At 46.1% G+C, this 57,671-nt stretch carries 45 protein-coding genes (1 of these 45 running past the window's edge); 19 read left to right on the top strand and 26 right to left on the bottom strand.

Annotated features, from left to right (window positions below; translation table 11 throughout):
• From NV381_RS25895 to NV381_RS25875, 5 genes are all read right to left on the bottom strand, one after another.
• On the bottom strand, nucleotides 1-7,034 hold the 5' portion of the coding sequence (locus NV381_RS25895) for a fibronectin type III domain-containing protein (RefSeq protein WP_258216193.1). 1,612 nt of this gene lie to the left of the window's left edge; the window shows 7,034 of its 8,646 coding nt (coding positions 1-7,034); its start codon is at nucleotides 7,032-7,034; the stop codon falls past the left edge of the window.
• 537 nt (nucleotides 7,035-7,571) lie between these two features.
• Nucleotides 7,572-15,974 (bottom strand): fibronectin type III domain-containing protein, encoded by an 8,403-nt coding sequence (locus NV381_RS25890; RefSeq protein WP_258216192.1) that lies wholly within the window; start codon nucleotides 15,972-15,974, stop codon nucleotides 7,572-7,574.
• A gap of 346 nt (nucleotides 15,975-16,320) precedes the next feature.
• Nucleotides 16,321-16,887, bottom strand: coding sequence for a pyridoxamine 5'-phosphate oxidase family protein (locus NV381_RS25885; protein WP_258216191.1), 567 nt, complete (start codon nucleotides 16,885-16,887; stop codon nucleotides 16,321-16,323).
• Nucleotides 16,888-16,942: 55 nt separating this feature from the next.
• Nucleotides 16,943-17,872 carry an alpha/beta hydrolase gene (locus NV381_RS25880; RefSeq protein ID WP_258216190.1) on the bottom strand — a complete coding sequence of 310 codons (930 nt, stop codon included), beginning with the start codon at nucleotides 17,870-17,872 and terminating at the stop codon, nucleotides 16,943-16,945.
• Between the two features lie 63 nt (nucleotides 17,873-17,935).
• Entirely contained in the window at nucleotides 17,936-18,907 is a 972-nt protein-coding gene (locus NV381_RS25875) for an LLM class flavin-dependent oxidoreductase (RefSeq protein ID WP_258216189.1), read from the bottom strand.
• Nucleotides 18,908-19,164: 257 nt separating this feature from the next.
• On the opposite strand from NV381_RS25875, the gene cysK reads away from it, so the two are divergent.
• The 3 genes from cysK (at nucleotide 19,165) to NV381_RS25860 (ending at nucleotide 20,558) form a co-directional block, all read left to right on the top strand.
• The gene (gene cysK, locus NV381_RS25870) at nucleotides 19,165-20,109 is read left to right on the top strand and encodes a cysteine synthase A (protein ID WP_258216278.1); all 945 of its coding nucleotides are present in this window, start codon (nucleotides 19,165-19,167) and stop codon (nucleotides 20,107-20,109) included.
• Nucleotides 20,110-20,172: 63 nt separating this feature from the next.
• Nucleotides 20,173-20,337: a hypothetical protein gene (locus NV381_RS25865; RefSeq protein WP_258216188.1), complete on the top strand. Its 165-nt coding sequence runs from the start codon at nucleotides 20,173-20,175 to the stop codon at nucleotides 20,335-20,337.
• Between the two features lie 62 nt (nucleotides 20,338-20,399).
• Entirely contained in the window at nucleotides 20,400-20,558 is a 159-nt protein-coding gene (locus tag NV381_RS25860) for a hypothetical protein (RefSeq protein ID WP_258216187.1), read from the top strand.
• A 55-nt stretch (nucleotides 20,559-20,613) separates the two neighbouring features.
• Here NV381_RS25860 and NV381_RS25855 read toward each other — a convergent pair whose 3' ends face one another.
• Nucleotides 20,614-21,270 carry a pentapeptide repeat-containing protein gene (locus NV381_RS25855; protein WP_258216186.1) on the bottom strand — a complete coding sequence of 219 codons (657 nt, stop codon included), beginning with the start codon at nucleotides 21,268-21,270 and terminating at the stop codon, nucleotides 20,614-20,616.
• A gap of 39 nt (nucleotides 21,271-21,309) precedes the next feature.
• Complete coding sequence (locus NV381_RS25850) at nucleotides 21,310-21,648, bottom strand: YlbF family regulator (protein WP_258216185.1); 339 nt, start codon at nucleotides 21,646-21,648, stop codon at nucleotides 21,310-21,312.
• Between the two features lie 175 nt (nucleotides 21,649-21,823).
• On the opposite strand from NV381_RS25850, the gene NV381_RS25845 reads away from it, so the two are divergent.
• The 5 genes from NV381_RS25845 to NV381_RS25825 all read left to right on the top strand — a co-directional run bounded on the left by NV381_RS25845 (nucleotide 21,824) and on the right by NV381_RS25825 (nucleotide 28,262).
• Nucleotides 21,824-23,191 (top strand): YheC/YheD family protein, encoded by a 1,368-nt coding sequence (locus tag NV381_RS25845; protein ID WP_258216184.1) that lies wholly within the window; start codon nucleotides 21,824-21,826, stop codon nucleotides 23,189-23,191.
• 17 nt (nucleotides 23,192-23,208) lie between these two features.
• Nucleotides 23,209-24,411, top strand: a complete 1,203-nt coding sequence (locus NV381_RS25840; protein ID WP_258216183.1) for a YheC/YheD family protein — start codon at nucleotides 23,209-23,211, stop codon at nucleotides 24,409-24,411.
• A gap of 162 nt (nucleotides 24,412-24,573) precedes the next feature.
• Nucleotides 24,574-25,944 carry a YheC/YheD family protein gene (locus tag NV381_RS25835; RefSeq protein WP_258216182.1) on the top strand — a complete coding sequence of 457 codons (1,371 nt, stop codon included), beginning with the start codon at nucleotides 24,574-24,576 and terminating at the stop codon, nucleotides 25,942-25,944.
• The gene (locus tag NV381_RS25830) at nucleotides 25,945-27,117 is read left to right on the top strand and encodes a YheC/YheD family protein (RefSeq protein WP_258216181.1); all 1,173 of its coding nucleotides are present in this window, start codon (nucleotides 25,945-25,947) and stop codon (nucleotides 27,115-27,117) included.
• A 35-nt stretch (nucleotides 27,118-27,152) separates the two neighbouring features.
• Nucleotides 27,153-28,262: a YheC/YheD family protein gene (locus NV381_RS25825; protein WP_258216180.1), complete on the top strand. Its 1,110-nt coding sequence runs from the start codon at nucleotides 27,153-27,155 to the stop codon at nucleotides 28,260-28,262.
• Nucleotides 28,263-28,847: 585 nt separating this feature from the next.
• Here NV381_RS25825 and NV381_RS25820 read toward each other — a convergent pair.
• On the bottom strand, nucleotides 28,848-29,492 hold the full coding sequence (locus tag NV381_RS25820; protein ID WP_258216277.1) for an HAD hydrolase-like protein: 645 nt from the start codon (nucleotides 29,490-29,492) through the stop codon (nucleotides 28,848-28,850).
• Nucleotides 29,493-29,724: 232 nt separating this feature from the next.
• Between NV381_RS25820 and NV381_RS25815 the strand changes: the two genes are divergently transcribed.
• Nucleotides 29,725-30,147, top strand: a complete 423-nt coding sequence (locus tag NV381_RS25815; protein WP_258216179.1) for a DUF6526 family protein — start codon at nucleotides 29,725-29,727, stop codon at nucleotides 30,145-30,147.
• Nucleotides 30,148-30,564: 417 nt separating this feature from the next.
• On the opposite strand, the gene NV381_RS25810 is transcribed toward NV381_RS25815, so the two are convergent.
• The 4 genes from NV381_RS25810 to NV381_RS25795 form a co-directional block, all read right to left on the bottom strand.
• Nucleotides 30,565-31,296, bottom strand: coding sequence for a copper amine oxidase N-terminal domain-containing protein (locus NV381_RS25810; RefSeq protein ID WP_258216178.1), 732 nt, complete (start codon nucleotides 31,294-31,296; stop codon nucleotides 30,565-30,567).
• 432 nt (nucleotides 31,297-31,728) lie between these two features.
• On the bottom strand, nucleotides 31,729-32,298 hold the full coding sequence (locus NV381_RS25805) for a manganese catalase family protein (RefSeq protein WP_258216177.1): 570 nt from the start codon (nucleotides 32,296-32,298) through the stop codon (nucleotides 31,729-31,731).
• 47 nt (nucleotides 32,299-32,345) lie between these two features.
• A complete protein-coding gene (locus tag NV381_RS25800; protein ID WP_258216176.1) occupies nucleotides 32,346-32,609 on the bottom strand; it encodes a spore coat protein CotJB in 264 nt (87 codons plus the stop codon).
• Nucleotides 32,610-32,628: 19 nt separating this feature from the next.
• Entirely contained in the window at nucleotides 32,629-32,835 is a 207-nt protein-coding gene (locus NV381_RS25795) for a spore coat associated protein CotJA (RefSeq protein WP_258216175.1), read from the bottom strand.
• 269 nt (nucleotides 32,836-33,104) lie between these two features.
• Between NV381_RS25795 and NV381_RS25790 the strand changes: the two genes are divergently transcribed.
• A complete protein-coding gene (locus tag NV381_RS25790) occupies nucleotides 33,105-34,121 on the top strand; it encodes a S66 family peptidase (RefSeq protein WP_258216174.1) in 1,017 nt (338 codons plus the stop codon).
• 828 nt (nucleotides 34,122-34,949) lie between these two features.
• Here NV381_RS25790 and ytvI read toward each other — a convergent pair.
• From ytvI to NV381_RS25775, 3 genes are all read right to left on the bottom strand, one after another.
• The gene (ytvI, locus tag NV381_RS25785; RefSeq protein WP_258216173.1) at nucleotides 34,950-35,996 is read right to left on the bottom strand and encodes a sporulation integral membrane protein YtvI; all 1,047 of its coding nucleotides are present in this window, start codon (nucleotides 35,994-35,996) and stop codon (nucleotides 34,950-34,952) included.
• 25 nt (nucleotides 35,997-36,021) lie between these two features.
• The gene (gene yfkAB / locus NV381_RS25780) at nucleotides 36,022-37,158 is read right to left on the bottom strand and encodes a radical SAM/CxCxxxxC motif protein YfkAB (RefSeq protein ID WP_258216172.1); all 1,137 of its coding nucleotides are present in this window, start codon (nucleotides 37,156-37,158) and stop codon (nucleotides 36,022-36,024) included.
• Nucleotides 37,159-37,338: 180 nt separating this feature from the next.
• On the bottom strand, nucleotides 37,339-38,436 hold the full coding sequence (locus tag NV381_RS25775; RefSeq protein ID WP_258216171.1) for an HD-GYP domain-containing protein: 1,098 nt from the start codon (nucleotides 38,434-38,436) through the stop codon (nucleotides 37,339-37,341).
• A gap of 378 nt (nucleotides 38,437-38,814) precedes the next feature.
• Between NV381_RS25775 and NV381_RS25770 the strand changes: the two genes are divergently transcribed.
• A complete protein-coding gene (locus NV381_RS25770; RefSeq protein ID WP_258216170.1) occupies nucleotides 38,815-39,630 on the top strand; it encodes an undecaprenyl-diphosphate phosphatase in 816 nt (271 codons plus the stop codon).
• Nucleotides 39,631-39,732: 102 nt separating this feature from the next.
• Here NV381_RS25770 and NV381_RS25765 read toward each other — a convergent pair whose 3' ends face one another.
• Both NV381_RS25765 and NV381_RS25760 read right to left on the bottom strand, forming a co-directional pair.
• A complete protein-coding gene (locus NV381_RS25765; RefSeq protein ID WP_258216169.1) occupies nucleotides 39,733-41,175 on the bottom strand; it encodes a bifunctional metallophosphatase/5'-nucleotidase in 1,443 nt (480 codons plus the stop codon).
• A 37-nt stretch (nucleotides 41,176-41,212) separates the two neighbouring features.
• Nucleotides 41,213-41,668, bottom strand: coding sequence for a molybdopterin-dependent oxidoreductase (locus NV381_RS25760; protein ID WP_258216168.1), 456 nt, complete (start codon nucleotides 41,666-41,668; stop codon nucleotides 41,213-41,215).
• A gap of 158 nt (nucleotides 41,669-41,826) precedes the next feature.
• Here NV381_RS25760 and NV381_RS25755 point away from each other — a divergent pair, with 158 nt between their 5' ends.
• From NV381_RS25755 to NV381_RS25745, 3 genes are all read left to right on the top strand, one after another.
• A complete protein-coding gene (locus NV381_RS25755) occupies nucleotides 41,827-42,516 on the top strand; it encodes a molybdenum cofactor biosynthesis protein (RefSeq protein WP_258216167.1) in 690 nt (229 codons plus the stop codon).
• A 54-nt stretch (nucleotides 42,517-42,570) separates the two neighbouring features.
• Nucleotides 42,571-43,650: a ThiF family adenylyltransferase gene (locus tag NV381_RS25750; RefSeq protein WP_258216166.1), complete on the top strand. Its 1,080-nt coding sequence runs from the start codon at nucleotides 42,571-42,573 to the stop codon at nucleotides 43,648-43,650.
• 133 nt (nucleotides 43,651-43,783) lie between these two features.
• Nucleotides 43,784-44,851, top strand: coding sequence for an HD-GYP domain-containing protein (locus NV381_RS25745; RefSeq protein ID WP_419182300.1), 1,068 nt, complete (start codon nucleotides 43,784-43,786; stop codon nucleotides 44,849-44,851).
• 155 nt (nucleotides 44,852-45,006) lie between these two features.
• Here NV381_RS25745 and NV381_RS25740 read toward each other — a convergent pair whose 3' ends face one another.
• The gene (locus NV381_RS25740; protein WP_308862281.1) at nucleotides 45,007-46,146 is read right to left on the bottom strand and encodes an NlpC/P60 family protein; all 1,140 of its coding nucleotides are present in this window, start codon (nucleotides 46,144-46,146) and stop codon (nucleotides 45,007-45,009) included.
• Between the two features lie 219 nt (nucleotides 46,147-46,365).
• On the opposite strand from NV381_RS25740, the gene NV381_RS25735 reads away from it, so the two are divergent.
• Nucleotides 46,366-46,866, top strand: coding sequence for a stress protein (locus NV381_RS25735; RefSeq protein ID WP_258216164.1), 501 nt, complete (start codon nucleotides 46,366-46,368; stop codon nucleotides 46,864-46,866).
• Between the two features lie 179 nt (nucleotides 46,867-47,045).
• On the opposite strand, the gene NV381_RS25730 is transcribed toward NV381_RS25735, so the two are convergent.
• The 7 genes from NV381_RS25730 to NV381_RS25700 all read right to left on the bottom strand — a co-directional run bounded on the left by NV381_RS25730 (nucleotide 47,046) and on the right by NV381_RS25700 (nucleotide 53,592).
• Nucleotides 47,046-47,273 carry a spore germination protein gene (locus tag NV381_RS25730; RefSeq protein ID WP_258216163.1) on the bottom strand — a complete coding sequence of 76 codons (228 nt, stop codon included), beginning with the start codon at nucleotides 47,271-47,273 and terminating at the stop codon, nucleotides 47,046-47,048.
• Nucleotides 47,274-47,557: 284 nt separating this feature from the next.
• Entirely contained in the window at nucleotides 47,558-48,955 is a 1,398-nt protein-coding gene (sufB, locus tag NV381_RS25725; RefSeq protein ID WP_258216162.1) for a Fe-S cluster assembly protein SufB, read from the bottom strand.
• Between the two features lie 74 nt (nucleotides 48,956-49,029).
• The gene (gene sufU / locus NV381_RS25720) at nucleotides 49,030-49,452 is read right to left on the bottom strand and encodes a Fe-S cluster assembly sulfur transfer protein SufU (RefSeq protein ID WP_308862276.1); all 423 of its coding nucleotides are present in this window, start codon (nucleotides 49,450-49,452) and stop codon (nucleotides 49,030-49,032) included.
• A complete protein-coding gene (locus tag NV381_RS25715; RefSeq protein ID WP_258216161.1) occupies nucleotides 49,439-50,665 on the bottom strand; it encodes a cysteine desulfurase in 1,227 nt (408 codons plus the stop codon). The genes sufU and NV381_RS25715 overlap by 14 nt, the downstream gene beginning before the upstream one ends.
• Complete coding sequence (gene sufD, locus NV381_RS25710) at nucleotides 50,662-51,975, bottom strand: Fe-S cluster assembly protein SufD (protein ID WP_258216160.1); 1,314 nt, start codon at nucleotides 51,973-51,975, stop codon at nucleotides 50,662-50,664. The genes NV381_RS25715 and sufD overlap by 4 nt, the downstream gene beginning before the upstream one ends.
• Before the next feature lie 28 nt (nucleotides 51,976-52,003).
• Entirely contained in the window at nucleotides 52,004-52,834 is an 831-nt protein-coding gene (gene sufC, locus NV381_RS25705; RefSeq protein ID WP_171650466.1) for a Fe-S cluster assembly ATPase SufC, read from the bottom strand.
• Nucleotides 52,835-53,007: 173 nt separating this feature from the next.
• Nucleotides 53,008-53,592, bottom strand: a complete 585-nt coding sequence (locus tag NV381_RS25700; protein ID WP_419182299.1) for a DUF1802 family protein — start codon at nucleotides 53,590-53,592, stop codon at nucleotides 53,008-53,010.
• Nucleotides 53,593-53,768: 176 nt separating this feature from the next.
• Here NV381_RS25700 and NV381_RS25695 point away from each other — a divergent pair, with 176 nt between their 5' ends.
• A complete protein-coding gene (locus NV381_RS25695) occupies nucleotides 53,769-53,948 on the top strand; it encodes an asparagine synthase (RefSeq protein ID WP_258216158.1) in 180 nt (59 codons plus the stop codon).
• Nucleotides 53,949-54,318: 370 nt separating this feature from the next.
• On the opposite strand, the gene NV381_RS25690 is transcribed toward NV381_RS25695, so the two are convergent.
• The gene (locus NV381_RS25690) at nucleotides 54,319-54,492 is read right to left on the bottom strand and encodes a hypothetical protein (RefSeq protein WP_258216157.1); all 174 of its coding nucleotides are present in this window, start codon (nucleotides 54,490-54,492) and stop codon (nucleotides 54,319-54,321) included.
• A 137-nt stretch (nucleotides 54,493-54,629) separates the two neighbouring features.
• On the opposite strand from NV381_RS25690, the gene NV381_RS25685 reads away from it, so the two are divergent.
• The 3 genes from NV381_RS25685 to mtnA all read left to right on the top strand — a co-directional run bounded on the left by NV381_RS25685 (nucleotide 54,630) and on the right by mtnA (nucleotide 57,218).
• Complete coding sequence (locus NV381_RS25685; RefSeq protein WP_258216156.1) at nucleotides 54,630-54,788, top strand: hypothetical protein; 159 nt, start codon at nucleotides 54,630-54,632, stop codon at nucleotides 54,786-54,788.
• A gap of 91 nt (nucleotides 54,789-54,879) precedes the next feature.
• Nucleotides 54,880-56,085 (top strand): S-methyl-5-thioribose kinase, encoded by a 1,206-nt coding sequence (gene mtnK, locus NV381_RS25680; protein ID WP_258216155.1) that lies wholly within the window; start codon nucleotides 54,880-54,882, stop codon nucleotides 56,083-56,085.
• 50 nt (nucleotides 56,086-56,135) lie between these two features.
• On the top strand, nucleotides 56,136-57,218 hold the full coding sequence (mtnA, locus tag NV381_RS25675; protein ID WP_258216154.1) for an S-methyl-5-thioribose-1-phosphate isomerase: 1,083 nt from the start codon (nucleotides 56,136-56,138) through the stop codon (nucleotides 57,216-57,218).
• Nucleotides 57,219-57,671 lie beyond the last annotated feature (453 nt).

The raw sequence follows: 57,671 nt of genomic DNA, 5'->3' as shown, positions 1-57,671 counted from the left end.
CCGATATTCGTCAGATTAAAGAAACCATCGTATTCGTAATTGAACGAGGCGTTCGCTTTGCCTGCCAGCACCATCGTATCGATGCTCTCGCCCTTATAACCATATTCGATCTTTTGGCTTCTTGTGCTGTCCTGTGGCATCACGCTTTCGATCGTTTTGGCAAAATCCGACTTGCCCAAATACGTAAACTTGCGCTGTATATCGGCATCGTTGATGCCAACAGGCCGCTTACCCTCGCCAGACTCAAGCACGTGGTCAATCGCACGTCCGCTTCGCATCACGGTATTTACCAGATTGCCCCCATTGTCATGCTCCGGATTGTACCAAAGCCCGGAACCTTGTGGGGCGAAGCCATCGAATTGACCTCGTTTATTAAATTGCTGCACGTACTTGGAATTATCAGGCATCGTAAGCCCCGTAAAGTTGCCAAGACCATCGTAATCTTTGCGATATACTCTATTCCCCGGAGTGGTAATAGAGGTAATGCGTCCCGCATCGTCATATTCGTATTTCTTCACGCTGCCGAATGCATCCGTCTCCTTCTCGATCAAATTTTGACTATTGTACGAATATTGTACGAACTTCTCCCCTTGCTGAACTCTCTCCAACCGACCGATACTATCGTAGAAAGATTCAATGGGGAACAGATCTGCCCCCGGCCAAGCCACCTTGCTAACCCGATCCCACGCATCTAAATACGTTTCGGTCACGGTGCCTCCGGCTGTTGTATCCGTAAATTTATGGCTTGCTCTGACGTATTCGATGGTGGAAACATCGCCGTTAAGAGTATGCCGGACCTTGTAAGACACCAGCTCATTGTTACTAGTCATCACAGCGGATCGTTCTTCCTTGAAATTGGTAACCTTACCATCAGGTGAGGTGTAGGTTAGCTCCGCAACGAACGGCGTATTCTTTCCCATTCGCGGGTCAGTCCCGAATTTCTTACTCACCTTGGTGCCGTCTGGCAATGTTGCCGTTTCACTCTGCTCAGCTATTTTCTCCGTTACCGTTTTGTAGCCGCTCGGGTCTGTCAGCGTATGCGTCGTTTTGCCATTTGCCGTCACAGTCTCATACGTTGTCTTTCGGTTGCTGGGATCGGTGAATGTTACGATATTACCATTGTTGATGTACGCTTTCTGCAGTGTTTTGACGCCGCCCTCCGGATCGACCGCTTGCACCAGTTTACCGAACTCATCGTAAGCGTACTGGCTCACGCCTTGCTCCGGATCTGTGTACTCCGTGAGCAGTCCTCCCGCGTACTTCATTCGATAAGTCTCCCCAGCGGGGTTCGTAATGGAGATAAGCTCGCCGCTGCCATCGACCTCAAGTATCGTCCGCTGCCCTCCTGGCGCTACAATCGCCGTCGGTTTGCCTTGCGCATCACGTTCAATACGGATCAGGTTTCCGTTGCGCTCGGTTATCGATAGCAGGCGACCGTCATTATCATACCCGAACATTCTCAGCTCAGCGCCGGATAATGCACTTACGTTTTGCATGATCCTTCCGGTTGCCCGATCGAAGACATTTACCGACAAGCCGTCCTCTTCCGGAAATTCTGCTAATTCGAAATAAGATCTGTCGACCCGATAGAAGGCGCCCTTGAGATCATTGTTAAAAATGAAGTTGCCATTATAATCTATTGCAGACAATGAAAGAAATCCTTTGGCTGCTGCATTTGCATGGTCGAAGTTTATTTCCTCCACAATTCCTTCCTTATTGATTCTGTAAAGCTTTGCTGCTTCCCAGGTATATCTTCTAGCTTCGATCATGAGGTTACCTTCACCATCAATAAACATCTTGTTCGGGCTGAATAACGTCTGTTTAGCAGGCACACCGTGATCAATCACTCGTTCGGTAGAATAATCATCCGGTGAGACCCCAGCAATCATTGTTATTAATCCGTCGGGGCTTATTTTTCTTATTCTTGTAGCATTGTAGGAATAGCTAGAATCCTCGATGTAAACAGAACCGTCAGACCCCGCCACAACACGAGACGATTTGCCAATAGTATCATTGTTTGCCCTGCCGCTGTCTGCTCCGGACTTACTACTACCCATGACTTGAATACGGCCATCCGTGCTGATCCGATGCAAAATATTATACGGTGAAGTCAGGATTCGACCAGTGAAATACAGATTTCCGTCCGCAGCTCCCGCTATACTGAAGATCCTAGGTAAATCCGATTCTGCCGCAACAGACCCATCGATGATTTCGTTCGTTGCATCTTTCCCCGTCCCCGCAAAAACAGTCCAGTTTTTCTTGTCAAATTTTTTCTGGTAAATCTGCATCTTGGCTGGCGAATACAGATAGACGTTACCCTTTAAGTCAGAGCTTAACATTCGGTACGCATCCATCACCGGCAATGGGTCACTCTTGTCGACGGTTCCATCATTATTTAGACGTGCGACAATTTGATAAGGATCGCCGGTTTCATTTCTTCCGTTAGCTATAAAATACAACGATTTACCGGGACCAGGGGCTATATCACTACTCAAACCGTAATCATTACCTAGCCTATCCCGTATATCCAGATTTCGTAATTCATTGTAAAACATTGTTTTTTTATTACGGTCTCCCTCGTAAATTATATTTGCTTCCATGTTGAGCATATGATGCGCATCCAAGCTCCAGCCTGCAACTCCCGCTTGCTCGAACGGATTGTTCGGGCTCTCCAGAGAACCGTACCAGACACGTGATAGCGGTATTTGCGTAAATTCCCTAATCGCTCCGATCACCACTCCTGAGCCGCTGAGCCGCCCAAAGCTTTGCTCGAAATCACTCCGGGCCGCATAATATTGGAGCCCATAATGATTCGTTACCGTTACTTTATACGGATGCTTGCCGATCAGCTTCCTTGCGTAAGCATCTATCCCATCCCATTGAAGCGTATGCGTAACATTGGGAGCAGGGCTGAACGTTTTCTTAAACGATTTCCCCCCGATATCGATCGTGACACTCATCGAAAGCAGCGAGCTTGGAATCGAATTTCCGCTGACCGGAATGATTAGCTTTGATTTCTCCTTATTACCGGGGGTTCTCGTACTGATGTAATTCAAGTTCATTCCCGTTCCATCAATCGGGATCGCCTGACCTAAGCTTTGGTTCTGACAACCGATGATCGATCCCACTTGTTCACAAGGGTCCTCCTCTTCCTCCCGCTTGGGATCTTCGTCGATAGGAGGCTCTGCATCCAGCGGCGGCCCGTACGGCCAGTTGCAATCCCATGGCGTGAAGTGCTCGATCGGAACGCGCCACAAGCTTTGGCCTGCCGTGTATATCCCGGCTAACTTCTGTCTCTCCTTATCGGTAAAGCCTAATGTGCGCAGCTTCTCCGAGCTGTCAGCTGCCCCGTCCCCGTCTGTATCGATGGAGGCGATTCCTCCGTCTACACTGACGATACCGATGATTTTCCCGTTATTTGAGGCGACCCAGCGGCCTTCTTCACGGTCGTAATAACCCATTGGCACGGCTCCACCTACAGGAAATTCCAAGTAATTCTCTACGTAATAATATAATCGTTGATTGAAGCGAACCTCTGTCGCTCCCGCTTGCACAGCCTCGTCCGCCGACAGCTCAATGGCATGCGTGTATCCAACATAATCCGGCAGGTCGCCAGGCATGCTTTTCAGCCCGTTCTCCCCCACCGTATATTCGGTAGCGCGGAGGTGTATTTCCGTAAGCGGTACTACCGAGCCATTCGGCAGCTTCATGGTAGCAGCCGTTCCCTCCGGAATTACAACCGTCGGTCGTCTGGCGCCATCTCCATCTGTAACGGGAGAGCCTTGGGCTACCTGAACATCCGTTGCTGTCTTCAAGTCAACAACCGTCACCTTCGTGTCATAAGCTTTCAGTACAACATCCGGCAACGCAGCATAATCCCCTGCTGTAACCGTTATTTTACGCTGAACGGGCATATATCCTTCTTTGGATAATTGAACGTTGATGATTCCACCGCCGTTTACGGCGAGATCGAACATACCGTCTGTACGGCTTCTGGTAACGCCCAGTTCGTCATGGTTCAATATCGTAGCAAGAACCCCTGCTAGCGGCAGTCCCGCTGCGTCCAACACTTTGCCCCGTATAACGGACACGAGCTCAGCTATAATAGCTCCCTCATCCACGCCCGTTTGCAGCGGCTGGCTCCCGGTATAAAGAAACTTGACCGTTGAATCGAAGGATGGCAAAGCTGTCGACGGAAGCTGAGAAGCCACCGTAACCGGGTCAGGCGGTGGGCTGCTCGGTTCGACAGGAGCGAGAGACACAGGAAGGGAACGATCCGATTCGTTTCCTTCCACGTCGTAAGCAGTCACGGCGAATAGATAAGCTCTGCCGTTTTTCAAGCCTTTCACCGAAGCCGCGGTTGCTTTGCCCATATTGGGACCGGCGCTCCAGGTCGTTCCGTTGTCCATCGAGTAGAAGATGTGATATCCCGCTAAATCCGGCTCGCTATTCGCTGTCCAGCTCAAGCTTACGAACGTATCTCCTGGCAAGCCGCCAAATCCGGCAGGCACAGCCGGAGTTGTTTCTGAAGGAGCTTGCGGAGTAATTTTCACCCCAGCCGACTTCTCCGATTCACTGCCGCCATTGTTATATGCCGTCACAGCCAATACGTACTCCTTGCCATTGACGAGACCAGTTACCGTATAGGTCGTGACGTTGCCCGCATCCGTACGCTGCCAAGTGGTTCCACCGTCACCCGAAACATACACGTTGTAACCAGCTATATCGGTTTCCGTATTTGCCCTCCAATTCAGTTGAGCCTTACCGTTACCGGCGACCGCGACTACATCGGCAGGAACGGACGGCGGGACTTGAGGCGGAGGCGATATTAGCTTAGCCTCAGACCGGGAAGACTCGTTTCCAGCCCCATCATACGCTGTGACAGCGAACAGAACGGCTCCAGTAATTCTCTTCTGATATTGTGCTTGTGCCAGGCTTACAAGTCCATCCAAGACCCAAGTGTCTCCGTTATCCGTCGACATATAAACCTTGTAGCCAGCCAGGTCGCTTTCGCTGTTTGCACTCCAAGTCAATGAAGCAAAACCGTTCGAAAACTCGCCATCCAGTCCGGTTGGCTTGGCTGGCGGTGTCGTGTCAGGCGGTGGCTGCGGCGTCACATCCGCTGTGGTCGACTTCGCCGACTCGTTGCCGGACGCATCATACGCCGTCACCGCAAAGCGGTACAACGCCCCGTTCGTCAGTCCGCTCGCTATATGGCTCGCCACGCGGCCGACATTCGTTCCGGCATCCCATGTCGCCCCGTTGTCGGCTGACACGTACACCTTGTAGCCGGCCAAGTCGGCTTCGCTGTTGGCCGCCCAGTTCAGCTGCGCCGAACCGTTGCCAGCTGTGCCGGTCAGGCCCGTCGGCGCGCTAGGCGGCGTCGTGTCGGACGGCTGCTGCGGCCTCACATCCGCCGTAGCCGACTTCGCCGACTCGTTGCCGGACGCATCATACGCCGTCACCGCAAAGCGGTACAACGCCCCGTTCGTCAGTCCGCTCGCTATATGGCTCGCCACGCGGCCGACAATCGTTCCGGCATCCCATGTCGCCCCGTTGTCGGCTGACACGTACACCTTGTAGCCGGCCAAATCGGCTTCGCTGTTGGCCGCCCAGCTCAGCTGCACCGAACCGTTGCCGGCTGTGCCGGTCAGGCCCGTCGGTGCATTCGGCACTAGATCGATTTGCGGCCTATTATTGCTAGAGCCTCTACCGGATGAAACCGCTGCGATAGCTCGAGCTCCGTCGATCGAAATAGAACCCATTTGCAGTTTTTGCCCCACTCCTAAAGAGGTGTAAGTTTCAACAGCGTCGTATTTACGACAATCGCAGTCAGTCAATTGCGATTGCTCTGAATCAAGCAGCGACAATCCATGCACCGTTTGGGCGCTTGCCGCAAAAACATCCTCAGGCCGACCACCTTCAGCTATAAGACGCGACAGGTTCTTATCCTCCAGGAGCGTCAATCGGTACGTCTTCTCCGGTAGCACATTCGCCCGGAACATACCGTCCACACCGGTGACGGCATAGAATGTCGGATTGGTCGTAAACGAAAGAAGTATGCCAACTGACGGTTTACCGTCTGACCCGATCACTTTTCCTTCAATTTCCGCCGCATATCCAGCCGCTATTTCAAAACTTGTGTGTCCCTCTTCATAAAGAACAGGTTGATAGGCCACATACCCGTCCTTTAGGATATGTACATCATAATTTCCGAACGGAATCGAAACAGCAAAATCACCTTGCTCATTCGTTCGTCCCCACGCCTTGAACATCCGCTTCCCTTTCTCATGAATGAACACATCGGCTTCAACCAGCATCGAACCGTCAGGCTTATTGACCTTGACGGTCAACAACGTTGATTCCGGCTTCACTCCTGAAGCTCCTTTCATTTCTGCCAGCTTCCCGGCACGATGCACAATAACAGCTGCTTCCGCCCGGGTCAGCTTTCTATCCCCATGGAAAGCTCCATCGTCATAACCTTGGATAACACCCGCCTTGTGCAGCGCTGAAACTGACGGAGAAGCCCATTCGGGAATGAGTCCCTTATCTGTAAAAGACTGATCATTCGGATCGGCCAGCTTCAGCATACGATTCAGCATAACAGCTATTTCGAACCGGTTCACGTCGTCATTAGGATGAAAATTTCCGTCTGCATAACCTTTAATAATTCCGAGGCTTGCGGCCTGGTTCACATCGGAGGCGAACCATTGATCCGAAACGTCGGGGAATATGCCGTTTTTTTTGTCCTTGGCATTGCCAGTCAGCCGAGCCAACCATACCGCAGTTTCCGCTCGTGTGACGGCTCTCTCGGGTTGAAACGTCCCGTCCTCGAAGCCTTGAATAATTCCTTCATTCACAAGTCCATTGATTTCCTGCTCAGCCCATGCAGGCAGCTTATCTGTTAGCTTCAACCCGCTGTTCCCTTTTGAAGCCGCAGGCTGATCAGCCGCGCTCACTGGTGCAACAGCCTGAAGAAGCAAAATAAATATCATGAACTGCAAAAAAACTTTCTTAAAAGAGCGATAGCTCATATTTTAAATCCTCCTTCTTAATCCGTGTGACAAATTCGATAAGATTGATACATTTTGTATCAAAACTAATAAAACTCTACCTTATTTCAGCTAAAGCAGCCCTTTTCCCGAGCTAATTTCCCTCCGTTTCTTTACAGCATTCCCCTCTACTATCTTCCTAGAGAGCATGAATTTCAGACAGAGCCTATAATCCCTTTTTTCAAAATGACCAAGTAATATATTTAGTGTGATCAAGTAACATGTAACTGAAAGTTAACTAACTGTATCTCATTTACCCCAATGCCGCTCAGCCTGTAAAAAGAAAAGACGCACCTCCATATTGGAAGTACGCCCTTGTATGGGTCGAGGATCTAGACTTTTCCTGATGCAGCTTGCCCTAACGTAGTGATAAGTCCGTCCATGCTCGTCGTATTTTTTTCATGCTGATATTGGGCAAGCTCGGACTCTCCTTTTTTCTCAACCCATTTCTTAAGTGTGTCACGCTTACCTGAATAGAAATAATAATGCTCCTGCTAATAACGGGGAGCTTCGCATATCCTACCAGCGGAACGATTTGCAGCCTTTCACCTTAAGGGCAGCTTCCGCTTTTATGCTGATGGATCCGCCATTGCCTCCATAATCATTATTTTTGAACAAATCCCGCACATCGTGCTTCAATTGACTTTCTTTACCTTTCGCTCCGGATTTTTTGAGATTCAACAGATCCGCACGGAAGGGTCCCACATCAGCCTTCAGAATGCCGCCGAATTCCGGACATCCTCCGTCCCAAGCAGTGCTTGCTTTAACACCAAATGTAAGAGAAGCAGGACCATGCGCTAATTTACCGGTCAATTCCGCGCTAATTCCATCAGTGGAAAGATCCTCCATCGGATTAAGATCCAATCCGCCCCCTACACCGAATCCGGCCTCAAGGCAGGAAGAGAACCCTTCATCCGTTACGCAAACCTTGCCGCCGCCGCCAATTCCTTCATAAGCGGAAGCTCCAACGCAGAACATCCCGCATGGATCGCGAAGCAGAACCGGGTTGTTGTTAACATAGGCATACAGATTCGCTTGACCGCTCTCGAAGAGCACCGGATCGCGCGCCGTCCATCTGCCTGAGGCAGAATCGTAATCTCTCGCCCCGAAACGAACTAACCCGGTTGCCCTGTCCTCCAAGCCTCCTGCGAACCCGATAAGAAGTTCAAAGGCCGGGTTGGAGTCGGAAAGCAGCACCCCATAGCTGTCATAACGAAGCTTCTTCACTTCGGCGCCTGCAGCGTTGAGCACCAGCTCAGGCGTACCGACATTGTCCGTAATGACATAATAACGTTGTCCGCCTCGTTCAAAGCCAATCAGTAAGGAATCTTCATTATAGTAGTAATTGGTTACCTCACCATTCGTGCCGACCGAAGCGGTAAGCATCTGCAACGAATGAGGATGGCCGTATAAATATTGGATTGTTTTCCCTGTTCCATCATCCCTTGCCGTTCTCCGGCCCAGAGCATCGTACGTGTACGTATACGTCGAGCCGCTCACCGTAGCCTCTAGCAGCTCTCCCCTCACGCCGTAACGGAATCTGTCGCTGCCGCGCTGCTTCAAGAAGCCGTCCGCATCAAACACATAGGCTGTTGCCCCTGCCTGTTTAAGCAGGTCATTAGCATCATACAGACTGAGCTCCTCAGGCTTGCCCGTTATAGAGCGGCTGGTGCGGTTTTTATTGACATCATAGCTGTAGGTTTCTGTGAATCCCCCGCCAGCCCTCGCAGATGAGAGCAATTGACCGTCCCGATCGTATTCATAATGGATACGATCTGCTGCCCCGCCAGCCATTGAAACCGTGCGATCTGTAACAAAACCTCTACTGTCATAGTCATACTCCGCGCCATATACAGACCGGCCATTCAATAGGTACTTCCGCTGCTGCAGCCGGCCAAGATCATCATAGGTGTTTTCCATGCTGAGCGCTCCGTCGCTGACAGTTGCTGCCCGGCCTCCAGGACCGCTAAGCGTGAAATTAAAAGGACCGAACCGGGTCATTTGGTTATCCTTGTTCCAGCCAATAGCGGTATCATAGACTACATTCGTCACGTTTCCGTATACTTGCTGTGTAACCGCCATATGAATATTCGTCAGGTTGGAAAGATTGTCGTACGTATAGTCAAACGTACCGGCCGCCTTCCCTTTATACGCGATCTTTTTAACATCCGATCCGCTGTACGTATATTCAATCGTTTGCTTTAACGCGGCATTGCCGGTTTGCTCGCTCATAATACTGCTTACACGGTCCGTTGCATCCGAATAGGTGAAGCTTCGTTTTACATCGGGATCATTCATAGCCGTAATTCGTTTACCACCGCTGGACTCATAGCCATAATCGACATTTCTTCCACTTGGCAGCGAAGCTTTGTTAAGCCGTTCTCCATTGTCATAATCCAATGTAACCCAAGGAGAAACGCCATCCGGCGCAAAGCTTTTAAATTGTCCCAGCTCATTAAATTGCTGATTGTATTTCATGCCGTTCGGCATCGTTAAGCCGGTCATTTGATCGTTACTGTCATAGTTGTAGCTGTATACTTTGCCGTTCGGGCTTTTCACAGAAGTGAGCTGATCTGCATCATTGTAAGTAAATTCCTTTTTACTGCCGAATGCATCGGTCATAGAAACGAGCCGGTTACGGTCATCATAAGCATATTGAACCAATTGCTCGCCCTGCTTAACTAGCTTCAATCGTCCCTTCGCGTCATATTCGTATTGGACAGGCTGAATATTTTGGCCGGGATATTCTTCTTTGAACACGCGATCGGAAGCATCCAAATAGGTTTTGACCACTTTACCTTCCGCACTCGTCTCCGTATAGGTTTTAGTTGCAGCATCGAAGGTGACGGTTGATGTATTGCCGTTTACCTTATACGTGTGCGTCAAAGCTTTAAAGCTGGAATCTTGATTTAACTGGACCGCACGCGTTTCCGTGAAGGTTGTAGTGCGCCCGTCGGGAGTGTTAATCTTCAGTTCCAACAACATAGGAACATTTTTACCGTACCTCGGATCTTCTCCTATCGTTTTCGTTGTCACTGTCCCATCCGGCAGCTCCACCTGCTGACTTCCGTCAAAGCGGAGCGTTGACTTAATCTTGGCTCCTGCAGGGTCTGTTGTGGTGCGAATAATATTTCCGCCGGAACGCTTGACCTCGTACACGGTCTTCTTATTCTCAGGGTCTGTAAAGGCAACCTGGTAACCGTTCTGGATTTTGGTGCGGGCAAGTGTTTTGACTCCTTCAGCAGCATTTTTCGCCTGGATGAGCATTCCTTCGCCGTCATACTGGTATTCACTTAGTTGCTGTTTAGGATCGGTAAACTGGGTCAGCAGCCCGTTCGCGTCATAACTCATCTTGTAGCTGTCCCCGGCTAGAAGCGTTACATTTTTTAGCTGTCCGGATCCGTCAACTGCAAGTGATGTCCGCTGACCGCCAGGTGCGACAATCGCCGTTGGCAGCCCCTGAGCATCCCGCTCAATAACCGTTTTGTTCCCGTCCCGATCCTCGATCGATTGCAGGCGTCCCTCCGTATCATATCCGAAGCTCTCCACCACAGTGCCTGTCAATGAATGGAGGGTATCCATATGACGGCCAGTATCTGCATCGAATTGATATAAAAATACTCCATCATCGCTTGGAACCGTGGTTCTATCGCCAAATAGCGTTGCTTTGTAGAAGCGGTACTCACCATATTTGGCTCCATCCCGCGAGCTTACGATTAAATTTCCCTTTGAATCCACATTCGAGAGATACAAATCGGTCGTCTTGTATTCCTCTTTAAGCTTCTTAAGGGTGTATGGATTAACCTGCTCCACAACCCCGTTGATAGCAATCTTGTAGAAATTTCCCGTAGCGCCGCCATATTGATAATAGGTTTGGAAATATATATTGCCCCGTCCATCTATTTCGAAGTCTATCGTATAGAAGCTCGTTTCAAGCGCTGATTGGCCATCTGCAATTGCCGGCTTCGTTGGAGGACCTGCATAAAGCTTCATCGTGCCGTCCGGATAAATGCGGCGAATCCAGGCCCTAGCCCCATAAAAATAACCGTAGGTGTCGAGTACATATAAGCTTCCGTCAGGACCGATTTGCATTTTTTCTATAGAACCGATTGTCTGTTTGTTGGCAATTCCGCTATCAGCCCCACTCCCAGGGTGGTTCACCTTAGACTCGTTCATGGCAACTACACGCCCGTCGCTTCCGACTTTATACAAATCCTCTGAAATCCCTATAAAATATAGATTCCCGTTAGCATCTCCCTTTATATCTGTGACATAATATAATTCAGCTTCAGTTGCCTTGATTCCATCAGGAATTAATGCACTCGGTTGTCCTTTGATCCCATTACCTACAACCACAGTCCACTCCGTTTCCGAAATCTTCTTTCTAAATAGTTTATATTGATTACTAAAGAAGACATATACGCTCCCATCTAAGCCTACAGCTAGCCGGCTCAGTTCGTAATTCATAGGAAAGCTTCCAACTTTATTCAGTTTATTAGTAGGGTCCAGCCTCAAAATCAGAAGCTCTTGGGTTGTGTAATTGGATGCCGCATAATACAGCTCACCACCCGCCCCTGTTGCAGTATAGCCTGAGAAAACTCTAGATTGAAGGTGGTTATCCCGTTCATAATTGCCTGGCATACCCGGATCACCGCGCAGGTTCAAAAACTTAAGAGAAAATGTATTTTTCTGCGATCGGGAGCCATTTCCCATGTACAAGGAATCGCTTACCTTATTAAATAAATGATGCGTATTCAGGCTCCAACCGGCAATACCCATCTTTTCATACGGATTCGAAGGGCTCGATATTTGTCCGTCCCAAACTTTGGAGGAAGTGATATAAGCCATTTCCAGGCCGCCAATGATCGTATTACTGCTATTTCCTATTCTCCCGAAACTCTGAACAACATCTCTATTTGCCGCGTAATAGACCGGTGCATAATGGTAAGTCACTGTAACTCGATACGGATATTCGCCGCCGCTCAACATACGCCCATAAACGTCTTTACCATCCCAAAGGTACGTATGCGTTTGGTTCGGAGCCGAATTGAATACTGTGCTGATAGACTTGCCCGCAATCTCAATTTTCACTGTAATGAATTTTAAAGATGCAGGAGTTGTTGCATCGCTTACAGGAATAGTGATCTTCGATTTATTTAAATAACCCGGGGTGCGCCCACTATCATGGTAAAGTGAATAAGAGGTTCCTGAAATCGGGATGATCTCTCCCAAGCTCTGATTTTCACATCCGATAATGGAACCCTTTTGCTTGCAGGGGTCCTCTTTATCGGCATCGTCTTCGTTCGGTTTCCTGTCCGGAGGATCAGTAGCATCGTCAGGCGGACCGTACGGCCAGTTGCAATCCCATGGTGTGAAATGCGCAACCGGCGAACGCCACAAGCTATGTCCCGGCTGATACATTCCGGCTAATTTCTTGCGTTCATCCACGGTAAAACCCAAAGCATTCAGCTTGGTATCATCATCCGCCACACCATCGCCATCCGTATCAATGTTTGCAATTCCTGCCTGATTGCTGATGATGGCGATGACTTTTCCGTTATCGGACGGAACCCACTGACCCATTTTACGATCGTAATACCCAATTGGAACGATCTCACCGACCGGGAAATTCAAATAATTATCCACATAATAATATAAGGGCTTATTAAAAGTAACCTCTGTCGCTCCCGCCTCGATAGCTTCATCCGCTGATAGCTCCACAGCATGGGTATAACCGACGAATGTCGGCAAATCGCCAGGCATGGACTGCGGCCCCTTCTCGCCAACGGTATACTCGGTCGCACGGAAATGAATCTCATCAAGCGGCACCGTCGTGCCATCTGCAAGCTTCATCGTTGCTGTGGTGCCTTGCGGCACCAGGATGGTCGGTGTGCGTGTTCCGTTTGCATCGACAACGGCGCTGCCCTGTGCAGCCTGCATCTCCTGGGCATTCGTAAGGTTAATCGCCGTCACCTTCGTATCGTAAGGCTTCAATACTACATCGTCCATTGTAGTGTAGTCGCCCCATGTGACGGTATGCTTGCGCTGCACACTCATGTAACCGTCTTTACTTGACACTACGGTCAAGCTGCCAATACCGGTTACTGCCATATCGAACATCCCATCCGTACGGGTAAGCGTCTGCCCCCACTCGCTATGGTTCAAAATAGTAATCTTGACTCCGGACAACGGATTCCCTGCTTCATCAAGCACTTTCCCCCGAAGCACTGCGGCCCGCTGCGGTTCGATAGCATTCGGTGCAACACCGGTCTGAACCGGATTGCTGCCCTTGTAAAGGAACTCGGTCATGGACGAAAAAGAGGGCTGGCTCGCCAATGATACTGGAGTTGCTACTTGACTCGGATCGGGCGGCAAATTGCCTGTGCCTTGATTTGCAGGCACAACTGAAACCGTAGCCGTTTTCTGCGATTCATTGCCATTGGTATCATAGGCAGTGATCGCCACATGATACGTGGTTCCGTTAGTCAGTCCTGCCACTGTATAGCTCGTAGCATTACCTGCTTGAATAGCCGGATTCCAATGGACTCCTCCGTCTGAAGACACATACACTTTGTAACCGGCCAGATCAGCTTCATTGTTGGCCGTCCAGCTCAATGCTGCCGCACTGTCACCTGGTATCGCCGTTAGCCCGCTTGGAACCGCTGGCGGTGTCCGGTCAGGTGTCTCGTTGCTGCGCGGTACAGCAGTGACCGCAGCCGTTTTCTGCGATTCATTGCCAGTCGCATCATAGGCAGTGATTGCCAGATGATACGTGGTTCCGTTCGTAAGTCCTGCCACTGTAAAGCTCGTTACGTTTCCTGCTTGAATAGCAGGATTCCAATGCGCTCCTCCGTCTGAAGACACATACACTTTGTAGCCAGCCAGATCGTTTTCATTGTTGGCCGTCCAGCTCAATGCTGCCGCACTGTCACCCGGTGTCGCCGTTAGCCCGCTTGGAACCGCTGGCGGTGTCCGGTCAGGCGTCTCATTGCTGCGCGGTACAGCAGTGACCGCAGCCGTTTTCTGCGATTCATTGCCAGTGGCATCATAGGCAGTGATTGCCAAATGATACGTGGTTCCGTTCGTCAACCCAGCCACTGTGAAGCTCGTTACGTTTCCCGCGTTAACAGAGGGATTCCAATGGACTCCTCCGTCTGCAGACACATACACTTTGTAGCCAGCCAAATCTTGCTCATTGTTCGCCGTCCACGTCAGTGCAGCCGTTCCATCACCCGCCACACTCGTTAATCCGGCTGGAATGGCAGGCGGTGTCCGATCAGGCGGCGGGTTCTCACCTGACTCAGGTGTAACGTTTACAGCAGCAGACTTCTGCGATTCATTGCCGCTAGAATCATAAGCTGTCACGGCTATTTTATAGGTTGTGCCGTTAGTCAATCCATCCACCGTATACCCTGTTGCCTTACCTGCATCCGTGCCCGGGCTCCAATTAGCCCCTCCGTCTGCAGAGACATATACCTTATAACCGGCCAAATCGCTTTCGCCATTAGCTGTCCATACTAACACTGCCTTCCCGTTCCCGGCAGTACCAATTAATCCTGCCGTCACTGCAGGCGGAGTGATGTCAGCAGGCGGCGTATTTCCGCTATTGCTACTGCGTCCCCCGCCTCCACCAACAGGCACTGCAGCACCTACAATGGAATGGGAGCCTGTTTCCAATGACTCACCAGCCGCAGGAGACTTAAACGTCTCCGGTGCATCAAATTTGCTGCAATTGCAGCCGGGGAGCTCTGTCAGTTCGGAGTCAAGCAAAACCACATCCTTCAGCAGCTGCTCATGGCGGAATACGGTTTCCGCATTCGTTCCCAATCCCTTCAGTTCTGAGACTTCAAGGTAGGAAAGCCGGTAAGTACGGTCCGGCAGGACATAAGCTTTGTATGAACCGTCCGCTCCTGAAACGGCGTAAAATGTCGGGTTAGTCGTAAAAGACAGAACTACGCCTTCAGCTGGCTTATTGTCTTTGTCGACCAATTTGCCTGTAAAAGCCGCTGCTTTCTCAGCGGTAATATGAAGTGATGCCGTGTCACTCTTATATTCCACAGACTGATAAGCGATTACACCGTCACCAACCACATGTATATCGTAAGCTCCTAAGGCCAAATCCTTGGTCGAAAATTGTCCTTGTGCATCGGTACGGCCCCAAATGCTGTATGCTCTTTTGCCTTTGATATGTATAAATACAGAAGCGTCTTTGAGTGGGCTGCCATCCGGCGCCGTAACGGAAATGGCTAACGGGTTAGACTTCTGCTCCGCTTTAGCATCGCTCCATCGCTTCCAAACCCGGTGAACCAACACAGCTGCTTCCGCCCGGGTCAGCTTTCTATCCCCATGGAAAGCCCCATCGTCATAGCCTTGGATAACACCCGCCTTGTACAGCGCTGAAACTGCCGGAGAAGCCCATTCGGGAATGAGTCCCTTATCTGTAAAAGACTGATCGTTCGGATCGGCCAGCTTCAGCATGCGGTTCAGCATAACAGCTACTTCGAACCGATTTACGTTCTCATTAGGATGAAAATTTCCGTCTGCATAACCTATAATAATTCCGAGGCTTGCGGCCTGATTCACATCGGGGGCGAACCATTGATCCGAAACGTCGGGGAATATGCCGTTTTTATTGTCCTTGGCATTGCCAGTCAGCCGAGCCAACCATACCGCAGTTTCCGCTCGTGTGACGGCTCTATCGGGTTGAAACGACCCGTCCTCGAAGCCTTGAATAATTCCTTCATTCACAAGTCCATTAATTTCCTGCTCAGCCCATGCAGGTAGCTTATCTGTTAGCTTCAACCCGCTGTTCCCTTTTGAAGCAGCAGGCTGATCAGCCGCGCTCACTGGTGCAACAGCCTGAAGAAGCAAAATAAATATCATGAACTGCAAAAAAACTTTCTTATAAGAGCGATAGCCCATATTTTAAATCCTCCTTCTTAATCCATGTGACAAATTCGACAAGATTGATACATTTTGTATCAAATCTAATAAAACTCTACCTTCTTTCAGCTAAAGCAGCCCTTTTCCCGAGCCAATTTCCCTCCGTTTCTTTACAGCATTCCCCTCTACTATCTTCCTAGAGAGCAAGAATTTCAGACAGAGCCTATAATCCCTTTTTTCAAAATGACTAAGTAATATATTTAGTGTGAGCAAGTAACAAGTAACTGAAAGTTAACTAACTGTATCTCATTTACCCAATACCGCTCATCCAAAAAGAAAAGACGCACCTCCTTGTTGGAAGTACGTCCTTGTATAGGTCGAGGATCTAGACTTTTCCCGATGCGGCTTGCCCTAACGTAGTAATAAGTCCGTCCATGCTCGTCGTATTTTTTTCATGCTGATATTGGGCAAGCTCGGACTCTCCTTTTTTCTCAGCCCATTTCTTAAGCGTCTCACGCTCACCTGAATAGGAATAATAAGGAATGCTATAGCCGCAGGAGGTTTTCACTGCATGAAGCTCTGCACATATGATTTGGCGAGTGCCTGGTAGAAGCTCAAATTGTGGCGCCCAATGATTCCATTCCTCTGTCCCGGGTAAAATAACGCGCCCCTTACCATACAACCGCAATATCATCGGAGGGCCTTCCAATGCTATGAACATAAAGGTAATTCTTCTGTTCTCCTCAATGTGGGCACTCGTTTCGTTCCCGCTTCCCGTCAAGTCCAAATAAGCGACTTCCGTTGGTGAAAATATTCGAAGCGCATCATACCCTTTTGGCGATATGTTGACATGCCCTTCTTCATGAAGTGGAGCTGTCCCTACAAAAAACATCCTTTGCTTTTGAATAAACTCCCGATGCTCAGGCAGTAGTGCTGTAAACAGTTTTCCCATTTTTCCCACTCATCCCTTCATCTTAATATTTACTCAATCCGGCATATTCAGATGCTCAGCTGGTTTTGTCATTCAGCCACAGCACCACGTCCTGCATAACCTCTTCGCGATTTGTTTCGTTCAACATTTCATGTCGGCCGCCAGGATACAGCTTGTAAGAAACCTCCTCCATACCAAGCTTGTTATACATACTTACGAGCTGCATGATGCCTTTGCCCATTCCTCCTACCGGGTCGCGGTCACCTGATAATATAAGAACCGGCAGATGCTTAGGAATGCGCTCCATATGCTGAAGACGGTGAATATCTACCAGCCCATGGAAAAAATCTCTAAAAAAGCGTGCTGAGAACACTCCCCCGCAAAATGAATCCTGTATATAACGGTCTACCTCTGCTTCATCGCGGCTTAGCCAGTCACTCTCCGTTCGATTCGGCTGAAACTTCTTGTTGTAGCTTCCAAAAGACATCGACATCAACAACGGGCTGCGATGATCATCCCCTTTCATAGAGGTTATAAGCTCTGCAAGGACTATCCCTGCTCGTATCGCTTGAGATTGTCTGCCGTTTGTGCCCGACAGCACGACTCCGCTTATTTTTGCAGGGTAACGATACATATATTGCTGCGACAAAAAAGAACCCATGCTGTGGCCGAATAAATAGATGGGCAATCCTGGGTGGCTCTCTGCTATGGTATCCGTCAGTTTGGCCATCGTATTTGTCATTTGGGAGAAGCTGTCCTTCGGTGTCAAACCTACCCGATCAGGCTTCCCTGCCGTCAGACCGTGTCCTATATGATCGTTAGCGTACACTATATAACCCGCGTCCGTTAAAACTTTGGCAAACCGTTCATAGCGCTCCGCGTTTTCCGCCATCCCGTGCGAAATCTGTATCGCTGCTCTCGGTGTTCCTGCACCTGCCTTGCTCCAACGATAAACGAAAATCTCTTTTGATTCCGCATCCAAAAAAGTAAAGATTTCTTTATGCAATGAGAACCGCTCCTCACTTTTGCTTCAATTCTAATATCACGATTCCTTTCAATAATTCAACTTCTACCGTTCTATAAAACAGGAGCCAAGCAGCTCGTAAGAGCGAAGCCGCTTCTCATAATCAGGAATTACCGAGATGACCAGAAACTCATCCACACCATATCGAGCGCTCATCTCCTCCAACCGAGCTTTCACTTGTTGCGGAGTACCAGCCACCAGCTTGCGCTGCTGAACAGCTCTATCTTCTTCCTCTTCTTGCCGCTCCTTCTCTTGCTCCTGCACCGGCTCAGCCTGTCCTTGTGGTCTAAACCATGCTGATGCCTCCGAGGCCAACTGCCTGGCTTCCTCTTGAGTTTCGGCGCAAATAACGCCAATGGCTACAATTACGCGAGGCTCCGGTTGAAGCCGTGAAGGCTTAAACTTTTGCCGGTACTCCGTTACTATCTCCAGCCCATCCCTATCGCTCATAAATTGTCCAAACACGTAGCCGGTCCCGAACTGAGCTGCATAAGAAGCACTTTTACTGTTTGTTCCAAGCATCCAGACCTCAGGAGGAATAGGCGGGAGAGGACGCGCAATTACCGGTTGGCCCTCTATTTGGTAGTTATGAACCAGCATCTCCATTAAAGCCTGCAAGGAATCCGGTAAATAACGAACATTTTCCAGAAAATTGCCGCTCAAAGCCATACTTACGTGTGCAGAGCCGCCCGGAGCACGCCCGATGCCCAGATCGATCCGCCCCGGGCATAAGCTGGCTAGCAGATGAAAGGTCTCGGCTACCTTTATCGGTTTATAATGCGGCAGCAATAAAGCGCCTGTTCCCAGTCGTATCCGTTCTGTACGGGCACCGATATAGGCTAGCAAAACCTCAGGGGATGTGCATGCAAGACCTTCCATATCATGATGCTCGGCAACCCAATACCTGTGATAACCGTGCTGCTCTGCCATGCGTGCGAGCTGAACAGCCTGTTCCAAAGCGGCTACAGAGCCTGCGTTCTTAAAAACCGGCACAAGATCCAGCACACTTAGCTGCATATCCGGTAACTCCTTTCCTACTGTTATTCATTATTCAGGAAATATCTGTAGCAAGCCAATCTATCTGATGGTGAATTCATAAAATTTTCCTTTTGGCAGAAAAATAAATAAACTGAGGTAAATAATGTAAATATAACATAATGTCCACAGTTTAGATAAGAAGTAATGATTTGTCTCAGGCCAGCCTCTATGGTAGGTTTAAATAAACGACTAAGCTGATAGGAAAAATAATAAATAATGAAGGAGCGTTATAAATGATGTCCAAAATTGCCAAAAACCTGACCGAGCTAATCGGCAACACCCCTCTGCTCGAGCTTGCAAACTTCAATCGTATGAATGACCTTGCTGCTACACTCATTGCTAAATTGGAATATCTTAACCCCGCAGGCAGCGTCAAGGATCGCATTGGATATGCCATGATTCAGGATGCGGAGGACAAGGGACTTCTGACCAAAGATTCGGTAATCATTGAAGCTACGAGCGGCAATGCAGGCATAGCTCTTGCTTTTGTAGCGGCAGCAAAAGGCTATAAGCTTATCATCGCATTGCCGGATAATTTTAGCTTGGAGCGCAGAAATCTGCTGAACGCACTTGGAGCGGAGCTGGTGCTGACTCCCGGGAATGAGGGAATGCCAGGTGCGATGAAAAAAGCTGAAGAACTCGCTGCCACGATACCGAACTCATTCATGCCGCAGCAGTTCAATAATCCCGCTAACCCGCAAATACACCGCCAGACAACGGCAGAGGAAATTTGGCGGGATACCGGCGGTACCGTTGATATTTTCGTCAGCGGTGTAGGGACCGGTGGGACTGTGACCGGTGTCGGAGAAAGATTAAAACAGCTGAAGCCAGATGTGCAAATAATCGCTGTGGAACCTTTCGACTCTCCGGTACTTTCAGGAGGGGCCAAAGGACCGCATAAACTCCAAGGTCTTGGCTCAGGCTTTGTTCCGTCTGTATTCAACAGGTCCGTTATTGATGAGATTGTAACAGTAAAAAGCGATGCTGCGTTCAATACGGTTCGAATGCTGGCCAAAGCCGAAGGACTGGTTGCAGGAATCTCATCTGGAGCTGCCCTATCCGCAGCCGTTCAAATTGCTAATCGAGCAGAGAATAAAGGCAAAACTATCGTAGTATTGCTGCCCGACTCAGGTGAACGTTATTTATCGACCTCTCTATTTCAAGACAGTCAGCTGCCGTGACGGCATGTCTTCTTGCAGCATATTGTGTTAGGAAGTTCACAATTTGGGCAAGGGGGTTCAATAATGACCCGTAACCATGTAAAAGCATATCGCTACCGCGTTGGTAAAAATCAATTCCTTGTCATCAACATCTACCAATCTGCAACGGCAAGCGCGGTACAAGGGAATGTTATAGCCAGCAACGCAGTCAATGTGCAGATTAGCAAGAAGAAACAGAAACGGCGTTAACCTGTTCAAGCAGTTGTTGGGCAGGCTCCTGAATCGATTATTATCGGAGGGAGGTGAGAGCTGTGCGTCGTAAATCAACAAACCGCCAAACGTGGAGCGAAGGGAAAACAAAGGTTATTGTGAAGCAATCCTCAAAGGCCACCATCGGTCAAGGAGGAAATGCCTTCTCCATTAACGCTTCTGAAGTGGCAGTTGTCCGAATTCGTCCGGGTCAGCAGTAAAAAAAAAGGCTGTGGAATCGTCAACTCTATGACGTATCCCCAGCCTATTTTGTTTTCACTCTTTAATGACAAGACCGAAAATATTTGCAAATAAAGAGGCTTGTTCCCGTGAGATGATGCAGCCCCTCAAATCCTCAACCTCCACACCTAATCCTGTAAACCTGCAATCACTTATATCAATGCCTTCCAGCTTCGTCCCCGAGAATTGTGCTTGATCGATATTCGAGCTATTCAAGTAAACCTTCTGCAAAGTAGAGTTGTAAAAATCTGCTTTGCATAACGAACAGCCCTGGAAGTCAACCTGTCTTAGGTTGGCAAAGCGGAAGGTTGCGTAATCACCGAAACAGCTATGAAAGAGCACATTTCTTAAAGTCGCCGTCGTAAAATCTAACCCGACTATTTTACAATTTCTAAATTCCGTCCGATGCAGGGTTGAATCACTGAAGTCCGCATTGGACAAATCGCATTTTTCAAAAATGACATCGGTAAGCTCAAGGTCCTTCAACGATGTTTGTGTAAAAGTTACATTTTGAAAAATGATCTTCTCAAAGGAAACTTTATTTGCATTTTGATTATCCATGCTGCAATCCGCGATTATACCCATGTTGAAATAGTCATTCGATTGCACACCAAATTCCGGAATCTCGATATTGGACAAGCCTGTTGGGATTTTGGGTAATTCTATTTTCAAGCTTTTTTTCTTATTGGTCATGAGGGAGCCTCCCTCTCGAAAGTGAGATCATCCTACCGATTACGACTTCATTACATCCTGCAGAGGTTCGGAAATGATCCGCTGAACATCCTCCATAATAACGCCCAACCGGCGCTCAGCATCAAATAAACGGCGAAGCGACGGATTTAAATTAATGACTTCATACAGCTTCTCCATCTTTTGCATCTCTTCTTGGGACGGCATTTCTCCGGACATCATTTTTTGCTGCAGCTCCGTTTGGCGTTGACGAAAGTCATCGAGCATTCTTTTGCTGTCCGCATCACCTTTAATCAGCTCATTAATTTCCTTGATCTCCTTAAGCTCGCTGCTTTCGCGAAGCGCTCTAGCCAACTCATAAGCTTTGTCATACATATTCATGGGTAATTCTCTCCTTTTAAATGATTTAATAGACAATGAAAAATAGACGGATGAGCTAACTTGCTTTTCATGGACGTTTCGCCAGTTTCTTTTCACAAAGGGTAAAACGCCCTCATATGATGAAGTAGTTCACTTGATGATTCATGCAAGTCGGCGCTGGGAAGGAGTTGCAAGAGTGAAAAGAACGAAGGTCAAGATTCAGGTTCAACATGCCGGCATGTACTCGGACGATCGAGTCATTATGCTTAGCGATGCGTTGGTGAAGCAATGGAAAATACCTACAAACACAACGCTTGCACTACGCTTTGGTTCCGCTAAACATGAGGTGAAGGTCGTTCCCATTCAGCAAGCAGGCGTCCTTCGGATCAACGACTCCATAGCAGCCAAATGGGGATTGTCAACCGGCAGTTCACTGTGCCTTCAGTATAAACCAACGAGCCGTGCGCTTCACATCGGGCCGTTAATTGGCGTTATGATCAGTCGTGCATATTCGGGTAAACCGGATAGACCTTTTGGAGCCATAACTACATTTTGCCGAGAACTGGATGAAGCTTGTAAATTGTACGGCGCAGCTGTGTACTACGTTACTCCTGATGATCTTAGCGGGCAAGGCGATACGGTCAAAGGCTGGCATTATGCAGGCAGATGGGTAAAACGAGCATTTCCGTTGCCCCATGTCATCTATAACCGGCTGACCTCTCGTAAGCTGGAAAACCGCTCCAATGTTCAGCAATTTCTTCGGCATGCCAAAACACAGTATCATTCAGCTTTATTCAATGAAAAATACTTGAACAAAACTGAAGTATTCGATGCGCTGCGTAAAGAAAATAGTCTCCAAATATATCTTCCGGAGTCCTACCTGCTGAAAAATTTGCAGACATTGAAATCGATGTGCACCAAGTATCCCACTGTGTTTTTAAAGCCCATTACAGGAAGCCTCGGGAAAGGGATCATTCGAATTAAACGGCAGGCTGACAACTCATTTACTTGTCATTTTACCAATCTTGGCGGCGTCCGTAAACAGTCTTATGGAAATCTAAGCCAGATGTGTGCAGCCCTATCCGGTAAAATCAAGCAGCAGCGCTATCAGATTCAGCAAGGTCTTTCCCTTATTTCTGTCGGGGATCGGCCGGTAGACTTTAGAGCGTTAGTGCAGCGCGATGAGCAGGGACAGTGGAGCATCACTTCCATTGTAGCCCGAATCGCCGGAAGTCATCACTTTGTATCTAATTTAGCCAGAGGCGGCACTTTGTCTACGGTTAAAGAAGCTTTGGCACGTTCCAATTCTACCGCAAGCTCCGGGGGAGCGGTTAAATTACGGCGGGCGGCAATCGCAATTGCCAAAGGCATTGAAACACAAATTCAAGGACATTTTGCCGAATTAGGCGTAGATCTGGCTTTGGATATGCAAGGGCGTGTGTGGCTGATAGAAGTCAATTCCAAACCATCCAAGGATGATAACACTCAGCTAACAGGTGAGAACAAGCTGCGTCCTTCCGTCAAGCAGCTTATTCAATACTCCCGTTACGTAGCCAAATTTTAAATGATTGAGGTGATCTCATGATGACATCGTCGTCTCCTTACGCATTGGGCATCATGACCACGCAAATCGAAGGAAATCCGCCTTTCTTAAACCGCGGCTTTTACCGCCGACTAACTTTGGCCGGCAGCCATGCCGGATTTACGGTTTTTGTGTTTTCACCTCAATCCATTGACTGGCTCACAGGGAAAGTGAGAGGCTACGCTTACGATTCCACAACAAATCAATGGCTATCCCGGTATTCCTCATTTCCAAACGTTGTGTATGACCGCTGCTTCTTCACCAACCGGCAGCAGTACAACGAACATCGTACCGCTGTCCGCAGACTTCGGGAGCAGCACAGGTCTGTTCTTTTCTTAGGCTATGGCCTAAGAGGCAAATGGGAGGTGCAGCACATGCTTGAGCAGGACGGCCGCTTCAACAGCTACCTGCCGAGGACCGAAGCGATGCGCAGCTTGCGCTCGGTCGCTGACTGGCTGCGCGCAGACGACGAAGTGCTGCTCAAGCCGCAGAGCGGCTCGCAGGGCCGCGGGGTGCTGCTCGTGCAGCGCTGCGGTACCGGCGCTGCTGACGCGCAGGCAAGGGCCGGCGCCGCGGCCCAAGCAGGGGCGTCCGCGCCTGCCGCGGCGCCCGCGTTCACCGTGCGCGGACGCGACGCGCACAACCGCCATGTCGGGCGCAGCTTCGCTGACGCGCCCGCGCTGCTGCGCTGGCTGCGCCGCTTCACGGCGCAGCGAAGCTACCTGCTGCAGCAGTACTTGCTGCTGCAGACCCGCACCGGCGATGCGTACGACGTACGCTCGCTTGTGCAAAAGAACGGCGCCGGCCTCTGGCAGGTGACCGGCATGGCAGTTCGCCGAGGTCAAGACGGCAGCTTGACCTCGAATCTTCACGGCGGCGGCATCGTAGAATTAGCGGTTCCGTTCCTGACCCGCCAATTCGATCCCGATATAGCAAGCAGCATCGTGAGCAAGCTTCACGAGCTTTCGTTATTAATACCTGAAGCACTGGAGAAGTATCACGGGCGGCTAGCCGAGTTAGGTATTGACTTCGGTATCGATGTCGAAGGAAAAATATGGATCTTGGAAGTTAATTCCAAGCCAGGCCGTTCCATCTTTACTTATCTTCAGGATAACCATGCACGCATTAAAGCTTTAACTCATCCAATCCGTTATGCTCGCTACTTACTTCAAAATGCTCATCAGCGGGCTGTGAAGGAGTAGTTTTATGATAGGCTCAGTCCGGTTCAACCAAAAAAGCTCTTTCTAACTGCTTTTTTAACGAAAAGCTCAGTTTACGCTTACGATACCAGCTTTTCTAGCGAAAAGCTTAGCACATGCTTACGAAGCCAGTTTCGCTGAAGCGAAACTCATAGGAGGAAAACCATGAGTTTGACCACTTGCACGATTCATGTGACGCAGAGACAGGAAAGAGTCATCTACTTGACCAGTGAATTGGCGAGATCCCTCAAGCTGTCAAAGACTAAATCCGTAACCCTGCACCTGGGCAGCAAAAGTGTCACCGCAGGCCTGCGTTTACTGAAAAAAACCGGGAATCATCTACATGTGCCGCTATCTATCATGTCTCAACTGCATATCCCTTATCTGGGTACAAGTACGATAGTGTGCCACAACGGCAAGGACATCCGAATCGGTCCATTGATCGGGGTTCTTACAAGCGTCAATGGAAGCACTTCGGCTCCATTCGGCTCAAGAACCGAATTTATCCGGCAATTTATGCGGGTAGGGGCTGAGAAATCGTACTACTTTGGCTTTTCCCCACGCGACGTGAACTGGTCCCAGCAGACGGTTACAGGAACCTTTCAGCGCAGAGAGGGTGGCGGATGGTATCGCAAAACGGTACCGTTACCCGATGTTGTATATAATCGGCTGCCCAGCCGCAAAGCGGAAAAGCTGGCTTCCATGAATGCATTCAAACAGCGGTTTGTACGAAAAAATATTCCGCTTTTTAACTGGGCTTTCTTTGATAAATGGGATGTTTATAATTTACTCGAAGGCAGCGATGCTTTTCGCTATGTGCCAGAATCGCATATCAACCCCTCCTCCAGCCAGATCAAGGAGATGCTCGATAGACACAAGTTTATTTATCTCAAGCCTACAGGAGGAAGCCTGGGAATTGGCATTTACCGACTGACCTACAACCCCAAACGCGGCTACTATGCCCGTTTCCGTCGTTCCGGCAAAAATGTTCTGCTCCGTTTCAGCAAGTTCGAATCGTTGATGTCCTTGTTAAACCGCAGCAATGGACGCCTTAACCATTATGTAGCTCAGCAGGGAATTCGCTTGATTGAGCTTGACAGCTGCCCTATCGATTTCCGCTTCCATCTGACTAAAAACATCAATAACAACTGGGTAGTAGCTGGAATCGGCGCCAAAAAAGCCGGGAAAGGCAGTGTAACGACACATGTCCGCTCCGGTGGACAATTGATGACGCCAGACCAGGTGCTGCGGCAAATTTTTGGCTCCAGAGCAGATCAAGTATTAAGCAATGCGAAGGAAACCGCAATTAAACTTGCTGAAGCCATTGAACGAAATGGCAAACATCTTTTGGGTGAGCTTGGCTTTGATATTGGAATCGACCAAAATGAGCGCATATGGATGTTCGAAGCGAACTCCAAACCAGGAAGATCTATATTCAAACATCCCGCCCTTAAAGGAGAAGGTAAAGCAGCTTTGCAATATGTTTACGACTACTGCTTATACCTCAGTCGATTTCGAGCAAGGAGGGATTCCTAAATGGAACCACTCTTACACCAAAAGCCGCAACGGCCTACACTGGCCATTCTCACTTATTCCGACGAAACACGGGTTTTTAGAGGAAATAAAGAAAATTTTGTCGATTTAATCCGCGTCGGTGAAGAAAGAGGCGTTACTGTTTATGTCGTAACTACCGCTGATTTCAAGCTCACCGATCAAACTATGTTAGGATACTCTTATAATTTTCAGACTAAATCGTGGAAAAGAGGGCAGCAGCCCCTACCGCATGTCGTTTATAACCGTATTCCTTATCGGAAATTCGAGCTGCTCCCCGATGTGCAGCAAATCATTCAAACCTGTATGAGACATGGGCAAATTCGCTTCTTCAATCCTTCATTTTTTAATAAATGGACTCTGTTCGAATGGCTGAACAAATCCAAGGAAACACAAACTTTCATTCCAACAACACAAAAGCTGACTTCCGGAGATGATCTGGAGCAGCTTTTGCAAAAGCATTCCAACCTTTATTTAAAGCCGGTCAAGGGCAAGGCCGGGAAAGGCATTATGAAGGTTAGCAGGCTTTCGGATAAACAAGCCAAATCACGTAAATATCAATTGAGCATACAGGAAAAAACCAAGAGCCACATTTCGCGCTATACGAATGTCCCTCAGCTCTGGACGCAAATAAGGCAAATGGTAGGATCGAAGGACTATATCATGCAGCAGGGTATTGCGCTATCGAATTACAAACAGCGTCCATTTGATCTTCGTGTTCTCGTACAGAAAAACAGCAAGGGGCTGTGGACCGTTGCCGGAGTTGGAGCTCGGCTTGCAGGCAAGTCCAGCATAACGACACATGTCCCCCGGGGAGGGTCCATTGATGACCCCTCCAAGCTGCTTGAAGCAGGCTTCGGATCGCTTACTAGCAAGAAAATTTTGAACCGTACCAAGCAGACGGCTTTGATTCTCGCCAAACAGATTGAGAAAGCAAGCGGAACCTCGCTGGGTGAAATGTCCCTGGATTTAGGAGTAGATACTACGGGCCAGATCTGGTTTTTCGAAGCCAACTCCAAGCCGATGAAATTCGATGAACCCCATATCCGTAGAAGATCACTGGATAACCTGATCCGATACTGTATCCATTTATCTAAGCTATCCCCTAGAAAAGAAGTACGGTCTGCTGTTCGCGCCAAGAAAAAAGCTGCCAATTAGACTGACCATAAAGCAAGATAAGCAGGTGACAAGTGATGAGCATTTATCAATTAGGTGTTTTGGCCATGTATTTGCCTGGAAGAAAGCTCGAAGAGCTTTCCTTCTTTCGCAAATTGAGTGTACACGGGCAAAAGCTTGGGATTGAAGTGCTTGTATTTACTCCCGACGATTTGGACGAATCCATGAATAAAATCAATGCTCTGTTCTTTCATTCTCCTACTCAGCAATGGCGCCGCAAATGGATACCGTTTCCTGGTCTGATCTATGACCGCTGCCGCTACCATGGGATCGACAATTTTCACAAAATCAGTAAATTCCGTTCCCAGAACAGCAAGCTTCGTTACCTGAGTAAACCTTTGGCTAACAAATGGACTATGTATCAAATTTTATCGGAAAAACCGGAGATTGCCGCTCATCTTCCGGCAACCGTCCGCTACAATGGGGATAAAGAGTTAATCAAATTTTTGAAGCAGCACCGGCGCGTGTTTTTAAAACCTCGCAATGGTACCGGAGGACGTGGAATCGTTCGACTTCAGAGCATGAGTGATTCATTATTCATTCTCCAGGGACGTGACCCTCAGAGAAGAATCATAAACGCCCAGAAGGTCAATGCAAACCAAATATCTGCAAGGTTAAGCGGTTGGAAGCTGGAAGGACGTTATATCGTTCAGCAAGGTATTCCTCTTACATTGAAGGATGGACGCGTCCATGATTTCCGTATGCTGGTGCAAAAAAATGGCAAGGGCCAATGGCAAATCACCGGTTGCGCCGGTCGGGTGGGACCGAAAAATTCGGTCACCTCAAACCTTCATGGGGGTGGCTCCGCCATTCCTATGGAAGCGCTCCTTAAGAGACGTTTTGCCGATCAGACCAAGATCAATGCCATTAAAAATGATGCCTATGAGCTAGGGATGAAGGTTGCCCATTTCACCGAAGAAAAATTCGGAATCCAATGTGAGATAGGCATTGACCTGGCGGTTGATCCTAGTGGCAAGGTGTGGCTTTTGGAGGTTAACCCGAAACCATCGCGGGAAGTCTTTTATCGGATAGGCGAGCGTGAAATTTACCGCAATGCCATTGTCCGTCCTCTGGAGTACGCCCTTTGGCTGTTTAAGAAAAAACCGTCAGATAGTAAGGAACAATGAATATAGAAGAGCCCCCTCCGTGTAATTGGAACACGTGAAGGAGCTCTTTTCGTTTGGTTAGGTTCTTAGTATGATTCGTCCGTAGTCTAATTTCTAAAACCCGAATTAAATCCATGCTTAACCGACTTTTACTGTGAGATCAACAGCATCGGGGTTCTGTATGGACCTGAATATGTTTAATCTTAAATGTAGTATCTGTGATTCGAGGTTCGGGATTCGTGATTCAAGGTTCGGGAGAATAACGGAAGAGTTTTTCCGCTATTTCCAGATAATACCCAAAACTGAAGAATTACAGGAAGCTTTAGTTCCGTTATCTCTTCATTTTGGGCATAAAAAGGCTCGCAATCACCCTAATAACGGAATTGCAGCTTCCGCTATCATCTCAAATTAAGCAAGATGGAACTAATAACGGAACTTTCAGCTCCGCTATGGTACTTTGCAGCCGTTTATCCCTTGTAACATCAGAAGTCTACGGTACTCGCTTAGATCCCAAACCCACGTTGTAGCGTTACATGGCGATCGGTCGAACCCCACGCGGGTTGTCCAGGTTTATTACTTAAACCTTCTGTTCGTTTGGTGCCCCTTTTAACGTTCAATCAGTTCCAAAAGCTGGCTAAATTGTTTGATTCGAACATGAGCATCCTCTAATTCTCCACCGCTTTTGAAATCAGCGTAATCGCAGCCGATAACTGTCAAGCCATTCTTCAGTCCGGCTTCCACATCAGAGGAGCGATCGCCAACCATCCAGGCTGAACGGATACCGTAGGTGTCCAGCAGCATCCTGACTAGATCAACCTTGGAGCGCGTTTGAAACTCACCCGCACTGTACAGCCCTTCGAACAACGGACCAATGCTTTTATGTGCTACGACCTCTTTTACATAAGACTCCAGGCCGTTACTTGCGACAAACAATCGAACGCCTTGCTGATGGAGCGCAGTTAAGGTTTCCGCCACACCTTCGTACAAGACTCCTTCTCCGCCAGCTAAACCGTTCAACTGGTAGTCCAATAGCAGAACATCAGCACGCCTATGTACGACTTCATCTGAATCAGGCATTACCTTCTGCCAAATATGCTCAAGCAGCATTCCCAGGCTGCCTAGAATCACACTTTCCGGCGGTGTATCGCCGCTATAAAGCTTCTCTGAACGCAGCTGATCGAACGTTGCATGATAGGCTGGCAAAAGAAGCGTTTCCGTTTGAAATAATGTTCCGTCCAAATCAAATATCATGGCTTCCGGCTTTTGAAATGTTGGTAACAAACCCTGATCCCTCCCAATTTGACTAATCACGTTCTATACAACCATGATTCTCTAGTATTGTCAAACAGGACTTGTACCTCACAAACACGGATAGATTAACAAATAGATCAGCTCAAAGTCTTTTTTCTGTTGCCCCCGCTGAATGCAAATGACATAATAAATTTAAGAAATCATCTCATCCCTTTAGGAGGACTGCCAATTTATGCAGCAGCAAAATTACAGCAATCACCGCAAGATGGATCCGCCTTATCATTATGTCCTGTCTTTTCTATGTCTGCTTATTCTAATTGGCTCCATCTGGTTTTTAATTGCATCAGGCAAAGTTTTTGAAGGCTTGCTTTTCCTTGCAATAGCTCTTGCGCTGCTGATCTTGTTTCTTAAAGTCCGAGGCTATGGGTTAAGGGCACAGGACCGCGCTATTCGCGCCGAGGAGAACCTGCGGCATTTCATTCTTACCGGTATGCCTCACGACTCCAGACTAACGATAGGCCAAATCATAGCTCTAAGATTTGCAAGCGATAAGGAATTTCCTCAATTGTCTCGTAAAGCGGCAGAAAATAATATGAAGCCAGACGACATCAAAAAAGCCATTAACAGCTGGCGTGCTGATCATAATCGGCTTTGAAAACATACACAAAAAACCGTCGTACCTATTCAATCATACTTGATTGGATAGGTATGGCGGTCTTTTTTTCGTTCAAATTGTTCCAATCTTTGCAATGGCACCATTTACCACATCACCAAATAGAGAGTTTGCAACAGCCATGTAGAATGTATAGTTTATTGAAACTTTTTTAAGGGGGCCTACTTATGTTCTTCTTTTTAAACGAGCTTTACTGCAACCGATACATCAAAAAAATGCTATACACATTTGTGGCTATCGACATTGGTATCCTTGCTGGGCTTATCGGCAAATAATACAACGAATCCCCTAGCCACAACCTTGCTACATATAAAAGCTCCCTGTCATCAAAATGACGATTGGGGCTTTTTGGCTTTCACATAGCGCCTGTAGATTCAATCTTTTGTTCTGGGGACAACTTTAATTTTCTATAGTAATCTCGATCTCTGTCCTTAATGTTTTGGTATCTTGATAAGCATGATTGAGGATGTAACGGGCTTCTACCCCGATTTTGTAAGTGCCGGCCGGAAGGTTGGTAGGAAGCAATCGCGTATCATTAATTTTATTGTCAGGATTATGATAGTCAAAATTATATTGCTGCTGCAGCCACTGAGGGAAGATTCGATGGTATTCATCCCCGGGCTTTACTGTTAAAGGAAAGAGAGCTAATGTTCCTCCTAAATCTGACCGGTTTCCTTTCTGATCCTCGATATAGAAACCCATAAATTTACCAGAATACTCAAGAGCGAGATTTGAGTCACCCTTGTACCGTAAATCTGCTCGAATATTCATAAATTCATTCTTCTTATAGGATGCTTTCTCTGAAAACAGGAACAGGTTAAATATATCGTTTTCTTTATTTGAGTGTACATCCGATTTAACTTCTAAAAACGATGGAAATTGCACGTTAATTGTTTTGTCCGATTCATCATACGCAATATTGGAACCCATATTATCAACTAAAAAACGTGTCGGCACATAAGTGTCCCCATCGATATTTAACGTTTTGTAATTCGATGGAAGCGCTCGTTCTTGGCCATTAAACGTATATTTAACAGGAAATAAAATAGCTTTAATAGTTTCCGAAGCATACGCAATGTTACAAATAGATATAAGCAAGCCAAAAATTAGACCGACAAAAAACTTTTTCATACAAATCCTCCTGCTTATTAAAAATCTATCTACCTAGATCATCTTTATTATATTCTAATTAAATCATCACTGTAACTATAAGAACAATATCTCACCACTAAATTGTTAAAGGAATGAGGTTGCTTTGCACAACCGCATTCCTTTTTACTTTTAATATACTTAACTTAAGGAGTAGCTTCCGATACGATTCTCACATTGTAACTCCAAGAATGTTAGAAGCATGACATTTATCAGTGCCTTGTCTTCCATGAATAGCTCCAGAACCTTCAAGCTAAAAAAGAGGTTAGCCTAGCTTTTACACCTGCTCAGCAATAGTATTTAGCCAAATAAAAGCCCTCAATTCATGAAGAATGAGGGCTTTATCAATAGCAAATCAGCTTCATATCTACTTTCATACAAATCTCTCGTCATCAGCCACACAACCTTTGATCTTTAAAACACCTTCTTCACATCCTGCTCCGATTTCAATATCTCTACCGCCTCACGAAAGCGCAGCGAATGAATAATCTCCCTTTCCCGCAAAAATTTAAGGCCATCCTGCAAATCCACATCATCCGTCAAGTCGATCAACCACTGATATGTAGCCCTTGCCTTCTCCTCCGCAGCTATGTCCTCGTACAAGTCCGCTATTGGGTCTCCCTTGGCTTGAATGTATGCAGCTGTCCATGGTACTCCGGAAGCATTGTTGTAGAACAATGCCCTATCATGGGCAGCGTAGTAATCATCCATTCCGGCAGCCTTCAGCTGCTCCATAGTCGCGTCTTTTGTGAGCTTATAGACCATAGTCGCTATCATCTCAAGGTGGGCAAATTCCTCAGTCGAGATATCCGTCAATAATCCAACCACTTTATTAGGGATCGAATAGCGTTGATTCATATAACGAAGTGCAGCTGCAAGCTCTCCGTCAGCCCCTCCGTACTGCTCCATTAACAGCTTAGCCATCCTTGGATCACATTTGCTGACTCTTACTGGATATTGCAGCTTTTTCTCATAAATCCACATGCTTTTGCTCCTCTCCCTTCGCTAGCAATCTGCATCGTCTAACGGATTTATACCTGCCATGGCCAAGGTGTTTCAACCCACTGCCACGGATGTCGGGAATAACTTCGTCCATAGCTCTGCAAAGGGCCGAATGCCGATTCAAACTCATGCGCGAGCTTCATCCTAGTATGAGCGCATTGATTGTATTGTTTAAGAGCTTGAACGTCGGTCGGATGGGTATCCAAATATAAAGTCAACTCGACTAAAACAAAGTCAACCGCCTGCAGCTCTTGCAGCTTCGTATAGTACTGCTCAGGCAACTGTTGTTCCATGAAACCAGCTCCTTTCAAATTAACATTTTGAATCGTACGGGCTGTATAGCATAGGCCATAGCGTACCTAGTTTTAATGCTTCCATCGGAGAAAATTGAGGCAAATTCATTGGCTGAAATTGAATGTACAATTGTGGAGGTGTACTATACGTTTTCATTCTGATGGGTGGACAGGGGTCGAACGGACCAATAAACGGATACCATACTTTTTCTTGAGACGGCAACATGGCTGATAACCTCCTTAGAGCTTTAGCGGGACTTGCTTCAACAGCTTGCATTTGGGGGGATAAGGAACTGCTATTTATACATACTTATCTGGTTATCTCGTCCTTTATGAGTAGAAATTGAAAAACATATTAGTGAAAGGGTATATCAATGATCGTCAAAAAAGACCCGGTATTATATCTATTTGACTCTATAAAATGCTTGTCAGTGCCGCAATTGTTATAATGTTCATACAGGCTTATAAGAGTATCGGTGGGGGGAGACGAGACGTATGATCATTTATCCGATTTTAGAAGAAGGAGCAACAATAGGAGTAACAGCGCCCTCATCCGGGGTAAAAGCTGAGCTGCATGATTTGCTTAAACTTTCATGCAGCCGTATCCAGACCAAAGGATTCAATGTCATTTGTGGAGATACTGCTTGGACTCAAGAAAAGGCTAAATCATCACCTGCCAAAATACGGGCTAAAGAGTTCAATGCTATGATGTGTGATGATAAGATTAATATGATCATTCCTCCTTGGGGTGGAGAGTTGTTAATTGAGATCCTTGAAGATATTGATTTTGAAAATTTAAAGAGCAAATGGATACTAGGGTATTCAGATACAAGTGTATTGTTAATGGCAATCACGATAAAGACAGGCATAGCGACTGCTCATGGAACGAATCTTATGGATTTAAGAGGAGAATATTCGGATCACACCACAGCGATGTGGCAAGCTGTCTTATCAACTAAAACTGGTGAGTCAATCCTCCAGCATTCTTCACTAAAGTATCAAAAGGAGTGGGATTACACGGCTCCTTCGCCATGCGTCTTCCATTTAACGGAACCAACATATTGGAAAGCTGTTTCAAATATGGATGTGAAAATAAAGGGTCGTTTGCTCGGAGGATGTATCGATGTGATAAGACATTTGATTGGCACACAATATGGCGATGTGCGGCATTTCCAACAACAATTTATTCATAATGAATCCATATTGTGGTATTTAGAAAATTGTGAGCTGACGACAACAGATTTGCGCAGATCATTAGTTCAAATGAAATTAGCAGGATGGTTTGAAAATTGTTCAGGTCTTATGTTCGGTAGAAGCAATGCCAATCAGCCTGTTGATAATTATACAGTTGAAGATATTTATAAGGAGCTTTCCGAGGAGCTTCAAATACCAGTTATCTACGATATGGATTGCGGTCATGTTCCTCCACAAATGACGCTCATTAATGGGGCATATGCAGAAATAGAAATAGAAAATGGCAAAGGGTCTGTCATGCAATTTTTTAATCCATAGCGACCTTATTGTTGTAACTGCAATAGTTCAAGGGGTACCCCTATAAGAGGCTGTCCCAAAAGGGTATCAGTGAATGAATCCGTCCCAAACTATGTACAAAGACGCCTCCAAAACCACCATGTAAGCGGAAAATGGAAGCGTCTTTTTTGTAGGGAAATTCCTATCAGATTGGGGGTTCGAAAACCGAAAAATGAGTCCGGCCGCTTTTTGGATGTTACTTAAGTGATGGGGCGAGAAGCGATGTTCAAAGACTGCTTTCAATCTAGAGGAGACCATGATTTGTAGGGGCCGCTGCCGAAGGAAAGAAAATAGATGGAAATTGTAACGCTAATCCAGCGTGGATATCGCCTGAAATCAATCTAACTGGAAAAACTAACTCTAATATAGGTGAAATGGTGGATATCAGCCAAAATACGTAGAATTAGCATGAGGAATTCCAGCTGTAAGACTTGGAACGCTATTTTCGGAGTAACTAACTTGACATTTTCCTGATAATTGCACGGAGTGCGCCAGACTACCATGCAATGCCGTAACCGAACCACGAACCCGATACCCGCGATGAGTACGCGCTGGAAAGTGACCTCATCTTATTCCTCACTAAGAATACACAAGAATATGCAAAAAAGCCTTCAGCTATTAAAGTGGAATTGAGGGCTCTTTTGCAACCATCTATTCAGGATAAAATGGTGGAGGGGGTGTCTCAAAATGACTTTTGGGACACCCCCTTTTTCCTAAATAGGTCAATTATCATGTAAATACGTTTATTGCACCTGAAAAGAGTACATCTGGTAAATATATCCACCAAATCTTATGTATTTTAAACATGCTTTAATCCAGCTTAATATTGATTTGCAGAAGCCCTACGCGGCGCAGCGCTTGATACACAATTATCAGTACAGGTCCGAGAAACAACCCTACTACACCGACCAGCTTAAAGCCTAAATACATGCTCATGAGCGCTGCCAACGCATTGATTCCAACGGCATTTCCGATAATTTTGGGTTCAATCAGTCTTCGGAACAGCATAATGATCACAAGTAAAATCAAAAGTCCAACACCTAGAAACACATTGCCCACCAGCATACAATATAAAGCCCACGGCACCAAAACAGCGCTCGTACCTAGAACCGGCAGCAAATCAACGACAACTATCAGCAATGCTACCGCCAGAGGGTACTCAACTCTCAAGAACAGCAAACCAATTAATGTAACGATATAGGTAAGCAAGCTGATTAGAAGCTGTGCAAACATAAACCCAAGAAGCGCACGCCGCAGATCAGCCAGCACACTGATAACCTTAGCCTGCGATTTGTTCTCAAATAACTGCAGGAAGGATTTTCTAAGCATGGGCAAACCATAAGAAATCAAATACAAGCCAATCACAAACACAACAAAAAATACGAATAAATTCGGTATCGTCTTTGCAACTCCTAGGAAATAGCCGGATACCGCAGTTACAATGTCTTTAATATTTTCCGTAACCGTATTAACTCCAGTCTCCACCAGACTTTGTAACTGCTCGGCAAGCCCTGACGGAAGTGTGCTGTAAAAGATTCTGGTCTTCTCCGATGTGTCATCTAGAAATCTCTGTGCATTATTCAGATAGTCGGGAGCATCTTTCCAGAATTGGATTAGCTCCGACACTATCTTAAATCCGACTAGATAAAAGAAACCCAGCATGGCTGCTGTAAATAAAGTACATACAGTAGCCGCTGACAGCCCCCTGCCGAAATGGGCATATTTCATGAGCCCCTGAATCAGACGCTCCAGAAAAATCGCGATCACCAATGCCATTAGAAATGGAAAACCAATGGTGAACATCCCATAAATCAGTACCACGCCAATGGCACAAAATAGTATTGTCCTAAGAGACATGAATCGGCAGACCCCCTTAACTATTTTAAGACGCCGACTCTTCAGTTGCTTTGCGTGTTGTAAAATCGACATCCTTGTAATATGAATCTACAACCAACAGATTAGGTCCGCAGCATTGAACCGCCGGACAATGGCAATTGACGGAACCATGAAGCGGATGCGCTTCCCAGCGTGCAAATACTTGTTCAAGTGTATCTGCATGGATATTACCCAGTGCAGGAACATCCGAAAAGTCAGTCACATACACATCCCCTGTGAACAGATTCACATTCAGACGATTACGTCCATCCGGATCGTTGCGTACAGTTACATTAGGTTCACCACGGAGTCTTCGGAGCAAACTTTGATCTTCTCCCAGCATGCTGCAGGCATAAAAAGGCAGTGTTCCAAACAACAACCAAATGCTGGGGTCCCGCTCGTCCAAAAGCTTGTTAATCGATGCCCTGAATTGGTCCAGTGACAGAACAGGCAAATTAGAAGCAAACGAGCTCGGATACATAGGATGAACCTCATGTCGTTTGCAGCCCATCTCCACAATAAGACGGTGTATATCGGACAGTTTGTCATGCGTACGGTAATTGATCATGGATTCAGCTGAGATCAGCATCCCTCCACGGCTTAAGGCAACCGTATTCTCTATCATTCGTTCATATAGCTTTCCTGACGTTTGCTGCTTAACAGGATGGCTTGACCGGACGAACCCAACCTGATGGAAGTCATCAGCCGATGTATAATTAAATGAAATATGCATAACGTCCAAATAAGGAGCTATCAGTTCATACCGGGCCAAATCCAATGTCAAATTTGAATTAAGCTGAGATCTAATCCCTCGGCTGCGGGCATATTTAAGAATGGGAACGATGTAATCCCGCACCGTTGCCGCGTGGTAGCTTGGTTCTCCACCTGTAATACTAATGGTTTCGAGATGCTCCACCTGATCCAGCTGCTGAAGCACTTTGGACAGTGGAATTTTCGGACCTTCTGTCATTGTTAGCGTCTCCCCAACCGCGCAATGCTCACAACGCATATTGCACAGATTGGTTACAGTCAGTTCAACGCTGGTTAAAATATGCTTGCCATGCCTATGAAGGGAACGGATCGGATCCCAGGGGTCATTCTGAGGTGTAATGGCAGAAACCTCGGGATTCAATTTATGTATCATCTTGTATTTCACACCTGACTCATTAATTATTTTACCATCTATTGTATCCTATGATGCTTAAAAATGAAAATGTAACCAAAACCATTTTTTCCAACATAATCATAAATGAAATAAAAATACAATCGCCGCTCAACATCCAATGAAGGCTGTTAGCGGCGATTGATTTGGGTAATAGGGGTCTCAAGCAGATTCAATTTCATTAACTCCTGTAATCATTAACGACAGCCTCTTCGATAAATCTACATCCTGCGGTGCTTGGGACTCCTGCCCGTCCTCATCCGTCAGCACGCGAACAATCGGCCTCTGTGGGACGAGCTTGTTCAAACCGACCACAATGCCAGATTCGCCTGTATTGAGCGTTACCGTTAGTCCAATCGGATAAATCGCAATTTTATCGCGGAACAGCTCAATTTTACTTTTATCATACAATGTTTCTGTGCCGGCAAAAATAATTTCCATCGCTTGATGCGGCAGCATCGCTTTTCGATATACCCTGTGGGTAGTCATGGCATCGTAAGAGTCTACCAAGCCTATCCAGCGAGCATAATCGTGAATAGCCGTGCCCTCAATACCACGCGGATATCCGCTCCCGTTTAGCCGTTCGTGATGCTGGAACGCGCAATGTGCCGCCAAAAGCGGAATATTCGGCTCGTCCTTAAGCAGATAGTAGCCGTATTCAGCATGCTTTTTAATACAGGAAAACTCATCATCGGTAAGCTTGGCATTTTTGCGCAGCAGCTCGATTGGAATCTGAGTTTTGCCGATATCGTGAAGCAGAGATCCAAGCCCTAAAGTCATTAATTCATCGCGATTATAGCCATGCGCCATCCCAAGCATCGTCGAATAAATACACACATTCAATGAATGCTGAAACAAATAATCATCCATAACACTCATATTCGTCAGCATAATCATGGCATCCTTATGACCGCTCAAATCATCAATGATCAAATTCATGACATCGCGGAATGCTCTGCCCATCTGGACAAATCCGACCGATTTGCGCTTCATGGAATCATCCATCAGCTTGCGAAAGGACGTACGAATTTCCGATATGGCTCTCAGCCTTGTGCCATCACTCAAAATTTCAGGAATGATAATATCGTCTGTCCGTGGATCTGCTATATAAAGAAAATCGACTCCATGTTTACCTAATCTATTAATTAAAGTTTGAGTTAATTCGACCTGTTCCCCCAGAAGGACTAACCCTTCTTCGTTGTAAATCTTCTTCCCCAGCTTCATTCCAGGGCGAACCATGCTCAGAGGTAGCAAACGCATATGTACAACCACGTCTTCTTTCTTCAGAAGTTCACATTATCTAGCATAAATGTACTGGATTCAAGTAAAAAGAGCAATACATAATTCCAAATTTCGACATATTTTTTAGCCCCCACACTTAAAATAAGGCTTCATGCACAAGCAGCAGCTTCTAAAAAGTTCAGTAATACGTTACTTTGCAACTACTTTGTGCCTCATAATTAACCTTGGTTTCAGACAAATTGGAATAGGACTGGTTTTGGGACTTTTGAATCATAGGTTACCTAAAAGCCAGCTTGAAAGTATTAAGTTTTTCTAAACACTAAACAAAGAGTTGTGTGCCATTCCATAACAAGCTAAAATAGAAGGTGGTTTGTACAAAACAACTGGGAGGCTTTTATGTTAAGTTACTGGATTTCGATCGTCTTAGGTGTTGTGGAGGGACTTACTGAATTTTTACCTGTATCTTCAACAGGACATATGATTCTGACGCAAGCGCTTCTGGGAATTCCGGAAGATAATGAAATGTTGAAAATATTTGAGATCGTAATCCAGCTTGGGGCCATTATGGCGATCGTAGTATTGTATTGGAATCGAATTCTTCGTTTGTTTGGTTTAAAAAAGGATCCTGCCCGGGTCGGCAAAAAGAAGCTCAACCTGATCCATATCCTAATTGGTATAGTACCAGCGGGTGTTGTAGGACTTCTACTGAATAAAGTGGTTGACAAATATTTGTTCAATCCAAAAATGGTTGTAATCAGTTTAGTGGTCGGCGGTATTCTCCTTATTGTAGCTGAAAAATCAAGAGCACCAAAAACAGCGGTCGAGCTGGACGATATTACTTACCGGCAGGCGTTTTATATTGGACTGTATCAAATATTGTCCGTTATTTGGCCAGGCTTTTCCCGTTCGGGTGCAACGATTGCCGGGGGCATGCTATCCGGTGTCACCAGAGGCGCCTCAGCGGATTTCACCTTCATTATGGCAGTTCCTCTTATGTTCGCGGCTTCAGGGTTATCGATCTTGAAATCATACAGTATGTTCACCATGGATATTGCCGGCTTTTTCGCCGTTGGCTTCATTGTATCCTTCATTGTAGCTTTACTTGCGGTTGTCACCTTTATCAAGCTCGTTTCAAGTATTAAACTAACTTACTTTGCTTACTATCGCTTCGCCGTTGCCATCTTATTTGCACTTTATTTCTTTATACTATAGGACGAAATTTCCTTTTAGAGTACAAAATGATCGGTTTACAAAAAATGACATTCGAACTGAGAACAGTTTGAATGTCATTTTTTTGTGTACAGTTAGTGTTCATTAAACTCCAAACCAACGCTGGACATTGCTCTGCTGAATGGCCTCAGAATCCTGAAGTTCAGTTCGCATGATGTCCCGCAAAAACTCAGGTAGAAAATACTGAACTCCTCTGCCTTTGGATAAAGAATGGTACCCCACGCCAAACGTAAACATATCGATAGTAGCGACCTGGTATTCCTTTTCAACCGCTAAGAGCTCAGAGCCAATCCATACCCGCTTGATTTTTGCATAGGCCGGAGCGTTCAAGTCATACTCTATTCTCAAGCCGTCTACATTCAACATCCCAAGCACCTTTCCACGAAATCCGAAGCCATAGAGCAGCTTCTCCTGAAATTCTGGAAGCAGGGATTCTTCCAAAGCTTGCAAAATGTTCTCGCCGGAAAGCAGCATCAAGCACGGATTAATCGGGGATGGGCATATTTCCAGCAGCCGCCCTACTGTAACGGGGCCATTCGCTAAGCCTTCCAGAAACTGCCCTGCGTTTACTATGCCAATATCGACCCCAACTCTCTTGCGCAAGCCTTCGGCTAACAGATTCCCAAGCGGCGCTTCCTTATACCACTCCGCAGCCAAAGGCTGCTGCAAATAGGCAACTTCGCGCGAGAGGACTTGATTGGAGCTTGCTTCATACCGCTCAATTACAGCCTTTACCTGGTCATCCCCAGACTCTGCATAATCATCAGTTCTTCTTACATAGCCTTCAATCGTAACGGGCTTCCGCGTAAAAGCATCGATATGCACATCCACCACGCCAAAATATTGACCGAACTTACCGGCAGCGCATACTACGGTATTCCCTATCCTCTGTGGAATTTCTAACAAATGGTGGGTATGACCGCCCAGAATAATATCAATTTCGGGAATTTCTGCTGCCATTTTTTCATCATTTCGCAAACCAAGGTGTGATAATACTACGATCAAATCCACTTGAGCTCGAAGCTCTCGAACCAGATTAGCCGTAGCCCGGATTGGCTCTTGGATATCCCAGCCCAAAAGTGTGTAAAAGTCAGTGAAATAGGCAGTGACACCGATAAGCCCGATCCGGATGCCACCTTTCTCCACGATATGATAAGGGACTCCCCAGGACGGCACCTTCCCTGTCTCCGAATCCAGCAAATTACTGCATAACACTTTGAAATTCGCCTTAGAGCTGTATATGTCATTCAAAGCTTCTTTGGTAAACGTCAATCCTTCGTTGTTGCCAAGCGCTACTGCCTCATAGCCGGTTTCATTCATAACTGCCAAATTCGCAGAGCCGCTGCTGCCTTCCGTTTGGGGCCGCATACGATCCATATGGTCTCCAATATCGAGCGTCAATGTATGCTCGGCTCCAGCGGAGGCTCGAAGCTCATGGAAGGCGGCTGCTATAGACGGCATCTGTTCAAAATGGCTGTGAATATCATTAGTATGAAGGATTCGAAGCCGCAGCAGTGGTGAGGTCATTTCCGCCACCCTCCTTTTTATGTGTTTAGTAACTGTCTTATTTTTTGAATTTAAGTTCTTCTATTGAAACCTGGTTCTTAAAACCATAAGTAGCCTCAGCAGATGATACTTGATAGGTGAATCTTATCTTCACCACACTTTTAACATTCAAGCACTCGCTGCTCCCGTCGGGAACGTACAGGCGAATCGGAAAACCTTTCTTCAGCGGCTCCCCATTCTGTTCATATAAAAAAGCGGCTTGACTCAGCTGCTCCCAGGGAATCTTCGCTTGGAACTCATCAACAGCTTCAACTTCCATATGGGTTGGTGTCCGGTCTGAGTCTGCACCTTGCTGCCGCTGCCACGCGCCGTACCAGGTCGGCAGATCGAATGCCCTGCCTGCAATACCTTGCACACGATCCTCCAAAGATAGATGCAGAGGCGCCAAGGCCTTCAATTCATCTACAGTAAACTCAGCATTTCCGCACAATTCATCATATACACTGACTTTCATACCTATGCCTCCATCATCCCAAACTACTCGCCTCTTACCATTTCAAGTATCCCTCTATTATACCATTAACCCGTCAAAATATGGTATGCTATACATCAGAATTATACAGAGCTTGTTGAAAAAGCAAAGTTAATATAGAACTATTGGAGTGAACACATATGAAGCTGCACATTTATGTTTTTGCCGGATTGGCCGAACGAATGGGCGGGCCTCTGCTTGAGCTTGAATGGGAGCAAATGGCGCCTTTGACATCCTTACTTTTAAAAGAGCAGCTTATTGCCCGCTATCCGCAAGCAGCTGAGACACTCAGGCATTCTTTCGTAGCTATCAACCAGAGCTATGCAGACGATGATCACCTCATTCAATCCACGGATGAAATTGCTATAATTCCGCCTGTTTCCGGTGGCCAGCCCCAGCTTGCAGAAATGACTCGTGAGGCCATCTCTGTACAATCGGTCAGCAATAAAGTACTGCATCCCAATCATGGTGCCGCTCTTTCCTTTATCGGGACTACCCGCGAGTGGACTCATGGCAAGCGTACCATTCAATTGGATTACGAGGCCTATGAGCCTATGGCTATCAAAACAATGAATCAAATCATTCTAGAAATCCAGCAGCGTTGGGAGGGGGCTCTCTGTGCCATCACTCATCGGTTAGGACGAGTCGATATTGGTGAAATCAGTGTTGTAATAGCCGTCTCCGCGCCGCATAGAGATGCAGCCTATGAAGCAAGCCGGCATGCGATTGAGCGTTTAAAGCAAATTGTACCCATTTGGAAAAAAGAAATTTGGGAGGACGGTTCCGAATGGAAAGGGCATCAACAAGGGCCGTGGAATCCTCTAATATAATCGCTCTACTTAAAAAATAGGAATGAAACTACAATAAAGGGGAACAATCGCATCATGAATCCATCCGAACCAAATCATGAGGTGAACGCAACTTCCAATGCCACCTCAACCAATCGTTACTCGCGGCAGCTGCTATTCGCCCCCATAGGCGAGCAAGGACAGGCCAAGCTAATGAAGTCCCGTGTCGTGATTGTTGGCATGGGTGCACTTGGCACTGTGCTGGCTAATCATCTCGTTCGTGCTGGGGTCGGATATATCCGTCTAATAGACCGCGATTTTGTCGAAACCAGCAATCTTCAGCGTCAAATGCTTTACGATGAAGCCGATGCCGCCGCATCGAAACCAAAAGCATTGGCTGCTGCAATTCGCCTGCAGCAAGCTAATTCGCTTGTACATCTTGAGCCCGTTGTGAGTGACTTAAATGCTACAAATGCGGAGGAACTTCTCTCTGATGTTGACCTTATCCTGGATGGCACAGATAATTTCAGTGTGCGCTTCCTGATTAATGATGTAAGCATCAAGCGTGGCATACCATGGATATATGGCGGTGCCGTGAGCTCCCGTGGAGTATCCTTGACGATCATTCCTGGCGTAACCCCCTGTCTGCGCTGTTTATTCGGTCAGGCACCTGCGCAAGGAACAACCGAAACCTGTGATACGGCCGGTGTAATCGGACCAATTATCCATACGGTTGCTTCTCATCAATCCACTGAGGCGTTTAAACTGCTTGTAGGTGCTCAAGAGCAGCTAAACCGCAAGATGGTACATTGGGACCTTTGGTACAATCAACACTCTGCAGTAGACGTCAGCAAAGCTAGGAAAGCGGATTGTCCCGCTTGCTCGCTTCACCAATACGATTACCTCGATCAGGAGATTGCAGAAGAGACGATTCAAACTCTGTGCGGCCGTAATTCAGTCCAAATCCAACCTATTCTAAAAGCCGTATTCAATTTGCAGGAATGGGCTGTAAAATGGGAGCCTTTGGGACGTGTTGAAGCAAATCCGTTTCTATTGAAATTGCACCTAAATGATACTATCACTCTTGTGTTATTTCCCGATGGCCGTCTATTGGTTCAGGGCACTGATGACCCTATCACTGCCAAAAGCATATATAGCCGCTATATCGGTATGTAATACTGTAATCATTAGCTTTCACCTCGGTGTTTAATTTTATATCTAAATTATTTTCATGTTGCCAATATTCGACATTCTTGGTACGATAAATAGCAATATGGATAACATACATTAGACCTATACAAAGCCCGAGGTGAGTAGCTTGAAAGTTTCTGTCACAGATTTACATGTAGGTGACCGTACCGGATCTGATGTGTTTAATTGGAACGGATTGCTTGTCGTCTCGGCTCATACTGTATTGAATGGTGAAGATATTGATAAACTGCACCGACATAACATTGATTATGTAGATATAATGCTGCGTTTTGATGGAGGATTACCGGAGCAATCAAATGTTATTACCACTTCGATAGATGAGCTAAGAATAGACCCGATTGCAACCTTCGAGAATGCAGTAGATACAGTAAAGCTGTTATTTTATGAAGTTGAACAACACGGACAAATTAAAGAGGCTCTTATTGATAGCGCTTTCACTCCACTGACAGATCACTTCAAACAAGAAAATGATGTTGTCTCTCTGCTATTAACCATGAATTCGAAGGATGATTACACTTATCAGCACTGTGTTCAGGTTGGCATGCTTTCCTATTATATCGCCAAGTGGATGGGTTATTCAGAGCAAGAAGCTCTTATTGTAGGAAAAGCGGGTTATGTGCATGATATCGGAAAAAGTAATATAAGCCTTGATATTCTTAACAAACCGGGTCGTTTGACCCATGAAGAATTTGAGGAAGTTAAAAAGCATGCGAAATACGGTTATAATCTAATCAAAACTTCGAAAATGGAAGAAGCTATTGCATTAGCCGCACTGCAGCATCATGAGCGGTTGGACGGTTCTGGCTATCCTTCCAATCTAAAAGGTGATGACATACATCCGTATGCAAAAATAGTTGCAGTAGCCGATATTTACAGCGCTATGGTATCGAGCAGAGTGTATCAGAAAAAGCAAAGCCTCCTTCAAGTGCTTATAGAATTGCACCGGCTTAGCTTCGGACAGTTGGATCCGCAGGTCGCGCAAGTTTTCATCCGAAATATGATTCCTAATTTTATCGGTAAACGGGTTCTGCTCTCGTCCGGTGAAATCGGCCAGGTCATTATGACACATCCTTCGGATTTCTTTAAACCGCTGGTTCAAGTTGATGATCGCTTTATCAATCTGACCGAGCAGCCTGAACTGGAAATACAAGAGATTTATGTTTAAATCATAATTTCATCCTGTTATAGCTCAACAAGCCTGTAGCCCCTAGTATTATTATAGGGATCACAGGCTTGTTCATTGAACCATTCGTAGCTTATTAGGCTTTCTTCACAAAGGATTTTATCGATCACTAAATCACGGAACATGTACTTACTCAGCTAATCAGCCATCCTTTTTGCTCTTAAAAATGTTTTTTTCCAGTATGCTTTATTGATATCAGAAATTTGAACCCCATCCTTGGGCTCGGGGGATGCGTGAATCATTTGGGAATTCCCCATATAAATTCCTACATGCCCTACTGTCTTATTGGTACGGAAACGGCCCGGCACATAGAAAAACATTAAATCCCCTTTTCTCAAGCTTGATCTGCTAACCGCTATTCCTTGAGTTGATTGTGCGCGAGCCGTCCTTTTCAGCATAACGCCTTGGCGTTTATATAAATATTGGGAATATGTTGAACAATCAAATTTACTTGAAGTAGGGTAAGGAGCTGCCCCGAATAAATATTTGACTCCAAGATATGCTTTCCCTTTCTGGATCAATGCGTTCATATCGATATTCTTAAGTGCCACAGGTATTGCATTTTCCCCAGGCTTAATATCAATTCTGCTCGCCGCCATCAAGCTTTCGTTGCTTGAATACTCTCCTGTTAAAACTTCCCCCAAATCCTTCCATGTCTCTGTGCCCTTAAACGGATCATTGGGATCATCTGCGAAATCCAGGTCACTTCCCATATTAGGCGCATCCGGACCATCAATCGGATCTGTCACCATATCAGCAGAGGGGAAAATAACAAGCTCCTTCTCAGTAACGCTATAATTCATATCATCCTGAAGAAGTCCTACAGCAGAAACAGGAATATACACTAATGAATTTCTTGAAATTGGCGGATCCGTAAGCTTGACGGGTTCATCTCCTTTCAGAACCTCTAGACCCCCTACCTTCCATTCATAAGTGGCGTCATAATCTCCCATTTGATAAGTGTTATTCGCTGCTTCCCATCTCGTCTTAAAGTTCAACACACGAGCCAGATCGTTTCCCGAAACATAAAATTTTCCATCGAAGCTGACGATGTTTATTACTCCTTCTTTCGCAGTTGATGCTCCTTGGTTTGTATTAAGTATTGAAATACCATTCGTATCTCCAGTACTTTGGGCTGAACTTCCGCTGCTTGTACCCGTATTGGAAGGCGGCTGAGATTGCTTCTGCGTTGAGTTACTGCTACAACCACCGCTTGCCATAAATACAGCCAAGGATAAGAAAACAATCATACTCCGTCCAACAGAACGTCTCATCATGTAGCTCCCACTCCCTCAAATAAATAGTATCTTTGGATATTAGGATGAGATAACAAGGTTATCCCTATACATTAGAAACATTGGAAAAATATAAAAGACAGACAGTTCAAATTACTTACTACTTACACCTGAGGAATTTTTTGGAATAATTACATGGTACATTTCGCCATTCTTTGATATAGTTGATACTGACAAAATTATACAAAAGGGGACATTAAATTGAAAAGTTTTCTATTAGTATCAGCTATTGCTGCAATTAGCCTTATAGCAACAGGCTGTGGTTCATCACCAGCACAACCGGCAGTTCAAAACTCAGCACCTAGTCCAAATACCACTGCCACAGCACCTGTAAAAAAAGAAGAGCCTGCTAAAAATGTTACTTTAGAAAGTCTTGTCCAAGCATTTAAAAATGGTGGAGTTGAGGCAGAAACACCGGCTAAGATGGAGGCAAAGGATTATGGTGCGGCTCCAAAATTAGGCAATGGCATGCGCATTTTTGTTCCATCCTTAGGTAAAGATAGCGGCGGCCGTGTGCTTCAATTTGATAATAAATCAGATTTAGAAGGTATGAAGAAATACTACGATGACCTTGGAAAAGCTTCTGCTATAGCATTTTCCCATACCTATGCAAAAGGATTGTTCTTACTCCAAATGAATGGAACGATGAAAGAAGATCAATTTATAAAATATAAAGAAATAATGGATAAAGTAATCAAATAAATAAAGCAGAGCCCTCTTTCCTTCGGATCGAGGGCTCTGCTTTATTTATTAAAGTTTAACTTGCTGTTATATGCAAAGTATAAACCGGACAAAGTCGATATAGGGTAAGAAATAACGAGAAAGGCCCTGATGCGATTCCTTCGCAAACAGGACCTTTTTCGAAGTCAATGGGTACAAAATCAGACAATTCTACCAATAGCGCCATTGACAAGAGACGGTTCGTTTGTATCCGTACTTTCGTTCGTATGAAATGTTGGGCTAAAGAAGGTATCTCCCGGCGAAAATGAGGCCGAACCCGCATTTACCTTGGCACTGCTGGATAAGATGATAAAAGCAGTATCTCCATTATTTACATTGGAACTCGGACCAACGCTATTGATTTTAAAACTCCCGATAAATGAAGGCAATCGGCGCAACTCCTTCCAAATAGCAATAGTCATATATATGTAGATTATTGCCCAAGTGTGACCCAATAAAATGACTTGTTTCCTTGGCAGACAGGAGGCGTCCCTAAGAGTGTTTGCTAACCATTTGTTAAAAGTCAATCACTGAAAAAATTGAAGAAGACGAACTTAAAAAGTTCGCCTCCTACACTCAAAGATAAATCTGGATTCGGCACAAAATCGGCACAAACGATTTCAGCCATTGTACGGTAAACCGAAATCCTTGTAACAGCAAGGGTTTCGGGGTATTAGCCGATACTGCCTTCCATTTCGAACTTGATCAATCGGTTCATTTCTACTGCGTATTCCATTGGCAGTTCCTTCGTGAACGGCTCGATGAAGCCCATAACGATCATTTGTGTTGCTTCAGCTTCTGTTAAACCGCGGCTCATGAGGTAGAACAATTGATCCTCAGACACCTTGGATACAGTAGCTTCATGCTCCAGCGTAATGTTGTCGTTCATAATTTCATTGTAAGGAATTGTATCTGAAGTGGACTCTTTATCCATGATCAAAGTATCGCATTTGATATTAGCTTTGGATCCTTGGGAATTACGTCCAAACGATGCCAAACCGCGGTATGTTACTTTACCGCCATGCTTGCTGATCGACTTCGAGACGATAGTGGACGTAGTATCAGGAGCCAAATGTGTCATTTTAGCGCCTGCATCCTGATGCTGTCCGCGGCCTGCAACAGCGATGGATAATACCATACCTTTAGCGCCGCGGCCTTTCAATACAACTGCCGGGTATTTCATGGTCAGCTTGGAACCGATGTTACCATCGACCCATTCCATAGTTGCATTTTCTTCAGCAACAGCACGTTTAGTAACCAGGTTATAAATGTTAGGAGCCCAGTTCTGAATCGTAGTATAACGAGCACGTGAATTCTTTTTGCAAATAATTTCTACGACTGCGCTATGCAACGAGTTTGTGCTGTAGATCGGCGCTGTGCAGCCCTCTACATAATGGACGAAGCTATCTTCATCCGTAATAATCAAGGTCCGCTCGAATTGTCCCATATTCTCCGAGTTAATCCGGAAGTAAGCTTGCAAAGGAATATCTACCTTTACACCTTTTGGAACGTAGATAAAGCTGCCGCCGGACCAAACCGCACTATTCAATGCAGCGAATTTGTTGTCGCTTGGAGGAATGATAGTTCCAAAGTGTTCTCTAAAAATTTCAGGGTACTCCTTAAGAGCAGTATCCGTGTCAGTAAAGATAACGCCTTGATCCTCAAGCTCTTTTTGCATGCTATGGTAAACAACCTCAGACTCATATTGAGCCGATACACCAGCCAAAAACTTTTGTTCCGCTTCAGGAATACCAAGCTTGTCAAATGTTTCTTTGATCTCGGTAGGAACCTCTTCCCATGTTTTCCCTTGCTTTTCGGATGGTTTAACATAGTACTGGATCTCGTTGAAATCCAAGTCATCCATATTACCGCCCCAACGCGGCATAGGCATTTTCTCGAATTGCTCAAAAGATTTCAGACGGAAATCCAACATCCATGCCGGTTCGTCTTTCATTCTTGAAATTTCTTCTATGATCTCACGGTTCAGACCTTTACCGCTTTGAAATATCGATTGATGCTCATCACGAAATCCATATTGGTAAGCTTCCATTTCAGGCATTTTCTTAGCCATCGTTTCCAACCTCCTAAAACTTTTTGTGAAAAAAAACTTACATCGCAAGCATAAGCTTATCAATTTAAAATGGGTTATTTATTTGCTTGTTCAATCCCTTTGCGCAATGCATTCCAAGCCAATGTTGCACATTTGATCCGTGCCGGAAACTTGTTTACACCCGAAAGAGCTTCAATATCTTCATATTCGAACTCAACCGCTTCGCCCTTCATAAGGCCTGAGAATTTCTCAGCCATTTCGAGTGCTTCTTCTAATGTTTTACCCTTAACAGCATCCGTCATCATGGAAGCAGACGACATACTGATGGAGCAGCCCTCGCCCACAAACTTCGCAGCTTTTACCTTACCGTCTTCAACCTGCATTTGCAGCTGAATTTTATCGCCGCAGGTTGGGTTGTTTAAATCGATAGTAACGGCTTCATCTTCAAAGGTGCCGCGATTTCGGGGCGTTTTATAATGATCCATAATGACGCGACGGTATAAATCATCCAATTGCATGGCCGAAATACTCCTTTGTTTTTATTAGTGAAGCTACCAACCGATCAACATCCTCTTCTGTATTATACAGATAAAAGCTTGCCCTTGCAGTTGAGGATGCTTTCAGCCAACGCATAAGCGGCTGGCAGCAATGATGCCCTGCACGTATAGCGATTCCATCCGCATCCAATACGGTAGCCACATCATGAGGATGCACTTCTCCAAGATTAAATGTAATAAGTCCAGCCCGATCATTCCGTGGTCCATAAATCTTCAAATCGTCAATCGTAGACATACGATCCATTGCATAGGCAGTTAGCTGCTTCTCATGACGGTCGATTTCGTGCAGACCAACACTTTCGAGAAAATCAATTGCTGCTCCCAATCCAACCGCTCCAGCAATCATAGGCGTGCCGCCTTCGAATTTCCACGGCAATTCCTTCCATGTGGATTCATACAAATCTACATGGTCAATCATTTCTCCGCCGTATTCGATAGGCTCCATCTCCTGCAATAGAGCCTTCTTGCCGTATAACGCTCCGATCCCCGTCGGACCGCACATTTTGTGGCCGGAAAGAGCATAAAAATCGCAATCTAGATTTTGTACATCGACCTTAAGATGAGGAGTGCTTTGCGCACCGTCAACGACCATCTTAGCACCCTTGCGATGTGCAATGGCTGCAATTTCCTTCACAGGATTAACTACGCCAAGTACATTGGAAACATAAGTTACGGAAACAATTTTGGTCCGTTCAGTAATAGTTTGCTCCACATCCTCCAGACGTATGGATCCATCCTCCTGAAGTGGAATATATTTCAAGACAGCGCCGGTAGCCTTAGCCGCCTGCTGCCATGGAATGAGATTACTGTGATGCTCCATAGGAGTAATAACGATTTCATCGCCTTCGTTACATACGGAGCGAGCATAACCAGTAGCAACCAAATTAAGGGCCGTTGTTGTGCCGCGGGTAAAAATGATTTCTTCTGTCGATTTGGCATTAATGAATTTAGCGACTTTCTCCCGAGCGCCTTCATAGGCGTCGGTAGCCCTGGAACCCAGCGTATGAACACCGCGGTGAACATTAGCATTATCCCATTCATAATAGTGCTTAATGGCTTCGATTACGGACACCGGCTTTTGAGAGGTTGCCGCCGAGTCCAAATAAACTAATGGATGTCCATTTACTTCCTGATGAAGAATAGGGAACAATTGGCGGATCTCTTTTGAATTCATTGTCCGAGCTTCCTTTCTACAAAGCTTTGCAGTTGGGATTTAACCTTCTCCATTGGAATTTCAGAAACTACAGGAGCCAAGAATCCGTAGATAACCAACCGTTGCGCTTCTTCTTTAGTGATACCGCGAGACATCAGATAATGAATTTGATCGGGATTCACTTGGCCTACACTTGCAGCATGTCCAGCCTTAACATCATCCTCGTCGATCAGCAGGATTGGATTGGCATCACCACGAGCTTTCGGACTGAGCATAAGAACCTTTTCTGTCTGCTCTCCATTCGCACCTGTAGCGCCTTTTTCAATCTTGGTGATCCCGTTGATAATCGCAGTAGACTCATCGCGCATAACAGCGCGAGTGATCATTCCACTTGTCGAAGCTTTTCCGAAGTGAATCGCCCGTGTTGTAACATTCAGCTTCTGCTCGCCTGTACCTACACATATAATTTTGGCATCGGAATTCGAACCGTTACCCTTCAATACGGAGGTAGTGTCCGACATCACGTTTCCGTAATTCATCTCACCGATAACCCAATGCACATTTGCATCATTCTCCACGATCGCACGGCGATAGCTCAGGTCAACGACAGAAGCATTGAGATTATGAACAGAAGCAAAATTAACTGTTGCTCCAGCTTTTACAATGATTTCCACGATTCCGTTCTGAACTAAATTGTTCAATTCGCCTACGGAAGCAAAATTATCTACATACGTTACCGAAGAATGCTGCTCAGCTACGATTAGTATATGCGGCGAGAAGCTTGCTTCTGCGTCATCTGTCAAAAACAATGCTTGAATAGGCACATTTACTTGAACGTTCTTAGGAACATATAGGAACACCCCACCGCTCCAAAGCGCGGTATGAAGGGCAGTTAATTGATTCTCATCCTTGCTGACAACGCTCATGAAATAGCTTTTCACAAGATCAGCATGATTAACCAAAGCATCCTCCAGGCTTGTAAAAATAACGCCCTGCTTTGCAAGCTCTTCCGATGCGCTGTGGTACACAACGCTGCAATTTTTTTGAACCAACAAATTTTCCGCTTGGCCTTGACCTTCATCCTGCAATAAAGCTTTGGCAGATTCCGGCAGCTCCTCAAGAGAGGTCAATGCAGCTTCCGCTTTATATGATCCGAAGGAATTAAGATTCCAACGGTCTATTCTTGTTTTTTCCAGCTTAGGTAATTCCAACGATCCAGCCAACTCTAACGCTTCAGCGCGCAGATTGGTCATCCATTCAGGCTCACGTCTAGATTTCGACAGCTCCACGATGGTTTGACGATCGATGGGAAGAATTGTGTTTGCACTCATTTCAAATATTCCTCCAGTTCGGTTGTCATTAGTATCTTGGTGCTGTCGTGTTCATTGGTACTTTGAACTCTTCATCTTGTCCGCCAACAGTCTCGTCAACAATTCCGAGTTCCTCTTTAATCCAGTCATAGCCTTCATTCTCAAGACGCTCTGACAACTCAGGACCACCAGATTTAACAATACGGCCCTGCATCATTACATGTACAAAGTCCGGTTTAATATAGTTAAGCAAACGCTGATAGTGAGTAATAATCAAGAAGCCGCGTTCTTCGGAGCGCATAGCGTTAACACCTGTAGCTACGATACGCAGGGCATCAATATCAAGACCGGAATCAATCTCATCCAAAATAACAAGGCTAGGCTCAAGCAGCAGCATTTGTAAAATCTCATTACGCTTTTTCTCGCCGCCGGAGAAACCTTCATTTAAGTAACGGTGCATAAATTCGGGATTCATCTCGAGCTCTTTCATCTTTGCTTCCATCAGGCGGATGAACTTGATCAATGAGATCTCGTTGCCTTCGCCGCGGCGTGCATTAATCGCACTGCGCAAGAAATCGGCATTCGTTACGCCAGTAATTTCACTAGGGTATTGCATAGCTAAGAACAATCCTGCTCTCGCTCTTTCATCAACTGCCATTTCCAATACGTCTTCACCATTCAAAGAAATGGATCCTTCAGTTACTTCATATTTAGGATGCCCCATGATAGTGGAAGCCAATGTACTTTTCCCTGTACCATTCGGCCCCATGATGGCATGTATTTCTCCACCTTTAATTTTCAAGCTCAAGCCTTTCAAAATTTCTTTACCTTCAATTGTCGCTTTTAAACCGTCTATAATAAATTCCGGTGCATTTGCCATGTTTTCTGCCTCCATAATTTGTAGTTCTCTTTAGAGTACTGATTATTAGATAATAATCATTCTAAACTGATTATCAATGATTCTCAATACTAATATATTATATCTTACCAAGTCAAATCAATAAAGCCTAAAATTGTCTGTTTTCAGAGAGTTTTCAATTACATGATAGCCTATCAGCTCAGCGCCTCTTTTATTTCCTCAATAGCTTTTTGAAAAGCTGCATCGTCAAGGACTGGTTTGCGTTCCATCCCACTCAATGTATCACTTTCCAGTTGTATCCAAGATTTGCATCCATTATACAAAGGCAATATCGGTAATTGAGCCGGAGCTGTGAGCTCATACACCCGAAGCAACATCACATGCAAAGGTTGAGTTCGCTTCCACTTAAGCCTTTCTTCTGCAAAAGTGTCCGTCCATATATGAAGACCACCCAGTCTAGACAATTGCTCTTGATCTTCTACTAGAATATCCTCGACAAGCTCGGCATAACATTGGATGGACACATTCGTATCCTCTATGCTCCAACCTTCCAAAGTTTTATCCAGCTGGTGCTGATACTCCGGCTTGATCCATTGCTTTTTCTGGTGCTCATAGGTTGGAAACAAATAAAAGCTATCGCTTTCTATCTGAAAATCCCTTGTTTCTTCACGGATACCACCCTTGCGCATAATGAGTATTTGTTGACCGCTTCGAAGAGCTTCTATGGCAACCGCCCACTCTTTCAAGGCAACAGGTCTCATTGTATTTTCACTTAGCATTTTCACTATCCTTTCCTTAGTAATTATGAGCCATGAATCCGGATTCAAACATTAATTCCTATGATATTATAAATAAGTTTGCGCTCCAAAACAATCCAACCTTTAACAAGCATAAAACAGATCATAAAACCCCAACCTATAATCGCATTTATTAAATCTCTGAAGGAGGAAAAACGATGCGTGAAGGACTTATTCCAACCGTTTTAGGAACAGCAGTTACAGCTTCAGGTGTGGCATTACGTAACAAATATCCGATGGCTGCAGCCGCGGTCGCAGGATTCGGACTTGCTCATGTTGTACTGGGCGCTATTGACTTGGTTGAGCACCGCAGCATCAAAAACAAATATTTCGAATAGATTTTGCTGAAGTACTGGAATCATTAATTCTATTGTAAAGGTCACAGAATGGCGGGCGAAAGCCCGTCTTCTTTTAATAATATGAGACGTACAAGCTTTCAGCAGAGCTAAACAAGTCTGATACTGCAAGAAAACCAGCAAATGAATCCGGTCACTCATCCTCAAAAGGCTCGTTAGAGATTCTTATCTCCCAGCAGCGCTATCCTTATTATACCAGAAAACTTACAAAAAGCCTCATGATGGCCGTGCTCATCAGCAGTGATGGTTTTTACAAGTTAAAAAAGAGCACCCACCGGTACCCTCACTTAATAAAAATATATTCAAACTTGACGTTTTACTTTCCAATATCTAATCCAAAGTATACGTCAGATCATTTATTTACATTTGCAAACATAGCGGGCTCATGAATACGATCATACTGCTGTTGGTTTACCTTCATTGGATTCGTGCCTGCCACGGTCTGGTTATCCTGAGAAGTCAGTCCAAGTGTCAGTACAACTCCAAGAGCAACGGCAGCAAACAATAATCTCACGATTACCTTCATAGTAAGAAAACCTCCTGATATGCTATCGACTATATTTTATGTAACCCTCAACTTGATCCTCTCAAAATAACTATCTATAAGCTCATATCATGCAACCTTAATTATTATTTTAAAAAATAAGCGTTAAGAGGATGTTAATGGCACGTGTTTTTTTTGTAAATATCCGTATTTTCACTATAAATAAGGCAAGAAGCTGGCAGCAGAAACAACCTCATAAATCAGGGCTGATTACTAGGGATACCTTCCAAGATGACGAACATTTTGATATACTAGATAGCGATATGTTTACGGACTAAACCTGTGCTTGAATAGTTTTTCTTCGATATGACGGTAAAAGCTAAAGAAGCCGGTTTTTGCTGAAGCAAACTTTAAGGGGGAATTATTTTAATGACTACATACCACGCATTTACTGAAGCTGAAGCGGTTGAATATGCCCGCACGATTCCGAATCTTTTTGCACCGAACAGCGAGCTGGCAAGCCGTGAAATCGGCGATGGCAATTTAAATCTAGTATTTCATATTTCTGAACCTTCTACCGGTAGAAGCATTATTTTGAAACAAGCGCTTCCCTATGCAAAAGTCGTTGGCGAATCATGGCCACTCACTCTGGATCGTGCAAGGATTGAAAGCGAGGCGTTGATCATTCAAGAATCGCTGTGCCCTGATCTGGTTCCACATGTCTTTGTATATGAAAAAGATCTCGCATTAACCGTTATGCAAGACCTAAGCGATCATGTTATTATGCGTAGAGGACTTATTGAAGGAAATCGATATCCATTATTCGCTCAGCATATTGCACGTTTTTTGGCACACACCTTATTTTACACATCTGACCTTGGCATGAATCAACAGGAGAAAAAAGAACGCGTTAAGCAGTTCATCAACCCTGAGCTATGCAAGATTACTGAGGATTTAATTTTTGACGATCCTTATTATAATGCAGAAACCAATAATGTACCTCCCGCTATTCAAGATGCCATAGAAGCACTCTGGCAGGATAAAGAGCTTCATTTGGAAGTTGCTATATTAAGAAACAGCTTTCTGACACATGCTCAGTCACTGCTTCATGGCGATCTGCACACCGGCAGTATTTTTATTACGCAAGACTCGACTAAAGTTATCGATCCGGAATTCGCTTATTATGGTCCAATGGGCTTCGACATCGGCGCTGTGTTCGCGAATCTGCTATTGAACTACGCCGCTCAGGAAGGCTGGAGCAAGGATGCAGAGTCGCGTGCGGATTACCGCGGCTATTTGCTTGGCACAATCAAGGATGTGTGGACATTATTCCAAGGGGAGTTCCGTTCGTTGTGGAGCTTGTACGGGGAAGATCGGCTGTCCAAGACAGAGGGCTATCAGGACTGGTACTTGCAGCAGGTGCTGCGTGACACTATCGGTTATACCGGCAGCAAGATCGTTCGCCGCGTACATGGCTTGGCACAGGTTGCCGACATTAACAAGCTGGAAGATGAAGCAGCTAAGGAACGTGCCCAACGCATCGCTTTGCGGATTGGGACTGCACTCATCAAACACAACCGCCAGGCTCAATCGATTGATGAATTGTTAGAAATTGCAGTTAAGGCTGTTGAATAGTTAGAGGATCATGAGCCTACACGCTGGAAGAATAAAGGAGATATTTTATTATGGGAACATTGGATAAACAATCAACGGCGGACTGGCTTCAATCAGTCCGTTGGAATTCAGCAGATAATCAGCTTGATCTGCTGGATCAGCGCTTGCTGCCCGATGAGATCGTATACCTGGAGCTGACTACGTCAGAGCAGGTATGGGATGCAATCAAGCAGCTTGCGGTTCGTGGAGCGCCTGCGATCGGCATCGCCGCGGCGTTCGGGGTTTACCTCGGCGTACGCAGCACAAGCGGCAGCCGTGAGCAGCTGCTTGACGAAACCGTCAAGCAATGCGATTATTTGGCGACGTCGCGTCCGACGGCGGTGAACTTGTTCTGGGCGCTGGATCGGATGAGACAGCGTGCGGAAGCTCTTGCTTCCGCCGGCGGCGAGCCGGAGGCGATGAAGCAGGCGCTGCTGGATGAAGCGAAGCTCATCCAGAGCGAGGATGAGGAGACGTGCCGCCTCATAGGCGAGCACGCGCTGGCGCTGTTCGAGGACGGCATGGGCGTCCTCACGCACTGCAATGCGGGCGGCCTGGCCACAGCCCGCTACGGCACGGCGCTCGCGCCGATGTACCTGGCGCAGGAGCGCGGCATACACCTCAAGGTGTATGCCGACGAGACGCGGCCCGTGCTGCAAGGCGCACGCCTGACGGCGTTCGAGCTACAGCAGGCCGGCGTCGACGTGACGCTCATCTGCGACAACATGGCCGGCGCCATCATGCACAAGGGCTGGGTGCAGGCGGTGATCGTCGGTACTGACCGCGTAGCGGCCAACGGTGACGTCGCCAACAAAATCGGCACCTACAGCGTCGCGGTGCTGGCGAAAGCGCATGGCATTCCTTTTTATGTAGCATGCCCGATGTCCACTATCGATCTGAATACTCCTAACGGTGATGATATTCCAATTGAAGAACGTCACGAAGATGAAATTACACAGGGTTTCGGTAAACGTACAGCTCCACAAGGAATCAAAGTTTACAATCCCGCCTTTGATGTGACGCCTAACGAATATGTTACGGCTATCATTACAGAAAAAGGTGTTATCCGAGCTCCTTACAATGAAAATTTAAAAAAGCTATTTGCTGAAGCATAACTTTTCAAAGCGACCACTCCTCCTGAGTGGTCATTTTCATATTGCTGAAGACTGCTAACAGCCCTATTATAGTAAAACTAGACAGATTCCCAATAGTAGCTAACTAGTTTTTCACTTTTAAATAGGGCTCTACTCTATATTTATGTTTTTGACGATGTATTCAGGCTATTCAGGCCATACCGATCACAATGAAGCCCCACAAAGTGTTCTCGGGATTTGCAAAAGAAAAACAACTGGAAATCCTCCTGCTAATTACCCTCATTTTTCTTCTAGAAGGTATCTAGCTGAAATTTCTGGCGCTAATTTAGGACTTTATTCCCTAAATGGACGGTGTAAAATTGTTTGTGTACCACAATTTGGAGCCTAGTCAGGCAACAAAAAAGTAGGGTATTCTCGGGATTAGTGAAGTCACCAAGAAAGGAACCCTACTCATGGCAACTATACACGAAACAA

The sequence above is a fragment of the Paenibacillus radicis (ex Xue et al. 2023) genome (assembly GCF_024722015.1).
Classification (GTDB): domain Bacteria; phylum Bacillota; class Bacilli; order Paenibacillales; family NBRC-103111; genus Paenibacillus_S.
This window is presented reverse-complemented; position numbering and strand designations above follow the sequence as displayed.

What these genes read in the sequence shown, in the direction of transcription:
- NV381_RS25790 (WP_258216174.1), top strand. Translation starts at nt 33,105, where the DNA reads ATGATCATTTATCCGATTTTAGAAGAAGGAGCAACAATAGGAGTAACA.
- NV381_RS25715 (WP_258216161.1), bottom strand. Translation starts at nt 50,665, where the DNA reads ATGAATTCAAAAGAGATCCGCCAATTGTTCCCTATTCTTCATCAGGAA.
- NV381_RS25805 (WP_258216177.1), bottom strand. Translation starts at nt 32,298, where the DNA reads ATGTGGATTTATGAGAAAAAGCTGCAATATCCAGTAAGAGTCAGCAAA.
- NV381_RS25700 (WP_419182299.1), bottom strand. Translation starts at nt 53,592, where the DNA reads ATGCTAAGTGAAAATACAATGAGACCTGTTGCCTTGAAAGAGTGGGCG.
- NV381_RS25795 (WP_258216175.1), bottom strand. Translation starts at nt 32,835, where the DNA reads ATGTTGCCGTCTCAAGAAAAAGTATGGTATCCGTTTATTGGTCCGTTC.
- NV381_RS25685 (WP_258216156.1), top strand. Translation starts at nt 54,630, where the DNA reads ATGGCACGTGTTTTTTTTGTAAATATCCGTATTTTCACTATAAATAAG.
- sufC (WP_171650466.1), bottom strand. Translation starts at nt 52,834, where the DNA reads ATGGCAAATGCACCGGAATTTATTATAGACGGTTTAAAAGCGACAATT.
- cysK (WP_258216278.1), top strand. Translation starts at nt 19,165, where the DNA reads ATGTCCAAAATTGCCAAAAACCTGACCGAGCTAATCGGCAACACCCCT.
- NV381_RS25800 (WP_258216176.1), bottom strand. Translation starts at nt 32,609, where the DNA reads ATGGAACAACAGTTGCCTGAGCAGTACTATACGAAGCTGCAAGAGCTG.
- NV381_RS25830 (WP_258216181.1), top strand. Translation starts at nt 25,945, where the DNA reads ATGGAACCACTCTTACACCAAAAGCCGCAACGGCCTACACTGGCCATT.
- NV381_RS25750 (WP_258216166.1), top strand. Translation starts at nt 42,571, where the DNA reads ATGAATCCATCCGAACCAAATCATGAGGTGAACGCAACTTCCAATGCC.
- NV381_RS25840 (WP_258216183.1), top strand. Translation starts at nt 23,209, where the DNA reads ATGATGACATCGTCGTCTCCTTACGCATTGGGCATCATGACCACGCAA.
- NV381_RS25810 (WP_258216178.1), bottom strand. Translation starts at nt 31,296, where the DNA reads ATGAAAAAGTTTTTTGTCGGTCTAATTTTTGGCTTGCTTATATCTATT.
- sufB (WP_258216162.1), bottom strand. Translation starts at nt 48,955, where the DNA reads ATGGCTAAGAAAATGCCTGAAATGGAAGCTTACCAATATGGATTTCGT.
- NV381_RS25825 (WP_258216180.1), top strand. Translation starts at nt 27,153, where the DNA reads ATGAGCATTTATCAATTAGGTGTTTTGGCCATGTATTTGCCTGGAAGA.
- NV381_RS25815 (WP_258216179.1), top strand. Translation starts at nt 29,725, where the DNA reads ATGCAGCAGCAAAATTACAGCAATCACCGCAAGATGGATCCGCCTTAT.
- NV381_RS25890 (WP_258216192.1), bottom strand. Translation starts at nt 15,974, where the DNA reads ATGGGCTATCGCTCTTATAAGAAAGTTTTTTTGCAGTTCATGATATTT.
- NV381_RS25690 (WP_258216157.1), bottom strand. Translation starts at nt 54,492, where the DNA reads ATGAAGGTAATCGTGAGATTATTGTTTGCTGCCGTTGCTCTTGGAGTT.
- ytvI (WP_258216173.1), bottom strand. Translation starts at nt 35,996, where the DNA reads ATGTCTCTTAGGACAATACTATTTTGTGCCATTGGCGTGGTACTGATT.
- NV381_RS25850 (WP_258216185.1), bottom strand. Translation starts at nt 21,648, where the DNA reads ATGAATATGTATGACAAAGCTTATGAGTTGGCTAGAGCGCTTCGCGAA.
- NV381_RS25760 (WP_258216168.1), bottom strand. Translation starts at nt 41,668, where the DNA reads ATGAAAGTCAGTGTATATGATGAATTGTGCGGAAATGCTGAGTTTACT.
- NV381_RS25770 (WP_258216170.1), top strand. Translation starts at nt 38,815, where the DNA reads ATGTTAAGTTACTGGATTTCGATCGTCTTAGGTGTTGTGGAGGGACTT.
- NV381_RS25865 (WP_258216188.1), top strand. Translation starts at nt 20,173, where the DNA reads ATGACCCGTAACCATGTAAAAGCATATCGCTACCGCGTTGGTAAAAAT.
- mtnK (WP_258216155.1), top strand. Translation starts at nt 54,880, where the DNA reads ATGACTACATACCACGCATTTACTGAAGCTGAAGCGGTTGAATATGCC.
- NV381_RS25765 (WP_258216169.1), bottom strand. Translation starts at nt 41,175, where the DNA reads ATGACCTCACCACTGCTGCGGCTTCGAATCCTTCATACTAATGATATT.
- NV381_RS25755 (WP_258216167.1), top strand. Translation starts at nt 41,827, where the DNA reads ATGAAGCTGCACATTTATGTTTTTGCCGGATTGGCCGAACGAATGGGC.
- NV381_RS25835 (WP_258216182.1), top strand. Translation starts at nt 24,574, where the DNA reads ATGAGTTTGACCACTTGCACGATTCATGTGACGCAGAGACAGGAAAGA.
- yfkAB (WP_258216172.1), bottom strand. Translation starts at nt 37,158, where the DNA reads ATGATACATAAATTGAATCCCGAGGTTTCTGCCATTACACCTCAGAAT.
- NV381_RS25775 (WP_258216171.1), bottom strand. Translation starts at nt 38,436, where the DNA reads ATGCGTTTGCTACCTCTGAGCATGGTTCGCCCTGGAATGAAGCTGGGG.
- NV381_RS25855 (WP_258216186.1), bottom strand. Translation starts at nt 21,270, where the DNA reads ATGACCAATAAGAAAAAAAGCTTGAAAATAGAATTACCCAAAATCCCA.
- NV381_RS25740 (WP_308862281.1), bottom strand. Translation starts at nt 46,146, where the DNA reads ATGATGAGACGTTCTGTTGGACGGAGTATGATTGTTTTCTTATCCTTG.
- NV381_RS25820 (WP_258216277.1), bottom strand. Translation starts at nt 29,492, where the DNA reads ATGATATTTGATTTGGACGGAACATTATTTCAAACGGAAACGCTTCTT.
- NV381_RS25695 (WP_258216158.1), top strand. Translation starts at nt 53,769, where the DNA reads ATGCGTGAAGGACTTATTCCAACCGTTTTAGGAACAGCAGTTACAGCT.
- mtnA (WP_258216154.1), top strand. Translation starts at nt 56,136, where the DNA reads ATGGGAACATTGGATAAACAATCAACGGCGGACTGGCTTCAATCAGTC.
- sufU (WP_308862276.1), bottom strand. Translation starts at nt 49,452, where the DNA reads ATGCAATTGGATGATTTATACCGTCGCGTCATTATGGATCATTATAAA.
- sufD (WP_258216160.1), bottom strand. Translation starts at nt 51,975, where the DNA reads ATGAGTGCAAACACAATTCTTCCCATCGATCGTCAAACCATCGTGGAG.
- NV381_RS25875 (WP_258216189.1), bottom strand. Translation starts at nt 18,907, where the DNA reads ATGCAGCTAAGTGTGCTGGATCTTGTGCCGGTTTTTAAGAACGCAGGC.
- NV381_RS25885 (WP_258216191.1), bottom strand. Translation starts at nt 16,887, where the DNA reads ATGGGAAAACTGTTTACAGCACTACTGCCTGAGCATCGGGAGTTTATT.